The sequence below is a fragment of the Castellaniella sp. genome (genome assembly GCF_041675725.1).
In the GTDB taxonomy this organism is placed as follows: Bacteria; Pseudomonadota; Gammaproteobacteria; order Burkholderiales; family Burkholderiaceae_B; genus Castellaniella.
The window spans coordinates 1-57,671 of record NZ_JBAYTI010000001.1; the positions used below are offsets into that span (position 1 = coordinate 1).

The following is a 57,671-nucleotide window of genomic DNA, read 5'->3' on the forward strand; positions in this document are numbered from 1 at the left end:
CAGGGCCTATGGCTTCAGAAACTTTGAGAATTACCGCATGAGAGTCTTGGCTCAATGCGGTTGGAACGGTGTCATCAACCGTGTCTAGTGAATGCCCATCCCCCGTTTATGGGGTAGAGCCCAGTGGATCAAGGTTTGCTAAAAATCTCAATCCTGACAAGAGTTTACGACCTTTCTTGGCGTTCTGTGGAAGTCCGTGGAAAGTCGATATGGAGCGGGTGATGGGAATCGAACCCACGCTTGAGGCTTGGGAAGCCGCCGTTCTACCATTGAACTACACCCGCCGGGGGGCCACGATGGCAGATCTTGCTAAAATGAAGCGCTGCCACAAACCCCGAAGCTTTGCATTTTATCAGTATTTTGAATCCTTCCAAATCCCCTCTGCCCACACCCACGTCGCTGGGCCCTTCGGGGCGCACGCACATCCATAGTTTCGTGCATCGTCGGGCCCACATCACCGCCGCCCAGGAAGACGCATTGGCACGCTGGCTGCCGCAATGGTCCGTACCCTGGCAAGACACGCCGCTGGACTTTGTGCAGGTGTTCGGGCGGCAGGCCCCGGTCGTGCTGGAGATCGGCTTCGGTATGGGGGAAACCACGCGCCAGATCGCGCAGGCCCGGCCAGATGAAGACTTTCTGGCCATCGAGGTCTTCCAGGCCGGCGTAGGAGCACTGCTACGGCAGATCCATGAGCACGGCCTGGGCAACATCCGCATCATCCAGCACGATGCGGTCGAAGTCCTGCAAACCATGATCCCGCCTGCGAGCCTCGCCGGCGTGCACATTTATTTCCCCGATCCCTGGCCCAAGAAGCGGCATCACAAGCGGCGCCTGATCCAGGCCCCGTTCATCGAACTGCTGGTCAGCCGCATGGCTCCGGGTGCCTATCTGCATTGCGCCACCGACTGGGCGCCCTACGCCGAACATATGCTGGCGGTCCTGTCCGACCATCCGGGGCTGCAGAATCTTCATGACGGCTTCGCGCCACGGCCCGCCTGGCGGCCGCAAACCAAATTCGAACGGCGGGGCCTGCGTCTGGGCCATGCCAGCCATGATCTCATCTTTGCCAAACCAAGGTCGAGCCACGATGTATCCTGAAATCACGCCCTATGCGCAAGGCCATCTCGATGCGGGGCAAGGGCACCTGGTGTACTGGGAGCTCTGCGGCAACCCCGAAGGCCGTCCGGTCATTTTTCTGCACGGCGGGCCGGGGGCGGGTTGTGCCGTCCACCATCGCCGCCTGTTCGATCCGCAACGCTACCGCATCCTGTTGTTCGACCAGCGCGGCTGCGGCCGGTCTACCCCATCGGCATGCCTCGAACACAACACCACGCAAGACTTGATCGCCGACATCGAAGAACTGCGAACCACCGTCCTGCAAGCGGACACCATGGTGGTGTTCGGCGGCTCCTGGGGCTCGACTCTGGCGCTGGCCTATGCTCAGACCCACCCACGGCGGGTCGCCGCTCTGATCCTGCGTGGCATCTTCCTGCTGCGCCAGGCCGAGCTTCGCTGGTTTTATCAGGAAGGCGCCTCGTGGCTGTTCCCCGACTACTGGCAGGACTACCTGGCCCCCATCCCCGAGGCCGAACGGCATGACCTGATCACCGCCTATCATCGGCGCCTGACTGGCGCGGACGATACGCTGCGCTTGCAGGCCGCCCACGCCTGGACACAATGGGAAAGCCGCACCATCAGCCTGCTGCCCAATCCGGAACACCTGCACTCGCATGCCACGGACGCGGCGGCCCTGGCGTTCGCCCGCATCGAAAACCATTATTTCCACCATCACGGCTTCATCGAGGAGGGCCAGTTGCTGGCCCAGGCCAGCCAGCTGGCGGACATCCCGGGGGTCATCATCCAAGGGCGCTATGATGCCTGCACCCCGGCCCGCTCAGCCTGGGATCTACACCAGGCCTGGCCGCGCGCCGAGTTCCACCTGGTTCCGGATGCCGGCCATGCCTATGATGAGCCCGGCATCCTGAAACAGCTGCTGGCCGCCACCGACCACTTTGCCCAAGCCTGACGAGACCCTGCCATGAGCCTGACCCTGCATCTGAATGGGCAACGCACCACCCTGGAAAATGCCCGCACCATACGCGATCTGCTCGCCCAACTGGGCCTCGAAGACAAGCGCATCGCCGTCGAACGCAACGGCGAGATCGTGCCCAAGAGCAGCCACGCCAATACCCTGCTGGCCGAGGGCGATCAAATAGAGATCATCACGGCCGTGGGTGGCGGTTAGGCTTGTGGGCCAAGCATAACAAGCGGGTCATGGCAAGCAGGCGCCACGGCGTTGCTTAACGGCGCCCGCTCATGCCGGGCAGACCACGCATATTACCCATGGCTCGCATCATCTTGGCCATGCCGCCCTTTTTCATCTGCTTCATCATGCCCTGCATCTGATCGAACTGCTTGAGCAGGCGGTTGACCTCTTGCACCGGCACGCCGGCCCCGGCTGCGATGCGGCGCTTGCGGGAAGCCTTGATGAGCTCGGGCTTACTGCGCTCGAGCGGCGTCATCGAATTGAGTATGCCTTCGGTGCGTGCCAACTGTTTTTCGGCCTGGCCGCCCTGCACCTGCGCCGCTGCCTGGGCGAACTGGGCTGGAAGCTTCTCTAGCAGGGATCCCATATCGCCCATTTTCTTGACCTGTTGCAGTTGCTCGCGAAAATCGTTCAGGTCGAAACGCGCACCGGACTTCAGCCGCGAGGCCAGCTTCTGCGCTTCGGCGATGTCGATGTTCTTTTGTGCCTGCTCGACCAGCGACACGATGTCGCCCATGCCCAGGATACGCTGGGCCATGCGCTCGGGATGGAAGGGTTCGAGGCCATCGAGCTTTTCAGAGACCCCCACGAACTTCAGGGGCTTGCCCGTGATCTGGCGCACCGACAGGGCTGCGCCACCCCGCGCGTCGCCATCCAGCTTGGTGAGCACCACCCCGGTCAACGGCAACGCCTGGGCGAACGCCTGAGCGACATTGACGGCATCCTGACCCTGCATGGCATCGACCACGAACAGGGTTTCAACGGGTTCGAGCACCGCATGCAGTTCGGCGATTTCATCCATCATGGCCTGATCGATGCCCAAGCGCCCGGCCGTATCGACGATGAGCACGTCGTGGTGATGCCGCCGCGCATGATCCAAGGCCTGCCTGGCGATATCGGACGGCTTCTGTTGGGTGTCCGTTGGCAGGAAGTCCACCCCCACCTGGCCCGCCACCGTCCGCAACTGTTCGATGGCGGCCGGGCGGTAGACGTCTGCGCTGACCACCAGAACCTTCTTCTTGCCCGTTTTGCGCCCCTGCTGGACATGCCCGCCCTCGGACAGCCACTTGGCCAGCTTGCCGGTGGTGGTGGTCTTGCCCGCCCCCTGCAAACCCGCCATGAGGATGACGGCAGGCGGCTGCACGGCCAACGACAATTCGGCAGCCCCATCGCCCAGGTCGCCACCCATGAGAGCGGTGAGTTGCTTGTGCACCACCCCGACCAGCGCCTGGCCCGGATTCAGGCTGCCAACGACCTCTTGGCCCAACGCCTGTTCTTTGACGCGTGCCACGAATTCGCGCACGACCGGCAGGGCCACATCGGCCTCGAGCAGCGCCATGCGCACTTCGCGCAGCATGTCCTGTGTATTGGACTCGGTCAGCCGGGCCTCGCCCCGCATGGTCTTGACGATGCGCGAAAGGCGGGAGGTGAGATTGTCTAGCATAGAAAAATCCAAAAACTGGTTGATGCAGCAGGCAGGGCTTAAAATGAAAGATTACTGCTTGCGTTGTGCAAGCCGCCAAACGCCAACGAAACCATGTCCGTCAGCATTGTATTTCACTTGCTTGCTGCACTGGCCTACGCCTTGCTGGGCTTGGCGGTCTGGCGCCCGCTGTTGCGCCCTTCGATCCGCCCCGCCGCCGAACCCGATCTGGCCAGTTGGGCTGCTTCTGCACCCATCTCGCCACGCCTGGGCCGGGTGTGCCTGCTGGGTGCCATTATCCTCCATGGTGCCGGGTTGGGCACGGCGATTCTGGTGCCTCAGGGGCTGTACCTGGGCTGGGCCCTGGCTTTGTCGGTCGCCTTCTGGCTGGGCATGATCGTATTCTGGATCGAAAATTTCCTGCTGCGCCTCGATAGCCTGCAACTGCTGTTGCTGCCAGCCGCTGCGCTGGCCTGCATATTGGCTGCCCTGTTCCCCGAAGGCTATCTGGTACCCCATGCCAGCAGCGACTGGCTTCGCCTGCACCTGCTGATTTCCATGGTCGCCTACGGCCTAATGACGGTCTCGGCGCTGCATGCCCTGCTCATGGCCACGCTCGACCGCCACCTGCACCGCCCCATCCTGACGCAGGACGATGCAGGGCCCATGCACAAGGCCATGGGCCTGCTGCCCCCGTTGCTTACCCTCGAGCAGCTGTTGTTCCGCCTGATCGGCATCGGCTTCATTGTACTCACCCTCTCGATCCTGACAGGCATCATCGTATCGCTGCAGTTTAGCGACCTCATCCTGCCACTGGACCACAAATCCGTCTTCACGCTGCTATCCTGGCTCACCTTCGGTGTGCTGCTGACGGGCCGGCGCCTGCGGGGCTGGCGCGGGCGCACGGCGCTGCGCTGGACACTGGCCGGTTTTGTCTTCCTGCTGCTGTCGTATACCGGCAGCCGCTTCGTTCTTGAAGTCATACTGCAAAGGGCTCCGCTTGGCTAAGTTTCTGCTGTGGGCCGTCGTCATCCTGGCGGTCCTCCTTGTCTCACGCATCCTCGCCCAACAAAAGGCCCGCGCCCGGCACCTCGCCGAACGGCGCCAGGCCGAGATCGGGCAGCAGGCGGCCGAAACCATGGTGCGCTGCGCGCACTGCCAAGTCTACCTGCCCCGTTCCGAGGCATTCCTCAGCCAGGGGCGCACCTGGTGCAGCGCCGAACACGCCCGCATGGGGCTCAAGAGGTGAGCCCGCGCGCAAAGGCACGCACCGCATCGAGCGCCCTGCCAGGTGCTGCGCTGCCGCGCGATATGTACACCCTGGTGCTCGAAGGCGACGGCTGGCTGGCGCCCGCCAGAGACATCCTGCGCCGGCCCTCCCCCAACCACGATCAGCGCCCTGGCCAGGAAGACCCGACGCTACTTGTGTTGCACAACATCAGCCTGCCGCCAGGTCATTTCGGTGGCGATGCGATCATTGATTTTTTCTGCAATACGCTGGATGTCAGCCGCCATCCGTGGTTCGAAAACATCCGCGACCTGAAGGTCTGCGCGCATTTCCTGATCCGCCGCGATGGCATGATCGTTCAGTTTGCGGCCACCACCGACCGCGCCTGGCACGCTGGTGTCTCTTCATTCAGGCGCCGCACCCACTGCAACGATTTTTCGATCGGCATCGAGCTCGAGGGCACCGACCACATACCCTATACGCCGGCCCAATACACACGGCTGGCGGCACTGACCACAGCCCTGCGCGCGCGCCACCCCTTGGCCGACGTCCGGGGTCACGAACACATCGCTCCAGGGCGCAAGACCGATCCAGGACCCGCCTTCGACTGGCCGCGTTATGGGGTGGAGGCAGGGTGGCCGGATGCCGCACTGCCAGCCGCCGATGATGGCAGTGCGGGGGCTTGCTGAATCGGGCTCGCTGAACCGGGCTTGCAAACCCAGCCCTGCCTTCCAGCTCAGTGCGCGCCACCGGCACGCTGTGAAAATCGGCGGTCGAATACATGTTCGGCGATCCTGTTCTTCAGGATCTCGATCGAGCCACCGGCAATCATCCAGCCCCGACAGCGTCTTACGCAGTATTCAACCAAGGATTCACGGCTGTACCCCATGCCGCCCATGACCTGCAGCGCCTCGTTCGCAATCTCGAACCCTGCCTGGTTGCAATAGGCTTTGGCAATCGCAGTTTCCGCAGCGGACGGAAAACCGGTGTCAGCATTGCAGGCTGCACGATACAGCAGCAGTTGCGCGGCATCCAGCTTGATCTGCATATCGGCAAACTTCCATTGCAGCCCCTGGAACTCGCACAGCAGACGCCCGAACTGCTGGCGTTGCAGCGCCCATTGGCGCGCTTCCTCGAACGCGTAGCGGCCCAGGGCCAATGAACGGGCCGTATTGCCGATGCGCTCGACGTTGAAGCCGGCTATCTGCTTCTTGAACCCCCCCTCACCCAGCACAACCTGCTCGTCTGGAATGTACACATCATCGAAGAATATCTCGACCCACTCTTCGTCAGACATGAACGCCGAGCGCTTACCCAGGCGCACACCCTCGGCACGCGTCTCGATCATGACCGAACCAATGCCGCGCGTGCCCGGACCAAAGCGCACGTAAGCGAGGATGAAGTCCGCATGAGGCCCATGCGTGGTAAAAATCTTCGAACCCCGGATACGCCATCCCGCGCCGTCGCGAGTCGCCGTGGTCTTGAGCTCGGTGACGGCCGAGCCGGCATCGGGCTCGGTCATGCCTACCGAAATCAGCGCTGTGCCTTGCAACAACGGCTGCAGGTATTTTTCTTTCTGGAAGCCGCTACCGTACTCGGCCAGTACGCGAATTGCTCCAAAATTTCCTGCCTGGACCACGTCGGCGCTACGTGGACACACAGAAGCCACTGTTTCTATGGCGATGACCGCGTCCATCAAGGTCCCACCCACGCCACCATCCTGTTCGGAAATAATCAACCCGAGCAAGCCCTGTCCCGCCATGGCCCTCGCGACATCCCACGGGTATTCACGAGAATGGGCTCTTGCCACAGCGCCATCACGCAGGTTTTTTTCGGCAAACCGGCGCACGGCCGTCTGGAAATCCCTTTGCTCGGGTGTCAGGGAAAATGCGTACATCATCGACTCCTGGTTGAAATCATGGATCGGTTTGCAGAGCGCGGTAGATTCACGCCACACGGACCAGGGCATCGATGGCTACGACCCCATTTTCCTGCACGAATAGCGGATTGACTTCGGCCTCTTCCACAACCGGACTGTCCAAATCGGCCAGGTGCGAGAATCGCACGATGGCGTCGGCCAGCGCATCGATGTCCCCCTGCGGAAGATTCCGGTAGCCGCGCACGAGCCGCGTCAGACGCACCTCGGTAATCATCTGCCGCGCCGTAGATAGGCCGACCGGGGCAAGGCGGATGGAATAATCCTGATTGAGCTCCGCCGCAATACCTCCGGCACCAAGGATTACGGTAGGTCCCACCAGCGGATCACGCCGGTAACCCAAGATGAGTTCGATCAGCCCACGCTCCATGGATTGCACCAGAACGCCATCCAGGCGGGCCTGAGGGCGCCGGCGGGCCACATCGGCCAGCAGATCCTGTGTTTGCTCCTGCAATGCATCGGCCGTCATGATGTCCGTACGCACCCCATTGACCTCAGTCTTATGGGGGATATCGCGTGAACATATCTTGGCCACCACTGGGTATGGAAGGTCATGCTGTTGCTGGCACCCCTGCAGCAATTGCGCCGACGCAGTACATATACCTAACGCATCGAACACCTGAATAGCCTCGAATTCATTGAGCGGACCTTGCTTGGGCACGTCTGCAGGCCAAATTGGGACGCCGCCTCCTACGTCTGTTGGTTCAGGGGCATTCCGGTACAAAAATGCCGACAAGGCATCAGCACATGACTCAGGAGTACGAAAGGCGGCAATGCCTTGTTCATATAAAAGACGCAAAGACGTCCCAGCTTCCGGTGCTAAAAATACAGCCAAAGGCTTGTCGGCTGGCCGATGCGCCCCAATCAGAGGACGTACCGCATATTCTGGATGAAACTGCGCAGAAGAACCTACTACACTCAATACGCCGTCACACCAGGGCGCTTGCAGTAATTGTTCGAGTAAATCCTGATACTGCACACCGCTAGCGGCCATGGTTAAATCAATCACCGGAGATGGGCGTAAACGAAGCCCACGTTGTGCCATCCGCTCTACAAACTCTACCGGCGGAGACACCGCCTCCAAACCCATCAATCCCATGGCATCCACTACCGTTGCAGCACCGCCTCCAGTGGTTGTCATGATCGCGACGCGAGGTTTCCGATCATGGATGGGTACTGCATCTTTTGCATACGCCTCGGCCATAGGCAGAGTCTCGAACAAGGCCTCCAACGTACGCACGCGTATCGCCCCATGTGCCCGCAAGAACGCGCCCATGGCAGCGTCATCGCCGGCAATGGCTCCCGTATGCGATCTGGACAGAACCTCGCCCAACTCGGAACGCCCTAGTTTATATACGATGACGGGCTTGCCCGCGTCATACGCCCTGCGCAGCGCCGCTGCCAAAATGGGCGCTTCGCGTATAGTTTCCAGAAAAAGCAGAATTGAATGCGTATTCTCGTCGTCAACGAGGGCGTTCAGAATTTCACCCACCGAAATATCTGCTTCGTTCCCTACTGAAATCGACTTGGCAAAACCAAAGCCACGAGCCGCAGCACGCGACAAGAGCGATCCCATCATAGACCCGCTTTGGGAAACCATACTCACATGACCCGGCACCAAGTCATCGGCAGCAAACGCGGCATTAACGGAAATAATGCAGCCCGACGCGATATTGGCCAGGCCAATTGAATTTGGCCCTAACAACCGCAGGCCCAGGGCCCGAGCACGCTGAACCAGCTTCGCCTGGCGTTGTACCCCATCTGGTCCTGACTCACCAAATCCATCAGAATAAACCGTAACCACCTTGGCACCAGCTGTCGCGCATTCTTCCAATAGGTCTTCCACCAAATCATGGGCGACCATAATGAATACGTGGTCAACGGGCTCCGGTAGTTCGGAAAGCGCAGCATAGGCTTGGACGCCAAGAACCTCATCGTGCTGTGGATTGACAGGATAAATTCGACCTGAAAATCCATGTTTGCGCATAAAAAGCAGGGGTCGCGCCGTATTTTTCTTTGCATTGCTTGATACGCCAACCAGCGCCACGCGACGCGGATCCATCAATGCCCGAATGAAATCATCTTGATTGACCAATGTATTCATAGGATCAAGTCGCCCAGATCAAGTTTGTCCAAATCCCATACTTGATCCCGTAAAGCCTGTGCCGCTTTGTCGCCCATAACAGCGCTGGTCAAGCGCAGAAATTTTTGATCTAGATCTGCGTCCGACAACGGATCCTCCGGATCGCCCTTTCTATGCGGAGAAAAATGTTCAAGCACTGTTCCATCATGCCTTGTGATATGAACACGAGCAGCGCGCCGCTGTGGAAAGCCTGCGCTTAAATCATGATCCTCATGCAACACGACCCGCGCCATCAGCGCCCGGACTTCCGGGTCTGCCAATTTTTCTGGTGTGAATGACGTAGGATCTACCCCCCCTTCAATCAGCGCGTGACATACGACATACGGAAGGCTGAACTTGGCTTCAAAATCTGATACCGGCTCTGCATTGCCAACCACTTCCAAGGCCACACCATACGTATATACCTCAATACGGCTGATTTCCTCTGCCCGCAAACCATGAGTACCGCGCAACTGCAACACGGCATCGATGGCCGCAAAAGTATGGCCACAGCAGGCATGCACTTTGTGAGTCATATGAGTAATATTGAACTTTTCCCCAAGGTCCTCCGCTATGCCAGACCAATCAGGACTTTCTGCGAGTGCGGCCCCGAACCCTACTGGACCATCCAATATGTCCGCCACGCCAGTGACCCCTTGCGCAGCCGCCTGAGCTGCCCGTACCCCCACTGCAGCCGCATGGCCCGCGTGCAACGCCTTGGTCATTGCATCGGAACGAAAAGCCTGTTGCAAGCCACTCGCAAAACTGGTCGCCGTAGCCGCCGCATGCAGTGCCACTTGCGCGTTTCCTGGCGCCAGGACAGCTGCTGCTGCACTGGCTGCCCCTATGCAGCCAACGGTACCCGTCGTATGAAAGTAACGATAGTGGGCAGGTTGAATGGCGGCCGCAATACGCGTAGAAACCTCATAACCAAGAATAATTCCATGCAGAAAATTCACGCCGGACGACTGAACTTGATCACCTGCGGCCAATGCAGCTGCGATCACCGGGCAGCCTGGATGATACAAACCGTCCTTGAAAATGTCGTCCAGCTCCACGGCGTGCGATGCGGAACCGTTGATCCAAGCCGCTGTGGCGGCGAAGGCCGTGTTCTGTACCCCTGGCAAACGACTCCGACCATAGCCGATCTCGTCATGCCAAGCCTGCCGCAGCAATGTCGCTGGAGCGATCTGCGTCCCTGGATACAAGGCGGCCAACCAATCCAGAAAGACCCGCTTGGCTGCATGCATTACCTCTGTGCTGAACCCTGCCTCGCATAGACCAGTTGCGCGTGCCACCAAATCGGCAAGAACTGCATTTCGATTTATCATATTCGGCGCTATATTCCTTAGTTTGGACACACCAGATACACCCATGACGATACCGAACCCAACGGGGGCCAGACATGAAAATTTGTGAAGACTGTGTTCTCAAAAACCATAGGAATATGAATGAAACTGTTCCAAAGCGGAAAAGCAAAAACATATTATGCTGCTAAGATGCGGTAAGAACGGGGGAAAAAGCAGCCATAGAACGCGAACGGGGACATGACCGTCGACTGTAGCAGCTATCCCGTTTTGAAAAACACAAGAAATCTCGCTCAAGCAGAGACCATATACCGCATAACATGAGGTCAAAGGAGAAATAATTTTATGACAATAGCCAGTTGACGAACCCATCGCAACCAAGACGAACGACGCGCGCAAGAACCTCAGAAAGGCAGGCATATGAATTAAGAAGCAAACCATTCTGAAAATCTCAGTGAGACATTCGACAATAGGATTATGAACATGAAAAAAGCAAATCGCTTAACTATGGTGTTTATGGCTGCCATGCTATCGGGTATGGCGATCCTGCCCATCACCAACGCGGTCGCAGAAACAAAACCGCCATTGAAATTTGGAGTAGCCCTACCCATGAGTGGCCCTGAAGCGCTATTTGGTGCGGATCAGGTTACGGCGCAGCAATGGGCAGTCGACGACATCAATGCAAGCGGCGGGGTCGACGGGCATCCTCTTGAAATGATCGCCCTGGATACCCAGGCAAACCCGCAACTCGGTATAAATGCGGTAAACCGCCTGATCAACGTAGACAAGGTCCCCGCGCTGGTAACATCCTGGAGTTCAGTGGTCAAGGCGGTGGCGCCGATTGCAAATCGCGAAAAAGTGATCGAATTCAGTGTAGGTGCGAATTCCCCTGACATCGCTGAGCTTGGAGATTACGTGTACACTGTGTTTCCCTTGGCTGATGTAGATGTAACGGCCTTGGCAAAATATACGCACGACGTACTCAAAAAAGAGAAAGCTGCCATTCTGTACATAAACAATGACAGTGGAATTCCTGGTGCAAGGATATACAGAAAAATATTCGAGGAAGCTGGGGGGAAAGTAGTTTCTTACGAAGCGTACGATCCAAAAACAACCGACTTCACCAGCTTGGTCCTTCAAGTCAAGGCAGCAAATCCGGATATCATCCATATCCATGGACTCGTTGGCGATCTTCCACAGCTGGTAGCTCAAATTAGACAGCTTGGACTCACGCAAAGAATATCCACATACTCTATTGGCTTCAATCCAAAAGTGATTGAACAGCTTGGCGATGCTGCAGAAGGCCTGATTGTTACTTCACTGTCTCCCGGTGTTAACGACAATGAAAACATGCCCGCATATATTGAACGCTGGATGAAAAATTATAATAGGGTCCCAAATGGGATGCCATACACTCAATATAATTATGATACTCCATATATAATTGCGGAGTTGTACCGGTGGGTGCTCAAGAACAATCTGCCCATCACCGGCGAAAACATGAGAAAGGCATTGCTGGACATAAAGAGTTTCGAGCTTCCGCTAACCGGTTATGTCACCTTCAGTGATGACCACAGGGTATTGAAGCCAGTCTATTTGCTGACTGTGGAAAATGGAAAATTCGAACCATTAGCTACTATAAATTAATGCATGGGCGTCAAGCTCTACCCATGTGCGGGTAGATCAAAGAGGGACTAACGAATGGTAGATCCGATGGCTATTCTACAGACACTATGGACAGGGCTTGGCGCCTCCACCTATCTCATATTATTTTCGGTAGCTTTCGCACTCGTACTCAAAGTAGTAAAAATATGGAATTTCGCGCAGGCCGGTCTCATGAGCTTGTCTTTCTATGTCATGTATGCCGGCTATAACTTCCTGCATCTCCCGATGTGGTTAAACATCGCCATAGGTTTTGTTTTTACTGCAGCGGGATGCATCATCCTAGAGAAATATGGGTTCGAAACCTTACGAGCCAGAAAATCCCCAGGATTGACATATTTTATACTCACACTGATAGTTTCTTATTTCCTGTTTTACCTGCTGGCAATGATTTTCGGCACGGAACCGGTTTCATTGAGGCCCAGTATCCTGTCTTCGGTAATAATTGTCCAGGGCATCGTAGTTACTCATTGGGAACTCATGGCGATACCCACCACGATTCTTATATTAGTCTTCTTATATTTGTTCATCAACCACACCCGTCAGGGGAAATATATCGAAGCAGTCGCCGATAACGCCGACCTTGCCAAAATTCACGGCATCAATACACAGCGAACATGGCTGATCACGTTCGTACTGACCGCGATGTTGATCACCGCAGGCATGTATCTATTGGGCATGAGAGCGCTCATAATTCCTGAAACGCCGATACAAATGATGCTGTTCGCAGTCATCGCAACCCTATTGGGTGGAATGGGAAATATATTCGGAGCAGCAATAGCCGCACTGGTGCTATCCATAACTCAGGGATTGAGCATATTCGTAATTCCGTCACAGTGGCAGGGATCGATGCTCTATCTATTTCTATTTATAACAATTCTGTTCTTTCCGCGTGGGGTCAATTTCAGAAGGCAAAAGAAATAATGGCCAGGTGAATTTACATTCAATTTATATTCAACGCCAAGACCATGGAATACATAATATCCCTTCTCGTCATCATCAGTATATACGTTATACTGAGCGTCAGCTTTAATTTGATCATTGGCTACGCGGGCCTCATGAGTATAGCCCATCCAATCTTTTTCGCGATTGGAGCCTACACGACGGCTATATTATCTGTTCACTACACCTACAGCCCCATAGTCATCATAATCGCCAGTGGAGCAGTCGCACTTATAATGTCGACATTTCTCTCCATACCTTCTCTTAGGATTTCGGGGGACTATTTTCTAATAACAAGCATCGGATTTCAGCTGGGGCTCTTGGAGATCATAAAAAATATAGACTTTCTTGGTGGCGCGAGTGGGTTGGGGAACATTCCAAACATCATAGAAGGTAGCAACAGGAACATTTATTTCGCGACACTTACACTGTGTCTTGCAGCCTGTTCCGTGTTTTTTGTGCACTGGCTTATCGGTGGACCATACGGGCGCGCCATTAGGGCCATGCGGGATGACGAGCTCGCATTCGTCACATTAGGCCGCGATGCCATTCACCTGAAGCTGTCCATATTTGCAATAGGATCAGGGATGGCCGGGATAGCCGGTAGCATTTTTGCCTATTTTTATCAATATATAAGTCTGGACCAATTTGAACTCTTACAGTCAACTACGATACTGACCATGGTAGTGGTAGGTGGTATGGGATCCGTGTGGGGGCCAGTGGTAGGCGCCATTCTACTAGTACTTCTTCCACAAGCCATAAGTTTTTTACATTTGCCACAAAACATAATGGCAAATCTGCAAGGACTTATTTTCTCTTTGCTTATAATATTATTTCTCTTCCTGAAACCCAAAGGATTGATCACTTCGGAAATGGATAGAGCTCATGAAAAGAAATGATTCTGAAGTCGTTCTGTCAATTACAGATCTCTGCAAGAGTTTTGGCGGCATCTTAGTCGCAGATAATATTTCACTCGAGTTACGTCGCGGCGAAATACTTGGGCTAATCGGACCAAACGGCGCAGGAAAAACATCCCTGTTCAATCTCATTTCCGGAGTGATTCAATCAGACGCTGGTCTCATCAAGATTTCGGGAACACAAATCAACGGCTTCCCGTTATCACGACGTGCACGCCTGGGAATTTCAAGAACGTGGCAACATATGCGGCTATTCGAATCGATGGACGTCATCGATAATATGCTCATCGCGCCACGCATATACCCTGGAGAAAGTCTACTCAATATCCTACTCAGGCCAATTAAGGTCAAAAACAATGATAAGCTTCTTTTCTCGCAGGCAATGTCTATATTAGAGCGTATGAACTTGAAGGATCTTGCGCATCAGAGAATTACTGACATATCATTTGGCCAACAAAAGCTGATCGGTCTTGCCCGAGCTCTGATGAACGACGGTGATTGCTTGCTGCTGGATGAACCTATGGCAGGTGTCGAAGGGCAGGCTTACGAGACAATGCAAAATATTATTCATGAGGAAGCCGCTTCAGGAAAGGCGATCTGCATAGTAGAGCATAATATCTCGTTCATAAAGGACCTTTGCAACAACGCGATTTTCATGTCTAATGGAAAGATCCTTGAACGAGGGAAAATTGATGATCTGTTGGCAAGCAAAACACTGACCGAATTATATTTTGGTACTTAGCGTATCAAGCTGACACGCGTTACATAAGAGACAAAAATGCTCGATCTTAATAATGTTTGCGCATATTATAACAAACTCAAGGTACTGCATGACATTACGATTCAAATTCGTGAAGGAGAAAAAGTCGGCATCTTCGGCCACAATGGCGCTGGCAAAACAACAATATTAAAATCCTGTATTGGAGATATTGACCATATAGAGGGCAGCATTACCGTAGAGGATGAGAGAATATTGCCCGGTAAAATAGACCGGAATGTCCGACGGGGGATTGGATTTGTTCCTCAGGGAAACAACGTATTCAAAAGCCTCACCGTAGAAAAAAATCTGCAAATATCTGGTCTAAGGCACGAATCTGACCTGAAGGAAGAGATTTTTGAACTATTTCCAATATTAAAAGAGCGACACCGGCAACAAGCTGACTCTTTAAGTGGCGGGCAGCAGCAGATGCTGGCGCTGGGAATGGCGCTTATGACGCATCCCAAGGTCCTTTTGCTTGATGAACCCACTACGGGCTTAGCTCCCATCATCGTCCGTGATGTTTTCGAAAATATTTCCAAGGTCAATAAAGCGACTGGCGCAACCTTAGTCATAGTGGAGCAAAACATACAGACCGCACTGCAGTATGTGGATCGCGCAATCGTCATAAAATCCGGTAGGAAAATATTTGATGGAACCAACACGGAGTTGCTTGACGATGACGATCTTTGGCGGTTATTTTAGGTTTTTGATCTACCAATAAACATGCATCCGCCCATCAATAAAACCATCGGAATCACCGTACAACCAATTCGGACGGGATTCACGTGACTCCTATATATTCATAAAATAAAGTCTTCGTTTGTTGGGGATATATTGGAACTTCGGATCCCGATGTGGATCACGATATAAGCACTTATTTATAGGTGAAACATGTTCGATCTTATTATACGAAGTGATAGAGTGGTAACGCCATATGGCGTTGAGGAACTGGATGTCGCCATTAAAGACGGAAAAATCGCCTCGACTTCCGTACCAGGCCTTCTAAAACGGGAGAATGCACGTAGATTCATTGATGCTACTGGGAAAATCGTCATGCCGGGCGGCATCGATCCGCATGTTCATTGTGCCTGGCCCCAACCTGGGCTCGATGGGACGTGGTGGTATACGGCCGGTCCAGAGGTAGTCAGCCGAGCGGCCCTATTCGGAGGTACGACAACATTATTGGATTTTGCACGCTGGGAACATGGGAATACCATACAAGAAGCCATAAGAAACCGAGATGGTGATTGGCACAGAAATTGCTATTGTGATTATTCTTATCACATTATGCTTCAGGGAAAGCTTCCATACGAAATATTCGATCAGATAGGGGATGCGATCATAGACGGCTACCCCACGATGAAAATATTTACGACAGACATTACACCCAGTCGAAGCGGGAGAATGCTAAGTTTCGGAGATATTTGGGAGACTTTCAAGGTTACATCACGCCATGGCGGCATGTGCGTTATCCATGGAGAGGATAATGACATTGTAATGCATATGTACGACAAGCTTTTCCATGAAGGTAGAGTCGAATTCAAACATCTTGCCGAAGTACACAATGCATTGTCTGAAGATCTTTCTTTTCGGCGGGTCATACACTTGGCAAGCAAGGTACCAGGAACTACCGTTTACTTTATGCACGTTAGTGCCGAATCAGGCGTTTCGGCGATCCACGAGGCAAGGAGCAAGGGCCTTCCGATTTACGGGGAAACGCTACACCAATACGTAATGTTCACAGCAGAGGATTACACCCGTCCCAATGGACAAATCTATCATACCTATCCTTCCCTTAAATATGAGGAAGACCACGATGCACTCTGGAACGGATTGAAAAATAACATAATTCATACAATTGCGACAGATGAAATATGTTGTTCGCTTTCAGTAAAATTACAAGGCAACAGAATAGACAATACCACAGGAGGAAACGCCGGGGTAGAGCCTAGACTGGCCGTCATGTATACAGAAATGGTTGGAAGGCGTGGATTTTCGCTTAACGAATTCGTTAATCTCACTTCGACCAATGCTGCCAAGATAATGGGTCTGTATCCAATCAAGGGAGCGATCGTAGCGAAGAGCGACGCCGATATCACCATTCTGGATCCAGCACTGAAAACTGTAATCACCAACGAGATGCTTCATGAGTCGGATCATTCGCCATGGGAGGGACATGAAGTCGATGCCTGGCCGTCCATGACTATATTAAGGGGGAAGATCATGGTCGAAGACGGGAAATTCTTTGGAGATCTGAATGACGGCAAATATCTATTCAGGAGGATTCCCGACAACATACACGCAGGAATTTTATGACATGGGGACAATCATTTATATATTCAAACGCATCCTCTAATGGAAAAAATTTTCATCGTAATCGCAGAAAGTCTGAAGTCGTGGGGCATAGATGATTATTTTATCCGGCAACAGAACAAGGGGATAACAATTCATCATGAAAAAAAGAACATATTCATATCCATAAATCGAGCATCTCGAACCGATCACCCTGTTCGCTGGTGGATCCAGACAAGAAGTGGCGAAGACAAGCAGGAATTGCCTTGTTTGTCAATAATTGGTTTGCTGGGAAACCTGCGGGATCAGTTTGGTATAAAGAGTAGTACGGCACTGCGTGTAATCAGCAAATTGGATGATTTGTCATGAAAATTCCTATTATGGTGCTGACTGGCTTTCTTGGCAGTGGGAAAACAACCATATTGAGAAACCTACTGCATTCTACCCAGTTGAACCGTACTGCGGTCATCATCAATGAATTTGGCGAAATCGGGCTGGATCACGACTTGGTTGAAGCCAGCAACGAGGATTATATCCAGCTCACGACAGGCTGCATATGCTGCAAGATACGCAGCGATCTCTTGGTTACACTTTACGATCTCGTCCTTCGGCGAACAAAGGACGATATTGTACCGTTCGACCAGGTCATCATAGAAACATCAGGCCTGGCAGATCCCATCCCAATCATCCAAGCAATACTCACAGACGACAAGATATTATCAGACTTCAAGCTACAGAGTGTAGTCACAACATTTGATGCCTTAAGCGGAATCGATACACTGCATTCCTACGAGCAACCTGCCCGTCAGATAGCATGCGCTGATCACATTATAATAACCAAGAATGATCTGTTAGATGAAGAGCCTCCAGACATGCTGGCTTCCATTACTTCCATAAATCCGAGAGCTGTTATACACCGCGCTACTTTAGGCATTATGGCTCCTACGGATTTGTTTAAGGGAAGTTACGCAAATGCAACTGGCGCCGAGTATTTTCTCGAATGGCTCATGACTGATGACGGTTCGAGTGTGAACCATCACGTGCATAGACACGATGATGAAATAACATCATTCTCTTTGGTGCGCGAAAGCCCGCTGCATGCGATTACATTGTCCCTATTTCTCGAAGCGCTCGTTAGCAATTATGGGGAGCATCTATTACGGATAAAAGGGCTCATTAATATCAAGGAAGAGCCGGGGAAGCCAGCCGTAGTGCAAGGAATGCAGCACGTTCTGTACCCCATTACATGGCTCGAAAATTGGCCTTCAGAAGACCATACAACTCGCATGGTGATTATCGGAAAACATATTTCCAGAAATATGTCGATCAATCTACTGGAACTCATTGAAGAAGAAGTAACTGACGAAATCTCTCGGATTAGCTCGGATGCAGATCGCGGTCGTATTCTTCGTTAACGCCAATTCGCTCGCCAAGGCAAATCACTTATGACTTTTGTAGGGCTTCCGACAGGTTATACCAAAATAATGGCCAGACATCATGGATGAAATCGCGCACTCCAGCTTGATGGAGCTTATCTCCGGTATAAGAAATGGACGCTATACGTGTGCAGACGTCACCAGCACCTTCATAAATAGAATTCTAGAATTGGACGGCAAGACGTCCGCCTATGTTTCGGTATACGCAGACGAGGCATTGCTGCACGCTCGAGCAGCCGATCTCATGCTAAAGCGTGGCATGCCATCCAGTATGCTGTTGGGGCTTCCTATCGCGCTTAAGGATATTTGCGAGATAGAAGGACATGCCACATCGGCAGGATCACCGGCTTGGATAAACCGTATAAGCAATCAGACAAGCGAGATTTATAAGCAGCTTGCATCGGCTGGCATGATAGTGATCGGAAAGACACACATGGTCGAATTTTCTGCAGGAGGCGTCGGCACCAATCCGCTGATGGGTACCCCGAGAAACCCATGGGATTGGAACCATCACCGTATTCCAGGTGGCTCAAGCAGTGGTTCTGCTGTTGCCGTTGCGGCCGGGCTGGCGCCGGTTGCGATTGGATCTGATACGGGTGGATCGGTGCGTATTCCATCCGCGCTTAATAACCTGACAGGGCTGAAGACCACATTCGGTAGAATCAGTATGCGCGGGAATGTTCCCCTGTCACCCAGCCTCGATTCGATCGGCATCTTAAGTCGTTCTGCATTAGATTCAGCATTGATACTTGGTGTCTTGCATGATTCCCGCTTCTATGGTCTCGATGATTCATCGCTGGCAATGATGGCAGAGTCGTTACTGCCTGCAAAACAAATAGTGTCCAATTTGAAGATCGCCGTACTGCAAGAGGAAGCATATCCGTGCGAAATTGATGATGACGTCAGGCAGGTAATGAACGATACAGTGCGGACATTCAAGTCTTTTGGCATCGATGTAGTAGATGGATCTTTCCCTCTTGATTTTTCGGAAATGAAAGATGCAAATGGATTGATAGCGATGACCGAAGCGTATCATATCTACAGGGAGTATGTGGAAAACCCCGAATCGCCTATGAATCCCTACGTAAGAAACCGTATATTAACCGGCAAGAACATTCCTGCCCGAACATTTCTTTCTGCGTTGGAGCGCCGCCAAGCCTGCATCGATATTTTCAAAGAGTGGATGAAATCATATGATTTTCTTTTAACACCTACTACACCATTCCCCGCCTGCCCTATTGAGTCGACTATCACCGACCATATTGCAATAGGCTCATTCACCCGCGCCGTGAACTATCTGAACACTTGTGCTATATCGCTTCCAGCAGGATTTTCCAACGAAGGCTTGCCAATTGGAGTTCAAATTATTTCTGCAGCACATCAGGAAAACCTTCTATTGTCCATAGGACATCTATTCCAGAGCCATACCAACTGGCACAAGCACATTCCAGCCATCCATTGAGACCCGCACGAGCTGCTATACGATTAAACGCTCTACAACGTACAGCTTTGGGCATGCCCTGGATTCTCACAAACAGGGGCCTTGCGCTCAAACATTATGCGCCACGTCTTCGCTCAAATTGCATAGCAACTCCATGACGATCGAGCTGCTATCGGCTTCACTCAGTACACAAACAAAGAAATTTCTCACGGCCCAGTCGTCTTTCAGACGCAGCAAGGTCAATCCCATGCTGCCCAAATAATGACTTGCGATCCTCTCGGGCACAATCCCTATCCCCAGCCCTTCCCTGATCATGCTACAGCGCGTTTCGAAGTTGGACACCTGCAGCTTCACGGTGGGCGGACGGCTCAGACTTGGCCCGACATATGCCAGGAATTTGTCGAGCGAATGTAAAGGGAAATATCCCAGCAGGTCATAGTCAAGCGCATCCTCTAGATAAAGTTCCTGACGATCCGCGAGAGGATGGCCCAGCGGCACGACCAACCCGACCCGATCATTCACAAAGGGAAATGACGTGACACCGGCTGCCGGGTACTTGGCATGGTATATACCTATATCCACGCTACCTTCCGCCACCATGCGAGGGATATCGAAACTATGCGCCTCGACCAAGTCGATGCTGACATTGGTACGACCCTTAAAGAATGCAGCCATCTTGCCAGGCAAAAACTGAAGCAGCGTGGAGGGGTTGGCGGCCAATCTGATTTTGGCCATCCCGTCGATAGAATATTTGCTGACCGCCATCTCGGCCAATTGCACGCTGCGCAAGATGTTTTTTGCCCGTTGATACAGCAATGTGCCTGCTGGCGTAGGTTCCACACCCCTGCCATGGCGAAGCAAAAGCGTACGCTCTAGCTTTTTCTCTAACTCGGCGATCCGCTTGCTTACCGCCGACGTAACCAGATTCTCTCGATCGGCAGCTCGCGAAAGGCTTTTTTCTTCGACCGCGGCAACGAACACCTCCAAAGATGGGATATCCAGTCCTTTCATAAGCTTATCTAACCATTTATGTAGTTGGACACTGTCTTGTGAAAGTATAGGCTGCCACGCAGCGGGCGTTTTAAATCCCCCTGCGTGGCAGCGTGGCCATGGCTGGCTCTAGGATATCGTTGTCGGAACGCGACTGCCAACTCACCCCAGCAACAGCGCATTCATGCGCTTCACAAACGCGGCTGGATCCTTCAAGGCCGCGCCTTCGGCCAGCAGGGCCTGATCGAGCAGCAGTTCAGCCCATTCAGCGAACTGGGTGTCATCCTGGGCTTCGAGGCGCTTGACGAGCGCATGCTGTGGATTGACTTCCAGGATGGGACGCAGCTCGGGGGCTTCCTGACCCGCGGCCTTCAGCATGCGCAACAGATGCGGGCTGAGTTCGTTTTCGTCGACCACCACGCACGCGGGCGAATCGACCAGCCGGGCCGTCGCGCGAACTTCCTTGACACGCTCACCCAGGGCCTTGCTCAGGCGCTCGAGCGTCGGCTTGAAAGCCTCGGCGGCTTCGGCCTGCTGCTTCTTTTCGGCTTCGTCCTCGAACGCATCGAGCGACAGATCCCCCTTGGCCACGGAAGCCAGGGACTTGCCGTCGAACTCGCGCAGGTACGACAGCATCCACTCGTCGACCCGATCGGACAGCAACAGGACTTCGATCCCCTTGCGGCGGAAGACTTCCAGGTGCGGGCTGTGGGCCGCCGCGGCATACGAATCGGCGCTGAGGTAATAGATTTTGGTCTGGCCTTCTTTCATGCGCGCCACATAGTCGGCCAATGACACGCTCTGAACCGGGCTGTCGGACTGGGTGGACGCAAAGCGCAGCAGCGCGGCAATGCGTTCGCGGTTGGCAGTATCCTCGCCCACGCCCTCCTTCAGGACCTGGCCGAACTGTTCCCAGAATTCCGCATACTGCTCGGGCTTCTCCTGGGCCATTTCGTCCAGCAGGCCCAGGATGCGCTTGGCCGAGCCATCACGGATGGCGCGCACATCGCGGCTTTCCTGCAGGATCTCGCGCGAGACATTCAGCGGCAGATCGGACGAATCGACCACGCCGCGTATGAAACGCAGATAGGCGGGCAGCAGCTGCTCGGCGTCATCCATGATGAAGACCCGACGCACGTACAGCTTGACCCCGTGGCGCGCATCCCGATCCCAGAGGTCGAAGGGCGCGCGTTTGGGGATGTAGAGCAGCTGGGTGTATTCGCTGCGGCCCTCGACCCGGTTGTGCGTCCAGGCCAGCGGATCTTCGAAGTCATGGCTGACGTGTTTGTAGAATTCCTTGTACTGCTCGTCGGTGATGTCGGCCTTGTTGCGGGTCCAGAGCGCACTGGCCTGGTTGACGGTTTCCCACTCGTCCTTTACCACCTGCTCGGATTTCTCGGCGTCCCACTCTTCCTTGCGCATCTGGATGGGCAGCGAGATGTGGTCGGAATAGCGCCGCAGGATGTCGCGCAACTTCCAGCCCGACAGGAGCTCATCCTCATCGGCGCGCAAGGTCAGCGTCACGCGGGTGCCGCGCTCGGGCTTTTCGAGGGCACCGATGGTGAATTCCCCTTGGCCGTCGGATTCCCAGAGCACGGCCTCGGCGGCCGGCAGGCCCGCCCGCCGGCTATGGACCGACACTTTTTCGGCAACGATGAAAGAAGAGTAGAAACCGACGCCAAACTGGCCGATCAGCTGGGCGTCCTTTTGTTCGTCGCCGGTCAGGCGGCTGAAGAACTCGCGCGTGCCCGAGCGCGCAATAGTGCCCAGGTTGGCGATGGCCTCTTCGCGCGACAGCCCGATGCCGTTGTCATCCACCGTCAGGGTACGGGCATCCTTGTCGTACTCGACCTGGATGCGCAACTCGCCGCCCCCTTCCATCCATTCGGGCTTGTCCATCGCCTCGAAGCGCAGCTTGTCGCAGGCATCGGACGCGTTGGAGACCAACTCGCGCAGAAAGATTTCCTTGTTGCTGTACAACGAATGGATCATCAGCTGCAGCAGTTGCTTGACCTCAGCCTGAAACCCCAGGGTATCGGCCGCTTGTGTGTCTGTTTGGCTCATAGTGATGTGTGCGTGGTGTGTGTATCGAGGTTGAACAGATCAGCCGCGCACCGCCTGTGCACAGCCGCTGGCTGAATAGCTGGGGACAGCCGCTGAAATATCAAGGGACGCGGATATCGGGGGACGCAGCGCCGGCGGGCGACCGAACCCGCAGCACACGTCAAAAATTTTCCCAAACCGCAAAGATAATGATTCTTATTTGACATACAATGCAGATTGACATTTATCGAGAGTTTCGACCATGACGCATCTCACACGACGCCACTTCTTACGCAACACTCTGGTACTGGGCAGCGGGGCGCTGATTGCTGCGTCATGGATGCGGCCAGCCCGGGCCGCCGACGCCAAAACCTTGGTGCTCTACAACGGCCAACACAGCCGAACCACGCAGGCGCTGATCGATGCCTTCCAGCAGGCTACGGGTATCGAGGTGCAGATCCGCAAGGGCAGCAGCACCCAGCTGGCGAACCAGATCATCGAAGAAGGCAGCCGCTCGCCGGCAGACCTGTTCTTTGCCGAAGAAAGCCCACCCGTCGCCGCGCTGGACGATCATCACCTGCTGGCGCCCCTGCCGCAGGACACCCTGAGCCAGATCATACCGGGCTACGGGTCGCGTGATGGCACCTGGACGGGCGTCACCGCCCGCAGCCGGGTCACCGTATACAACCGCAATCTGGTGCAAGAGTCAGAACTGCCAGCCTCGATTCTGGACATGGCCACAGAGGCCTGGAAAGACCGGGTCGGCTTCGTGCCCACCAGCGGCGCCTTCCAGCAGCAGATCATCGCCATCAAGCTGCTCAAGGGGCGCGAGGCAGCGCTGGACTGGCTCAAGGGCCTGAAGAAATACGGCCGCATCTATAACGGCAACATGGCCGCCATGCGCGCGGTGGAACGCGGCGAAATTCCCACGGCGCTGGTGAACAACTACTATTGGTTCATCGTCGCCCGAGAAGTCGGTGCCGAGAACATGCAGTCGGCCATACACTACGCCGGGCCAGGCGACCCCGGCGGCCTGATCACGGTCTCGGCAACCGGGATACTGAAAACGGCCGCCAACCCGCAGGCCGCCCAGAAACTCGTTGCCTTCATGGTCAGTCAGGCAGGCCAGCAGGCCATGGTCGACACCGTCGCAGAATATCCGCTGCGTCCGGGTGTACAGTCACCGTTCGATCTCAAGCCGTTCGACAGCCTCAATCCTCCGGCCATCAGCCCAGCCGATCTCGGTGATGCGGCCGACGCCCTGGTGCTGCGGCGCGAGGCCGGCCTGGCGTGACCAGCCTGAGCCTGAGCCAGCGCCGGTTCAGGCGCATCCGCCCCAACTGGCTGGCGGTGGCCGCTCTGTTGCCCATGGGGCTGGTCGCCCTGCCGCTGATCTACGTCACAGTTCGGACGCTGCAGACGGGTCTGGCTGGCTCGGTGGCCGAATTGTTCCGCGGCCGCACAGCAGAGCTATTGGTCAATACCATCACGCTGGCCACGGGCGTGATGGTGCTGTCGGCCCTGATCGGCCTGTCGGTGGCCTGGTGCGTGGAGCGCACCGACCTGCCCGGGCGCCGGGCCTGGCGTGTGCTGGCCGGCCTGCCGCTGGCCGTGCCGGCCTTCGTGTCCAGTTATGCCTGGGCGTCCATCGATGTGGCCTTTCAGAATCTGGCCGGCGCTATTTTCATTCTGGCCCTGTCCAGCTATCCGCTAGTGTATCTGCCCGTCGCTGCCGCTCTGCGCAGCACGGATCCGGGCTGCGAAGACGTGGCGCGCTCCCTGGGGCACGGCCCATGGCGCAGTTTCACGCATGCCTTGCTGCCTCAGCTGCTGCCCGCCCTGGGCGGCGGCGCCCTGCTCGTGCTCACCCACATGTTCGCTGAATTCGGCGCGCTGGCGCTGCTGCGTGTGCAAACATTCACCACGGCCATCTTCGAGTCCTACGAACTGCAATTCGACAGCGCCTCGGCGGCCCTGCAGTCGGTCGTCCTGATGCTGCTGTGCATTCCGGCGGCCTGGGCAGAGATGCGCCTGCGAGGCCGCCGGCGGGTGTCGCGCAGCGGCCGGGGCAGTGCCCGGATCGCCCAGCCGCTGCGCCTGCGGCGCGCCACCTGGCCGGTATTGGGCGCCTTTGGCGCACTGGGTTTTCTGTCGCTGGGCGTACCGTTGATCACGCTGGCCTGGTGGCTGGCGCACGGCAGCTCGGCGGGCACCGGCATGGCCCAACTGTGGCCCGCCGTGCGCGGCACGCTGTCGCTGGCGACCTCGGGTGCGCTGCTCACCAGCGCATTGGCCATTCCCCTGGTCCTGCTGTCGGTGCGACACCGCGGCCCCCTGGCCCAATTTGCCGAGCGCCTGCCCTACATCGTTCACGGGCTGCCCGGCGTCGTGGTAGCGCTCGCGCTGGTCTATCTATCGATCCGGCTGGCGCCCGCCCTGTACCAGGGCGTGGCCGTCCTGCTGGCGGCATACGCTATTCTGTACCTGCCGTTGGCGCAATCGTCGCTGCGCGCCTCGGTCGAGCTCGTGCCCCCGCAACTCGAGCCCGTCGCCCGCAGCCTGGGGCGCCGCCCCTTCATGGTGTTTCTCACTGTGATCCTGCCCAATATCGCGCCCGGCATCGGTGCGGCCCTGGCCTTGATGATGCTGGAGATCGTGCGCGAGCTCACCGCCACCCTGATGCTGGCCCCAACCGGCACTGTTACACTGGCGACGGAAGTCTGGATGTACACGGTCGATGCCGAATACGCGGCAGCGGCGCCCTTTGCCGCGCTGCTGGTGCTGGTCTCCATCGTGCCCGTCTGGATCTTTACCCGCCGCATGCTGTATCAGGCCCCATGAGCCACATCACGATTACCGACGTCCACAAACAATATGGCCAGACCTCGGTCCTGCGGGGCATCGAGCTCGACATCCCGCAAGGCTCGGTGCTGGCCCTGCTGGGCCCTTCAGGCTGCGGCAAGACAACCCTGCTGCGGCTGATCGCCGGGTTCGAGCCGCTCGAGCGCGGACGCATCGCCTTCGATGGCCGGGTCATGGCCTCCGAGCGCGCCTTCGTGCCGCCCGAGCGGCGCGGTATCGGCTACGTGCCGCAAGAGGGCACCTTGTTTCCCCACCTCACGGTGGAAGGCAATGTGCGCTTCGGCCTGGTACGGGGCGACGACCCGCAACGCCGCATCGAAGAGGTCCTTGCCCTGACGGGGCTGGACGGCCTGGGCAAGCGTTACCCGCATGAACTCTCGGGTGGCCAGCAGCAGCGGGTGGCGCTGGCGCGCGCACTGGCGCCAGGGCCGGATCTGGTGCTGCTGGACGAGCCTTTCAACGCGCTCGACCTGGACCTGCGGCGCAACATGTGTGAAGACGTCATCCAGGTCCTGCGCCAGACGGGCACCACCACGGTGCTGGTCACGCACGATCCAGGCGAGGCTTTTGCAGTGTCCGACCAGCTGGCCGTCATGCAGGACGGGCGCATCATGCAATGTGCGCGCCCGGAAACCGTGTACTGGCAGCCTGCCAGCCCGGCGGTGGCCCGGTTGACGGGCACCGCCCTGTTCCTGTCGGGCGAGGCGGATACCCACGCGGCCCAATGTGCCCTGGGCACCGTGCCGCTGCACCCGGGGCAAGGCGAAACGCGCGGCGAGGCCATGATCATGGTGCGTCCCGAGCAACTGCAATGGCAAGACGCCCCACCGGGCACCCCGGCACAGGTGGACAGGCGCTCATTCCGGGGGGACCACACCCTGGTCAGCCTGTCGCTGGCATCGCTGTGCCTGGACCTGCGCATGGCATCGCTGCTGGCCCCGGCCCTGCATGCCCAGGGCTATATCCGTATCCTGGGTGCCTGCATGGCGTACCCAAGCCACACCCTGGGCCCTGGCGCCGGCTGATTCAAAACAGCCACATTACCAGGCCGTTGATCAGCGCCCCGCCCAGCAATAGCCAGGCAAACAGCAAGGCCGCCAGCATCAGCGGCCGCGTACCCGCCTGGCGTATGGCCGAGACATGCGTGGTCAGCCCCAGCGCCGCCATCGCCATGGTGAGCACCAGATTGTCCAGCACCAACAAGGCCTGAACCGCCTGTGCGGGCAGCCAGTGCAGCGAATTGAACCCGGCCACGGCGATGAAAGCCACCGCAAACCAAGGAATGGTCCGCCAGAACGCGCCCTGACCAGCATGCCCCGATCCAGTAGAGCGGCGCGCGATCCAGGCGGCCAGCACGATCAGAAAAGGGGCCAGCAGCATGACCCGCAGCATTTTGATGATGACCGCATTCGTGGCGGCCAGTTCGCCCACCGCGCGCCCCGCAGCGACGACTTGGGCGACTTCATGCACCGTAGAGCCGGTAAAGATCCCATAAGCGGACTCGCTCAGCCCCCAGGGCTGGGCAAGCGCGTACAAGAAGGGATAGAGAAACATGCCCAGGGTGCCGAACACCACCACGGTGGCGACCGCCACGGCCACCTTGTCGGCGCGCGCCCGCACAACCGGCTCGGCCGCCAGCACAGCGGCGGCACCACAGATCGAACTGCCGACGCCAATCAGTATGGCACTTTGCTCATCGAGCCCCATTTTCCGGTGCCCGGCCCACCAGGCGAGAGTGAATGTGGACATGATGACCAGAACGTCGATCAGCAGCCCCTCGAGGCCGACCGAAAAAATATCCTGGAACGTCAACCGGAAGCCGTAAAGGATGATCCCGAGACGCAGCAGCTTGGCTTTGGAAAACGCCACCCCGGCACCGCACTGAAAAGCCACGCGCGAATACAGTGTGTTGCCCAGCACCATGCCCGCCACAATGGCCAGCGTCAGCGCCGACATCCCCGCATCGGATAAAAAGGACAGCCCTGACAAGCCCATCGCAGCCAGTGCAATAGCCAGGGTCAGCAACAGGCCTGGCAGAGGCTGCATAGGGCCCGTGAAATGGATGCGGCGCGTCAGGGTGGTCATGCAGGGTCCCAAAAAAAGCGCCGGCCCCTTGCCAGCGCGCATGACCAGAATACGCGCTATCATTAAAGAAATAAAACAAATACTTTTTATTTATTCAATCGATTTTACTTATTGATTCAGCCATGTCCTGGTATATCAGCTTGCGTGAACTGGAAGTGTTTCTTGGCATTGTCGATGAGGGCACCGTCACGGCGGCGGCGGATCGCGCCGGCATGACGCAGTCAGCCGCCAGCCAGGCGCTGCTGTCCCTTGAAAAGGGCCTGTCCACGCCGCTGTTCGACCGGATCGGGCGCAAGCTGCTGCTGAACGCACAAGGGCATGTGTTTCTGCCCAGGGCTCGCACGCTGGTGGACCAGGCACAGGAGCTTCAACGCCTGTTCACGGACGATGCCGGCATCTTCCTGCGCCTGGGGGCCAGCACCACCATCGGCAATCATTTGCTGCCCGCCTTACTCGCTCGCTTCCGGCAGGCGCACCCGCGCGCCTCGATCCAGTTGATGGTGGGCAACACCGCCGACGTGGTCGAGGCCGTCACCCAGTTGCGCATCGACGCGGGTTTTGTCGAAGGCCCCAGCCACCACCCTGAACTGCTCATGACCCCGTGGCAAGCGGACCGCATGTGCGTCTTTGCCGCCGCCGATCATGCGCTGGCCCGCGGCCCGGTGTCCCTGCCCGAACTCGCCCGGGCGCCCTGGGTCCTGCGCGAGCCGGGCTCCGGTACCCGCGAAGAAGTCGAACGGCTGCTGCTGCCTCATCTGGGCCGCCTGGAAGCGGTGATGGAACTGGGCCAGTCGGAAGCCATCAAGCAGCTCGTTGCAGCCGGAATGGGCATCAGCTGCCTGTCGCGCCACGTGATCGCGGAATGGCTCGAGCAGGGCCGCCTGGTCGAGCTGCGGTCCCCCCTGCCCCAGCTGGAGCGATCGCTGTACCGTATCCAGCACAAGGACAAGCCGGGCAGCCGCGCCATGATGCTATTCGATGCCCTGCTGCGCGCGCATTTCGTCAGCGGCGCATGAACAGCAGGTTCAGGGCGAGCCCAAGGAACACCGCCCCCGCGATGCGGTTCAGCCAGCGCTGCACCCCCGCAGAGCGCCGTATCGTGTCGCCCACCTTGCCACTGAAGCACGCAATACCCCCGAATACCAGCAGGGTCGCCACAATGAACACGCTACCGAACAGGACGATCTGCAGGGCGACTTCTCCGCGTGAAGGATCCACGAACTGCGGCAAAAAGGCCAGAAAGAACACCAATACCTTGGGATTGGTGATGTTCATGACGATGCCGCGCCCCACCATGCGCGCTGGATGGAACCCGTTGCCGGGTGCCGCATCCGAATGACCTGCCGAGAGGGCAACGTCGCCCGCGCGCGCGGCTGCGCGAAACGCCCCCCAGGCCAGATACGCCAGATAGACGGCCCCGGCAACCTTGAGCCCCATGAAGGCCGCCGCCGACGCCAGGAACAGCGCCGCCAGGCCCAGGGCGACGGCCGCAGTCTGCGCGACCAGCCCCAGGCACAGGCCGACCACCACCGCAAGACCCGCCTGCCAGCCTTTCTGGGCCGACACCACCAGCACGAAGAGATTGTCCGGCCCGGGGCTGAGCGCAAGCAGCAGGGCCGCGCCAAAAAACCCGGCCAGCGTCTCAATGCCCGGCATGATTTGTTGCCCTGAAAATCTTCACTGTTGACCTCCGGCTTTGCGCACTGTCGGATACCTCCGAAGCGTGCATCATGCCACAATAGCGTACTCGCACCTTGCCTGGACGATACGAATGCAACACCGCTGGCTGGACCGCCCTGCCCCTTACCTGCCGGTATGGCAGGCCATGCAGGACTTCACCCAAAAACGGCAGCCGGACACGGCGGACGAACTTTGGCTGGTCGAGCATGCGCCCGTCTATACCCTGGGCCAGGCAGGCCGGCCAGAGCACGTCCTGAACCCGCGCCACATCCCCGTCGTACGCAGCAATCGGGGCGGCCAGGTCACCTATCATGGGCCCGGCCAGGTCATTCTGTACACCCTGGTAGACTTGCGTCGCAGACGGGTCTCCGCACACGCACTCGTGCACCTGCTCGAGCAAACCGTGCTGGACCTGCTTCTGCAGTGCGGGCTCTCGCAAGCCTGCCGCAAGCTTGGCGCACCCGGCGTGTACGTACCACAATCCGCGCTAAACCACCCGCAGGGTACGCAGCTGGCAAAAATTGCCGCCCTGGGCGTCAAGGTCCACAAGGGGTGTGCCTACCATGGCGTCGCCCTGAACGTCGACATGGATCTGACCCCCTTCCTGGGCATCAACCCTTGCGGCCAGGCAGGTCTGCAAACGGTCGACCTGGCCGCATGCGGCGTACACTGCAGTGTGGTCGACGCGGGCAATGCGCTGGCCCGGATCTTTTCAGCCGCCTGGGAATCCGCGACCGACTTCAGCCCGCCCCGAGCCACCCGACACCTCTTGACCGCCATTGAACCTTCGACATGACCACAGAAATCCCAACCATTCGTGCCCGCGTGCGCCCAGGTGCCAAATTCGTCAGCCCTCAGGGCACCCGGGCCGTCAAAGACGGCATGCGGCCCAGCGCCCTGGCCGGGCAAGCGGATGTCGGGCCCAAGCCCGCCTGGCTGCGGGTGCGCATTCCGGCCGGCAGCCAGTACGAGAAAGTGCGCGACATCGTGCGCGACCACCAGCTCAACACCGTCTGTGCAGAATCCAAATGCCCGAACATTGCCGAGTGCTGGGGCCGCGGCACCGCCACGCTGATGCTGATGGGCTCGGTCTGCACCCGGGCCTGCAAATTTTGCGCGGTCAGCACCGGCAATCCGCACGGCTGGCTCGACCACAACGAGCCCGAGAGCGTTGCCGAAGCCGTGGTCCTGATGCAGCTGAAATACGTCGTACTGACCTCGGTGGACCGCGACGACCTCATCGACGGTGGTGCGGGGCATTACGCCGATTGCATCCGGGCCATTCATCGGCGCTCGGCAGACACCGCGGTCGAGGCGCTGACCCCCGACTTCCAGGGCAGGCAAAAAGACGTGGCGACGGTGCTCGATGCCGGCCTCACCACATTTGCGCAAAACATCGAGACCGTGCGCCGCCTCACGCACGTGGTACGCGACGTGCGCGCCGGCTATCAGCAAACCCTGGACGTACTGAAATTCGCGAAGGCGCATGCGCCACACACGCTGACCAAAACCAGCGTCATGCTGGGCCTGGGCGAGGCCGACGACGAAGTCATCCAGACCATGGAAGACGCGCGCGCTCACGACGTGGACATTCTGACGTTGGGCCAGTACATGCGGCCGACCAAAAACCATCTGCCGGTACAGCGTTTCGTTACACCAGAGCAGTTTCGAGAATTTCGCCGGCTCGGCCTGTCGATGGGTTTTCGCGAAGTGGTGGCTGGCGCCCTGGTGCGCTCGAGCTACCGCGCCGAGCGGGTGCTGGAGGCCGACAACGTCGGCCTTTGAAGAGGTGCATCGGTCAAGGCCTGCAGCGCGTCGAATGACAGGCCTTCGACCATTTCGCATACATGCATGGCGCCATCGCGAATCTCGATGACGCACAGGTCGGTATACACCCGCTTCACGCACCCCAGGCCGGTCAGCGGGTAGCGGCAGGTTTTCATGAGCTTCGGCTGACCATCGCGCGTGGTGTGGGTGGTCATCACCCAGACATTGCGCGCGCCCACGGCAAGATCCATCGCCCCGCCCACGGCCGGGATGGCATCGGGATCGCCCGTATGCCAGTTGGCCAGATCGCCATTTTGCGCCACCTGATAGGCCCCCAGCACGCAGATGTCGAGGTGGCCGCCGCGCATCATGACGAACGAATCCCCATGATGGAACAAAGCGGCGCCGGGAATCATGGTGACTGGCTGCTTGCCGGCATTGATCAGGTCTGGGTCTTCTTCGCCCGGGGCGGGGGCCGGCCCCATGCCCAGCAGGCCATTTTCGCTGTGCAGCATCACGTGCCTGGCCGGATCGAGATAATTGGCCACCAGCGTGGGCAGGCCGATACCCAGGTTGACGTACGCCCCCGGGAATATATCGGCCGCGACGCGCCGCGCCATGGCTTCCTTGTTCATGCGCGTGTAAGACATGATTACTCCTGGGGCGGGATCTGCACGACGCGCTGCACGAAGATGCCCGGCGTCACGATGGTTTCGGGATCGAGCTGGCCCGCAGCCACGACATGCGCCACCTGCACCACGGCCATTTTTGCGGCAGCGGCCATGATGGGCCCGAAATTGCGGGCTGTTTTGCGGTACACCAGATTGCCATATACGTCAGCCATATGGGCCTTTACCAGGGCCACCTGGGCATGCAGCGGGTATTCGAGCACGTAATGCCGGCCATTGATCTCCCGGACTTCTTTGCCCTTGGCCAAATCCGTGCCGTAACCCACCGGCGTGAAAATGGCCCCCAGGCCGGCCCCCGCCGCCTCGATGCGAGCCACCAGATTGCCCTGCGGGACCAGTTCGAGCTCGATCTTCCCCGCTCTGTACAGGCCATCGAACACGTGTGAATCATGCTGCCGCGGAAACGAACAGATGATTTTCTGCACCTGCCCGCGCGCCAGAAGGGCCGCCAGCCCGGTATCGCCATTGCCGGCATTGTTGCTGATGACCGTAAGCCCCTTGACATTCAGGTCGGCCAGGCCGTCGATCAGGGCGGCGGGTTGGCCTGCCAACCCGAACCCGCCGATCATGATGGTGTCGCCATCGTGGATACCCTGCAGGGCGTGTGCGACATCAGGATAGCGTTTGTTCAACAGGGGTCTCTCTGGTAGGGTCGTTTGCCGAACTTATGTTCTCTATGCGAACATTGTACATCTCTGAATCCAACACTCAAAGGGTCATGGCCACCCACATGTCGCCCGATTCCCATCCCACCCGCAGCCAGACACGCATCGTCGCGCCCGAATCGCCCTTCGCCCCGGCGGCCGCAGACGACGGGCTGCTGTCGTTCGCCCGCGGGATCGCTGTCATGGAAGTCTTTTCACGCCACCATGCCCCGCTGTCGATGGCGGACATCGCACGCCGAACCCGCCTGCCAAGGGCCACGATCCGGCGTATCCTGATCACGTTGAGAAACCTGGGCTACGTATTGGAAATCGACCGGAAATACCGCCTCACGCCCAAGATCCTGACGCTCGCCCAGGGCTACCTGGCGTCGTCGGGCTTCCCTGCCGCGCTTCAGCCCATACTGGAAGACATCACGGCCCAAACCGGCGAATCATCATCCTTCGCGGTGCTCGATGGCACAGAGATCATCTACGTGGCCCGATCGGCAGAAGAGAAAATGCGCATCATGAGCAACAGCCTGCACGTGGGCAGCACGCTGCCGGCCTATTGCACCTCGATGGGCCGTGCCATCCTGGCGCAACTGCCGCGCCATCGGCAGGCAGCGATCCTGCAGGCATCCAACCGGCTGCGGCATACCGAACACACCGTCGTCGACGTCGATGCACTGCTCAAGATCCTGGCTGCAGATCAGGCCAACGGCTATTCCATCGTCAACCAAGAGCTCGAAACCGGGCTATGCGCCATCGCGGTCCCCGTCATGGCGCATGACGCGGGGGTCGCCGGCGCAATCAACATCAGTACCCACGTGCTGCGCACTGACCCGGGCGATGTCAGGCGCACCTACCTGCCCGTGCTGCAGGCCGCCTTGAAGATGATTTTTGTCTAAAGAGCCGGGCCACCTGCGGCCACCGCTTCCCGACTCTTCTTCGGCCACTGTTTCTCGACAATGTAGCGGTACGCACTCTTGATGTCATCCTGAAGCGCGGCGCACGCGGCATCTGCATCCGCCGCGCCCAGGGCATCGATCATCCGCTCGTGGTGCCCGACGGCCGTACGGTTTTCCGTGCGCTCCGACCCCGAGCGCAAATCATAATTGAGGACCGGCCCAATCCGCAGCCATGAAGATTCTATGATCTTCATCAGCATGGGCATGTGCGCCGTTTCATACAACGAAAAGTGCAGCGCCTTGTTGAGCAGAACCGCCTGTCCCAGGCTGGCCCCCCCTTCACCCATGCGCACGGCCAGCTGCTGGTTCAGCGCGCGCAGCGACTGGATCAGGTCGGGTGTGACGTGCGCGGTTGCCTCGCGTACGGCATAGCCTTCGATGAGCAGCCGGATCCGGGTGATTTCCGCGAACTGTTCGGCCGTCATGACCGGAACCCGGATCGAGCGGTTCGGGGCCACCTCGAGCGCTTGATCCGAAATCAACTGGTAGACGGCTTCGCGGACCGGCATCATGCTCACGCCCAGCGCTTCCGCCATGGACCGCAGCGACAGGCGATCGCCCGGCATGACCCGGCCCGTGAGCAGCAGTTCCTTGATGCGGTTCAGGACATCCGTGCCCAAGGTGCCGCGAGGAGGTAACGGGTTCAGGAGTTTGGTCATGATGTCCTTCCATGATTAGGGAAAACACTTACTGTGATCTGTGATCACACAGAATTAATATAACAGTAACAGCGGGCCGGATCCATGCAACCGCCATCTTGAATGACGCGACCATTTGACACCCAAACGCCCCAATAGACCAGACATTCACACGGATATCCTACGGAGCACACCATGTTCGAGCACATCAGCATGAAAGACAAAAAAGTTCTGATCACAGCCGGCGGCAGCGGCCTGGGCCTGGAAATGGCACGCGCATTCCTGGAAGCCGGGTCGAAGGTCATGGTGTGCGACATCGATGAAGACCGGCTGGCTGAAGCGCGAAAAACGGATCCGCAACTGATCACCTGGCCCGCGGACGTATCGGATGAAGCCAGCGTGCAGGCCTTGTTCGATCAGGTGGCCCAAAAACTGAATGGCCTGGATGTCATGGTCAACAATGCGGGCGTCGCGGGCCCGACAGGCTACGTCGAAACGCTGACCCTGGAAGACTGGAACCGCACGCTGTCGGTCAATATTACCAGCCAGTTCCTGTGCGCGCGGTTGGCCATCCCGCTGCTCAAGCAGTCCGCTTCGGGGGTCATGATCAATCTGTCGTCCGCGGCGGGGCACCTGGGTTTTGCGGGGCGCGCGCCCTATTCCGCGTCCAAGTGGGCTGTCGTTGGCTTCACCAAGACCCTGGCCATCGAGCTGGGCAAATACGGCATCCGGGTCAACGCCATCCTGCCCGGGGCCGTCGATGGCCCCCGCATTCGTGCGGTCATCGCCGCCAAGGCCAAGACCCTGGGCCAGCCCGTGGAAGACGTCGCCGCACAGTACGAACAACAGGCCTCGCTGGGGCGCATGGTGACGGCGCGGGATGTGGCCAACACCGTGCTGTTCGCATCCAGTGGCGCCGCCGCGTGCGTCAGCGGCCAGGCGCTGGCGGTCGATGGCCACACGCAGGCGCTGATCTGAATCCACGGCCACACGGTGTCGCACCGTCACCGCGGCACGGCCATTCGATGAGACGGGGCAAAGCCCCGGCTTTCCTTCACCAGGAGACTGAAATGAACGGTACCAAGGGCATGAAAATACTGGCGACCTCCCTATTGGCGGCATCGGCCATGATGCTGGCGCCCGCCTCGCATGCGCAGTCAGATAAATACAAGATATTCCTCAGCATGAGCTACATCGGCAATGACTGGCAGGCCGAGGCCACCAACATGATCAAGGCCATGGCCAAGACGCCCGAACTGCGCGACAAGGTGGACCTGGAAATCCAGGTCGCCGGCGCCGACGCTCAAAAGCAGATCCAGCAGATCAACGCGATGATCCAGGCCGGTGCCAACGCCATCGTCGTCTACCCGATCTCGCCCACGGCCCTCAACCAGGTCATCAAGCGGGCCTGTTCGAAAGACATCCAGGTGTTCGCCTATGATGGCGAAGTGACCGAGCCCTGTGCGCACAACATCCACATCGACCAGAAAGAGGCCGGCGTCGCCACGGCCGAATGGCTGGTGGACCAGATGGGTGGCAAAGGGAACATCGTCATGATCACCGGGGTGCCCGGAACTTCGGTGGACAAGCTGCGCACCGAGGGCGCCAAGTCCGTATTCGCACAACATCCCGAGATCAAGGTGGTCAACGAAAGCCCGGGCATGTGGAGCCAGGCCGTCGCCCGCACCGAGCTGACAAAAATCATGGCGGTGCGAGACTGGGACGACATCGACGGCCTGTGGATGCAGGTCGGTTGCTACACGGCCAACGCCATGCAGCTCGAAGCAGACCGCAAACCCGAAGACCTCCTGCCCTGCGCAGGCGAAGGCTCCAACGGCGGACGCATCCAGATGCTGCCGCCCGACACACAGCTGGAAGGCGCCAGCGGCGCCTATGCGCCGCTGGGTGCGCCGCGCTTCTCCTATGCGTCCGTTCCGTACTCGGGCGCACTGGCCCTGAAGCTTGCGGTCGAAGCCCTGGACGGCAAGGCCGTACCCCAGGAAGTGATTCTGCCACTGCCCAGGATCACCAACGAGACGGTCAAGCTCTGCCAGAATGGCACCTGGAAAGAAATGGATGACGGTTGCAACGTGTTCATGCCAGCCATCGTGAAAAACCCGGGCTGGTTTGCCTCCATCTATTCACCCGAGACCCGGAACCTGGGCCTGGAAGCGGCGCTGAACGGGGAGCCGGACCAGGAATAACCAGAGCCCGGCACACCCGGAGGCACCCCATTGTCCACCCAAGCCCAGCAAGGCCCCGACATGCCACAACCCGACAGCGCATTGCGCCTGCACCATCTGTCCAGAAGGTTCGGACCGGTCATCGCGCTCTCCGATGTGTCGCTGGATATCAAGCCAGGGCGCATCCATGCCTTGCTGGGCGAGAACGGGGCTGGCAAGTCCACGACCGTCAAGCTGCTGTCGGGGCTCATGCCCCCCACCACGGGGCACATCGAGGTCTTTGGCGAGCAGGTCAGCCTGGATACGCCGCTGAAGGCCCAGGCGCTGGGCATACAAACAGCCTTCCAGGAAATGACCATGCTTCCGGAGCTGTCGGTTCTGGACAACATGCTCTTGCCGCGGGCGGCCATGCACGCCAGCGGCATGATACGCCGCACGCAGCTGCGCAAGCGCATCCTGGCACACATGGCGGCGCTGGACTTCGAAGTGGATCTCGACGAACCGATCCGGAACCTCAGCCTGACGGTACAGCAAAAGATCGAAATCACGCGCGCCATCTTCAGAAAGCCCAGAATCCTTCTGCTCGATGAACCCACGTCCACGTTGTCATCGGTCGACGTACAGTGGCTGGGCGACATCATGGCCCGGCTCAAAGCCGACGGCCTGACCACCATATTCATCTCTCACCGCATGAAAGAAGTGCGCGCGTTCTGCGATGATCTATCGATCCTGCGCAACGGCCAGCTGATTTCCTCCGGTCTCGTCGACGACTACACCGACGATGAAGTGGTCGAGCTCATTGCCGGCCGCTCGGTGCACAACGTCTTTCCGGCGCGCGAAACCCGCAGCGAAGGCACCCGCGTACTCGAGCTGCACAGCCTTTCCTCGGGCGCGATCCGGGATGCCAGCCTGCAACTGCACCAAGGGGAAATCCTCGGCATCGCAGCCCTTCAAGGCATGGGGCAGCTCGACCTCTTCGAGGCCTGCTTCGGCCTGCGCCTGCCGGCCTCGGGCCAGATCCTGATCGATGGCCAGGCGAGGCTGCACACCGGCCCGATCGGCGCGATCCAGCACGCCGGAATCGGTTTCGTGCCCGAAGACCGCAAGACGGAAGGCCTGCTGCTGAACCAAAGCGGGCTGAAAAACGCGTCCTTGCCCATACTTGGGCGGCTGACGCGCGGTGGCGCGATCCGCCAGGCAACCGAGCTTGCCGGTGCCGCACGGGTCTTCGAGCGCATCAATCTGGACCAAAGGGCGCTGTGGATGGACGCAGGATCGTTTTCCGGCGGCAACCAGCAAAAAATCGTCCTTGCACGGTGGTTGCTGGCCCAAAGCCGGATCCTGCTGCTGTTCGATCCAACGCGCGGCATCGACGTCGGTACGAAGCACGAAATCTACAAGCTGATGCTCGACTACACCCGGCTCGGCGGCGCCGTGTTGTTCTACTCGACGGAAATCGCCGAAGTGATTCATCTGAGCCACAAGATCCACGTCATTTATCGCGGGCACATCACCCGCACCTTCGAGGCGCCGGAGATCACCGAGCACGCCGTCGTGTCCGCCATGCTGGGCCAACCGCACACAGAAACGGAATCGATGCATGCCTAATCACTCGTATGGCCGCATGCTGGATCAATTCGGCAGCGTGATTGCCGCCGCAGTCGTCTTGTTCCTGCTGGTAGCCATGGTCTCTCTCAAGAGTGGCGCCGGCTTCGACTATTTCGACTTCATGCTTCTGGTCCAGGGGGGGACCACGCTCGCCATCGCGGCCATCGGCGGCACCCTGGTGATTCTGGGGGGCGGCTTCGACCTGTCTGTGGGGGCCGTGATTTCACTGGTGAACGTGGTGCTGGCCAGCCAGATCGTCGAAGGCGACGGGCCGGGCACCTTCGTGGCGACACTGCTGCTGGCCATCGGAATCGGCACCGCATGCGGGCTGGTCAACGGACTGCTGGTCGCCTATCTCCGATTGCAGTCCATCGTGGTGACCCTGGCCACCATGTTCATTCTCCAGGGCATCACGCTGCTGATCATGGACTCGCCGGGCGGCGAAGTCCCCGAAGTCATCAGCGCGACCCTCATGGGTGACTTGATACCCGATTTCATGCCGACCGCGGGGTTCATGATCCTTGTGTGCCTGGCGCTTTGGGCATGGCTCAAGCGCACCCCCTGGGGCCTGCACCTGTATGCGGTGGGGGGCAACATGGCATCGGCCGGCGCCGTCGGCGTGCGGGTCCAGCGCATCCTACTGTTGAAATACTGTGCCGCAGGCGCACTGTACGGCCTGGCCGGCCTGTTCCTGACGGCGCAGACAGGCTCCGGAGACCCGTTGGTCGGCAATTCTTTGCTGCTGCCGGTCTTCGCGGCCATCGTCATCGGCGGCACGCGCCTGGGCGGTGGCCGCGGCGGCCCCCTGGGCTCCGCACTGGGCGCCTACATTCTCATGGTGATCGTGAACCTCCTGCTGATCTTCAGTGTATCGGCATACTATTCCACGATCGCCCAGGGGGTGGTGCTGATCATCGCCGTCTTGCTGAATTCGCTCGGGGCCGGCTCGCCGCTGCGCGCATCCGTCGCGCGCATGCTGGCACGCATCCGCTTTCACAGACAGCAAGGCCGCGCCCGGCGGCGCCCGCCGCATGACCTGGCGGGCATCGACATCGCACACTCATCCGGCACCCCACCACCCCACGTCGGGCTGCTGAAGCGATACAGGAAAGACATCCTGCTGTCCGTGCCCGCCCTGGTCGCCCTGATCGCGATCGTGCTGGCAACCGCAGTGATCCTGGACCTCAACATATTCAGGTGGTCGTACTGGAACTCGCTGATCGTCCTGTCCACCTTCCTGATCATCCTGGCCCTGGGCCAGGGCGCCGTCATCCTCACGGGCGGCCTCGACCTCTCGCTGCCGTGGACCATCGCCCTATGCGCCTTCATCTTCACCGGCATCACACAAGGCTCCAACGAGCACCTGCTCCAGGCCATCCTCGTCGTTACACTGACCGGGCTGGCCATCGGGCTGCTCAACGGCATCATGGTGGCCGTGCTCGGATTTTCATCCATCGTGGCCACGCTGGCAACCAACGGGATCCTGCAGGGCCTGGCCCTGCTCTATTCCCAAGGCACCCCCAGCGGCTTTCCGGCGCCTGCCATCTCGTGGCTGATGACGGCCAAGCTCTTCGGCGTCACGCCCATCGCCTACCTGATACTGGCCTTCGTCGCCTTTGCCGTGTTCCTGCTCACGTGCACGCCTTTTGGCCGGCATGTGTACGCCACCGGCAGCAACCAGCGGGCGGCACTGCTGTCGGGGGTCCCGACCAACCGCACCCTCATCCTGGTGTTCGTATTGTCCAGCCTGTGCGCCGCCCTGGTGGGTGTGCTGCTGACCGGATTCTCGGGCCAGGCCAGCTTGGGCATGGGGGATGATTTCCTGCTGCCTTCGATCGCCGTCATCGTCGTCGGCGGCGGGCTGATCACCGGAGGGCGCGGACACTACCTGGGCATGCTGGCCGGCGTGCTGCTGCTCACGGCCCTGCAGATGTTGCTGTCGGGCAGTGGCCTGCCCTACGCCGTGCGGCCCATCATCTTTGGTTCCGTTCTGCTGCTGGCGGTGGCCAGCCTCAAAGAGCGGTTTTCTTAGGAGCGCAAAATGAAGATTGAAGTGTTTGTCGACGTGAAAACGACGCTGGGCGAGGGCCCCTTGTGGGACATTGACGAGCAACGCCTCTACTGGATAGACAGCGCCGACGGCCGGATCTTCCGTGCAACCGCCGACGGCCGGGAAATCCGGGCCTGGCAGGTGCCCACAAAAATCGGCTCGATGGCCCTGCGACGCTCCGGAGGGGCGATTGCATCGCTGGCCAACGGCCTGCACACCGTCGACTTCAAAACGGGCGCCGTCGAATTGCTGCACGACCCGGAGCCCGGCCTGCCCAACAACCGGCTCAACGACGGCAAGGTCGACCCCAAAGGGCGTTTCCTGTTCGGCAGTATGGACACCATGGAAGAAGGGCCCAACGGCGCGCTGTACCGCCTGGATCCCGACCTGTCCGTCCATCGCCTGCAGGACGGGATCGTCGTGTCGAACGGCCCCTGTTGGAGTCCGGATGGCAAGACATTCTATTTTGCCGATACCTGGGCAGAAGAAATCTGGGCCTACGACTACGATCTCGATACCGGGGCGATCGCCAACCGGCGTACTTTTACCAAAATCCAGGGTACGAACTTCCGCTCTCCGGATGGGTCCACCGTGGATGCCGAGGGCTGCCTGTGGAATGCCCAGGTCTATGAAGGCCAGTTGGTGCGCTATACCCCGGACGGCCAGGTCGAGCGCATCATCGAAATGCCCGTCAAGAACGTCACCAGCGTGATGTTTGGCGGCGAGCACCTCGATATCCTGTTCGTCACCTCCATGTCGCGCCCCCCGCTGCCCCGATTCCCGTCTGATTCAGTGCTGGGGGGCAGCGTCTTCATGATCACCGGGCTGGGGATCCGTGGAGTCCCCGAACAGCGCTTCGCAGGCTGACCCTGCCAACGTCTTTTTACACTATCAGGATGACGAACCCATGAAAACAGCCGTCATAGGGGCAGGCCTCATCGGCCAGGCCTGGTCCATCGTATTTGCCCGCGGCGGGCTCGAGGTCACGCTCTGGGATGGCGACCCCGAAGCACTCGCCCGCGCCGGCGAGATGATCGCCGCACTGACCGAAAAGCTGCAAGATGCCGGGCTGGTGCCGTCCAGCCAGGATGCGCTGGCCAGGATCCGGCGCGTTGCGACCCTCGAAGAGGCGCTGGCCGATGCAGACTACGTGCAGGAATGCCTGCCCGAATCCGTAGAGGTCAAAAAAGAGATTTTTGCCCGCATGGATGTGGCGGCAAAACACGATGCCGTACTCGCCAGCTCCACATCCAGCATCGCGGCCTCCCGGTTCACGGAACACCTGCCCGGCCGTGCCCGGTGCCTGGTGGCGCACCCCGTGAACCCCCCTTACCTGGTCCCCGTGGTCGAGCTGTGCGGCGCCCCATGGACGGATCCGGCCGTGGTCGCGAAAGCGCACGACCTGCTGACACGCGTGCGGCAAACCCCCATCGTCGTCAAGAAGGAAATCAAGGGTTTCATCCTGAACCGGCTGCAGGGCGCCTTGCTGCGGGAAGCCTTCCGCCTGGTCCAGAACGACTGCGTGACCGTCGAGGATCTCGACCTGACCCTCAAGAACGGGCTGGGCCTGCGGTGGTCGTTCATGGGGCCATTCGAGACCATCGACCTGAATGCGCCCGACGGCTTGCGCGATTACTGCGAACGGTACGGCACCATCTACAACGAGCTGGCGCTCGAACAAGCGGACACCACCCCCTGGCCGCAGGCCCTGATCGAGGCGCTGGACGCCGAGCGGCGGAAAATCCTGCCACGGGAGCAGCTCAAGGACCGGCGCGTCTGGCGCGATGAACATCTGATGGCACTGCTCAGGCACAAGGCGGGCGAACGCTGATCCCGCCCCGCCAAGCCGGCCTGCGGGCACTCGCATCGATATCGAATTTTTCAAGGAGCACCATCATGGCAAGCAAGAAAAAAGCCATCATCAGCTGCGCGGTCACCGGCGCGATCCATACACCCAGCATGTCGCCGTATTTGCCGGTCACCGCAGAGCACATTGCAGACGATGCCATTGCAGCCGCGCGCGCCGGCGCCGCCGTCCTGCACCTGCACGCCCGCGATCCGAAAGATGGCAGGCCCACCCAGGATCCGGAATACTTCCGACCATTTCTGGAGAAAATCAAGCAGGCCACGGATGCGGTGATCAACATCACCACGGGCGGCAGCCCGCACATGACGGTCGAAGAGCGCATGCGCCCGGCAATGACCTTCAAGCCCGAACTGGCCTCGCTGAACATGGGCTCGATGAATTTCGGCCTGTTCCCCATGCTCAACCGCTTCAAGACCTTTCAGCACGACTGGGAACGCCAGCACCTGGAAAACAGCCGCGACCTGATCTTCAAGAACACCTACAAGGACATCGAGACCATCCTGCGCAAGGGCACCGAAAACGGCACGCGCTTCGAATTCGAATGCTATGACATCAGCCACCTGTACAACCTGGCCCACTTCGTGGATCGGGGGCTGGTGCAAAGCCCCCCTTTCATCCAGTCGGTGTTCGGCATCCTGGGTGGCATCGGGCCCAACCCCGAAGACCTGATGCACATGCGGCGCACGGCCGACCGGCTGTTTGGCGACGACTACCAATGGTCTATCCTGGGTGCGGGCCGCAACCAGATTCCGCTGGCCACCATCGGCGCCGCCATGGGCTCCAACGTGCGTGTCGGGCTCGAAGACTCGCTCTGGCTGGGGCCAGGCGAAATGGCGAAATCCAACGCCGACCAGGTGACGCGCATCCGCACCATTCTCGAGGCCCTGAACCTCGAGGTCGCCACCCCCGATGAAGCCCGCGCAATCCTCTGCCTGAAAGGCGCCGATCAGGTCGCCTTCTGATCCATTCGATCCATACAGGCCCGCCAGCCGACCCGTGCCGCCCGTGCGGATGGGCCGGCTGCGCGGACGGGCTATCCGGCGGCCGGCCCCTCAGTGGACTGCCGCATACATGATGCCTTCCTCTGTGGCCTCGTCGGCATCGAACTCCTCGACCACCCGGCCGGACCGGTAGACCAGAACCCGGTCTGACAACTTCAGAATCTCGGGCAGATAAGATGAAATCACCACGACGGCCAAGCCGCTGTCAGCCAAGTCGCGAATCACGTTATGGATCTCGCTGATCGCCCCCACGTCCACGCCGCGCGTCGGCTCATCGAAAAATATCAGCCGGGGCGCTTGGGCCAATGATTTGGCGGCCACCACCTTTTGCTGGTTGCCGCCCGACAATTCGACGATACGGGCCGCCGGATTGATCGCCCGAATCTGGAAGATTTTTTTCCATTTTTCGGTTTCCTCTTTGGCATAGTCGGACCCGAGGAAACCAAGCTGGGTGGACCCCTTGACCAGCAAACCCGCTTCGATGTTCTGCTGGATGGTCATGTTCTCGAAGAAGCCATCCGCTTTGCGATCTTCGGTGATGTAGACGATACCGCTGTTGACCGCCGGCCCTGGCGTGCGATAGCGAACCTCCCGGTCTTGGTAGCGGACTACGCCACCGTAAAAATGGTTCCGCTTGATGACCCCGGCAATCACCTTGGCCGTCTCCGAGCGACCCGAGCCCACCAGCCCAAACAGGCCGGTAATCTGGCCGGTATAGATGGAAAACGAGGTATTGCGCACGATCCCGCCCATGGAGAGATTTTCCACACTCAGGATGCGCGTGGTGTTGACCGGTTTCTGGTCGGCGCGCTGCTGCGGCTGATACGCCTCGCCGGACAACTCGCGCCCGACCATATCCTTGATGATGGAGTCTTTGGTCATGTTGATGGCGAGGTCGTTGCGGATCAGCTGCCCATCCCGCAATACCGTGATCTGGGTGGCCCAGCTCAGCGCTTCCTCGATGGCATGACTGATGAACAGAATCGCAATGCCTTCCTTGCACAGCCGCTGCAGCAACATGAAGAAATAGTGTTTCTCCTCGGGCGTCAGTGTGGCAGTGGGCTCATCGAAGATAATGACCCTGGCATGCTGGCGCACGGCGCGCGCGATTTCCACCATTTGCTTCTGTGCAGCGCCCAAGGTGCCCACCGTCGCCCAGGGATCCACATTGAAACTGAGCGAGCCCAGCAGCTGCTGGGCGCTGATGTACAGGCCCCGCAGCCGGTAGAACCGTTTTTCGCTGCCCAGGAACAGATTCTGGGCCACAGTCATGGACGAGACCAGGCTGGTTTCCTGATAGACCATGGCAATGCCGCTGTCCAGGGCTTCGGTGGGGTTGCGGAACTGCACCGGCTGGCCATCGATGTGCAAGGTACCCTCGGATGGCGCATAGACCCCCGCAATGATCTTGCACAGCGTGGATTTTCCGGCGCCATTTTCTCCTACCAGTGCATGGATCTCGCCGGCGACCAGCTGCAGATCGATGCCCTTGATCGCGTAGTTGCCACCGAATTCCTTGGATACGTCTTGCAGGCTGAATATCACCTTACTCACGGCACAGCTCCAGGGTTGGGACGTCAATGATCATCTAGATATCCAGCGTGAGAAGTTCCATGCTGCCACGGGACGTCGCGTGGATCTGGTTGCCCACGACGGCCACACTGCATACGCCATGCCGTACACCATCCGCGCGGCTATGATACGACCCCCGGGGGACGAACGCTTCATCCAGGCGCGCCAACAAACCATAAGACAGGCTGGGCGCCCAGGGCTTGGCAATCCCCAGCTGCTTGACCTCGCCCCACTGCAGCGGCTCGAGATAGCCACCGCGGGCCCTGAGCTTGGGTGCGATCCAGTATTCGGGCTCCACGTCTTGCAACATGCTCAGGCGGTAGGCCTCTTCGCGCAATACAAACTCGATCAGTTGGCGCCTGGGCGCAAACAAGCATAGCCAGAACGACGCACCTTCGCGCACCAGGCGCCCCGGGTAGGCCGGCAACGCATCCAGCACGACGGCATCGCCGCTGTTTTGCGTATACCTCACCAAACGATGCCGCCAGGCCTCGCTGTAGACCACGCGGCCTTGCGTGTCGATAACCACACCAGCCGGCCAGGCCAGGCCTGTGCGCAGTGGCTGCGCGACACCATCGGACGACACCGACCAGAGCGAACCGCTCGCGCCCCGTTCGAGAAGGTCGCGCGCCCAATCGAGCGACGAGTTCTCATCCGAACCGACCGCGACAAGCAGGTCTCCCTGCGGCCCGAAAGACAAGGCCGTCACACAATCGGTTCGCCCCACGGACACGGCCGAGACATCCATCAAACGGTCCGGCGCACCCACGCGTATCCCTTCGCCAGCCAACGCCACAGCGACGCGCTCGTGTCCATCGCACGCAAGCGCCAGCACGCCGCTGGGAAAGCGGGCCACCTCTGCGCGGCTCTGCGCGCCGGTCCGCTCATAGAGTACGTGACCTACGCTGAAAAACAGATGATCGCCGCAGCGCAGGAGATTGTCGGGTTCGCCCTCTTGTTTCGCGCCCTCGGCCAGGTCGAGCAGCGTATTGGGCCGGAACGGACCATCCATGGGCGGAACCGTCACGCCATAAGCACCCTGCCCAAAAAACCAATCATGCACGCCGCGCAAGGTACGGATCATTTCTTCCCCCAGTAGCTGAACTGGCTGGTCCAACCCATGTCCACGCCCGACAGTTCGTGGACCCCAATGCGGTTATTGGAGATCCCGCCGAGATACAGCTTGCCCTTGTGCTCGCGCATCGAAGTGATGTAGGGATGCGAAATACCGGTGGGATCCCACAGCGATTCCATGACCGTTCCCTGCAGGTCGAACTTGATGACGCAGCCGTCATTCAGGTTGGGGAACAGCCACTCGTCGTTCCCCAGGCGACGCGTCATGCGCGCCCGCACACCTGGGAAGCGCAACATGTGGTCGAACGCCCGGCCGCGCATCCCGACGATCGCACACCAGTAGTTGCCGTCGGACGCCCGATTGATATTGTCTGGGTAGCCCGGAAGATTGTCGAGGACGACTTCTGTGCGCCCCTTGTTTGGACCATCGAACCAGTAGCGGGTCACCCTGCAACCCCAGGTTTCAGCGACCAGCAGCGATTCGCCGTCCAGGGTCACACATACGCCGTTGGAGAAGCGCAAGTTGCGCAATACGGTGCGCGTCTTTTTAGTATGAGGGTCATACAGGATCAGCCGGCCGTTCGTTCGAGCCTCTATCGAATCCACCGGCCATTCGGTATTGGAGAAGCGCACGGTGGCATCACTGAAGAAGATACGGCCGTCCGGCGCAATGTCGAGATCGTCGGGCATGCGCAGCCGCGAATCATCCAGGATGGACGTCAGGCTGCGGTTGGTTTCGTCTGTCAGCAAGATGACCTCGCGCTCTGGGGTGACCTTGTACAGACCCATGCCGCCCACACAGACATGAATGTTGTCTTCTGCATCCATGGCCAGCCCCAATGGCTGACCGCCAATGTGGACGAACGTCTCGGAGCGCGTATAGTCGGGCGCGAAGAAACGCACGATATGCCCCTGGCGCTGGCCCGTGTAGAGATTGTCCTGGCTATCGAAGATCATGTCTTCAGGGCCATCGAGCTCGCCCAGCCCGATGGCGCCTACGCCCTTGAGCCGATCGTTGACTTCCCAGGGCGCGCCAGCACCCGGGCGACAGTCGGGTGCGGGGGGCAGGGACAATGCGACCGGCGCCACATACAGGTGATTCTTGATCTTGCGCAGGTTCTTGAGCCAGCGTACATCAATAGCCACAGCCACCAGCAACAATATGCCGAACACCAGCGGCGTGACGCCACTGCCCACGCCAAGATTGATCAAGGCATTGGTGATGATCAGGACGATCAAGGTGCCGATGAAGATCTTGTAGACGGACCCCTTGCCTCCGCCCAGGCTGACGCCCCCCAATATGGCCCCGGTCAGCACAGTGATTTCCAGCCCAATCCCGGTCTCGGGCCCGACGCTGGCCAGCCGTGCCGCATAAAACACCGCACCAAGCGCCGTCAGCGCACCCGACATGACATACGTCGTGAAAATCAGGCGCTTGATGGGAATGCCGATGTTGTAGGCCGAACGCCGCGACCCCCCAGTGGCATAGATATTCCAGCCGAAACGGGTCCGGGTCAATATCAGGTGGAACAGCACCAGCGCCACAATCAGCCCGGTCATGCTCAGGGGCACCCCCAGGAAGGCGTCTTCGCCCAGCGACTCCCAGAGATCGGACCCGCCAAAGGCCAGCCCGACCGTAGTCGAATAATTCAAGACCAGGATATCGGAAATGGCACGGCCAATAATGAGCGTGGCGAGGGTGGCCAGGAACGCACGCACCCCGAAAAACCCCACCAGCACGCCGTTGACCGCGCCAAACGCCGCCCCCACCAGCAAGGTGGCGGGGATGGCAAAATACAGCGGCCAGTCCAGATACTGAATGGTGGTGATCGCCACAAAGTTGGATACGGCGAAGATGGAGCCCACACTCAAGTCGATGCCGCCGCCCAGCATGACGATGCTCATGCCCAAGGTAACGAAACCGATTTCCCCCACCTGACGCATCAGGTCGACCAGCCCCCCTGCCGTGAACAGACTCACCCCGGTCGGGATGAATACCAGGAGGGTGATGAGCAAGAACAGCGTGGGAATGAAATTATCGATCCAGTTCTTGCTCAGCAGCTCTCCCAGGAATCTCGTCGATAGCACGTCGTAACGCAGGAACTTGATGACCTTTTCCATATGGGCTCACATCCGGACACTGTCCTAGAACTCCGTTTTTTCGACTTTGTCAAAATCCCAGCATGAGTCATCGTTCAGGTTTTCCTGGGTAATGACGGTCAACGGGGTATAGATGGCATAGGGTTTGACGTCCGGGTTGTGGCCATTTTGCAGCAGCTGGGCCATGGTGACCGTCAGGTCCTGCGCCTGCCGGAAGGCGTTGTAGCTGATATACGCGTCATACAGGCCCTTGCGAACCCGATCGCACTGCGGCTGGCGGCCCCCCCCATTGGTGATGACCTTGATGTCCTTGATCTTGCCGGCATCTTCCACGGCGCTGGCCACGCCCAGGTCCATGCCATCCCAAGTGCCGATATAGGCGCAGAGGTTGGGATGCTGCTTGATGACGGTGGAGGCGATCCCATGCGCCTTCGTGGCGTCGAAGTCGGCCACTTGATTGGAGACGATCTCCAGCTGACCGGGGTGCTGCTCGATGATGTCCTTGACCCCCTGGACCATCAGCAATGTGTTGGGATTGGTGGGTGTACCTTGCATCAAGGCCACTTCGCCGCTGCCGCCCTTTTCTTTGGCACACCAGTCGTAGGCGATCTGCGCCTGCATCCGGCCCAGTTCGGCCCACTCGGCCCCCACGAAGGCGTCGGTGGACTGCAATGACTTCAGATTGATCTGGACCACGGGGATACCTGCCTTCTGAGCCCGGTTGAGCAGCTTGCGATAGACTTGTACGTCCGGATTCTGCACGACCAGCAGGTCGTACTTGTCGCGGATGAGGTCCGTCAGCGCCTGGCTGCCGGCCTGGCTGTCCCAGTTGGGATTGCGCACGGTGTAGTCGATGCCGTTGCGCTCGGCGAATTTCTCCATGCCCCTGGACCACATCTGGGCCAGGTCAAAGGAGGTGGACAGGGCCAGAAACGCCACCCGCTTGCCCTTGACGTCCTGCGTATATTGCTCGGCCAGCTCATCCACGAACTTGCCCTGGGCCAGCGCATGGCCGGCAAACGCCGCCATGCTGGCCGCCAGTACAAATGCACATGCTTTCTTCATTGTCTTCCTCTTATGGAATAGGTGTTAAATATCGCCCTGCTGGGCCGTCTGCTCATCGCGCGGATTGAGAATGCTGTCGATCACCAAGGCAACCAGCAACAAAGCGCCTTCGAGCAAGTTCTGCACGGTGAACGGTACGTTCATGATCGTCAGGCCATTGAGCAATATGCCGATCAGCAAGGTCGCGACGATGATGTTCATCACCCGGCCCTTGCCGCCGCTGAGGCTGATCCCCCCCAGCACCACGACCAGAATCACGTCATAGATCAAGGTGGAATTCACCACCCGTGTATTGACGGTATTGAGCACCGAGGCCCCGATGATGCCCGTCACGTAGGCAATCACAGCCGAGCCGCAATACTGGATCAGGATGATCGGGCGCACCGGCAGCCCCGTTACCCGCGCGGCCTGGTAGTTGTCGCCGATGAAATAAATATAGCGGCCGATCTTCGTGTACCGAAGCACGATCGACATCAGGAAGGCGATCAGGCCGAACCAGATCACCGACAGCGGGATCCCGAAGACCTTGTGGTTCAGCATCGGGATCCAGGTGATCGCATCGGGCACGTAGGTCAGGTCTGAGTGGACCAGCGCCAGCTGGCCAAAACCATAGATCACCGAGATCATGGCCAGCGTCGTGAACAAGGATGAAATCTCTACGTAGGCAATGAGAAATCCGCTGAGCAAGCCGATGCCCACGGCCAGCAAGAGCCCGAGCAGCACGGCGGCGACCGAGGGCACGCCGTCGCCCAGCAGCAAGACCGTCCAGGCCGCAGTGATGGCCATTGTGGCGACCATCGCCAGGTCGATGCCCTTGCCGATGACCACGAACCCCATACCCAACGCCAAAATGCCGATGATCGACACGTTCTGGATCAGGTTGACCAGATTGTTCGCTTCCAGAAACCCTGGGAGCAAGATCGAGAACAAAAGAAAAAGGGCGACCAAAAGGCCGGTGACCACGAGTTCCTGGGACGGTTTGAACCAGCGTCTGAAACCTTGGTCGAGCATGCGACTTCCCCTGTATTCCATTTTTGTTTATATTAAACATCCGTGATCACAGATCGCAGTTAGTGATTACCCTAGCCCCTGATTTCATGAAGCCTTTACTGCCTCCTTTGCCCGCCCGCAGCACCTTGGCCGCCGACGCGCTGTCCTTGCTCAAGGAGCTCCTCCTGTCCGGTCAGGTCGTGCCCGGGCAAAGGCTGTCGCTGCGCTCCACCGCCCAGGCCCTGGGGGTCAGCATCATGCCGGTTCGGGAGGCTGTTCATCAACTCGTGGCGGACCAGGCGCTCGAGGTCGAACCGAATCGATCCGTGCGCGTACCTGTCATGTCGGCACAGCAGTATCTGGAAGTCACCCGCATACGGCTGCACGTGGAAAGCTATGCGGTGCGCTGCGCCGTGCCCTACGTCACGCCCGCCCTGATCCGCAAGCTACGCAAGCTGAACAACCAATTCGCGACCCTCATGGATGCGGGGGACCCGCACCAAAGCAAGGCGATCCTGGCCAACAAGACCCTGCATTACACCGTGTATGAAGCGGCCCGGATGCCCGTGCTGGTCAAGCTCATCGAGTCTTTGTGGCTGAGGGTGGGGCCCATTTTGAACTACGTGGTGCATTCAGGCGCAGACTACCCGTCCGGGCGCACCGCCTTCACGTACCATGCCTATTTGATCGATGCACTGGAGGCGCAGGATTCAGACAGCGCATGCGCCGCCCTGGAAGATGACATCAAGAGCGCCTACGAATACATCATAGCGAACCGGTATCCCGCAGCCAGCCAAGCGACGGTGCACCGCATCCCTCATGACGCTGAGGCCGCCTTGACTCCGGATGCTCCAGGCAACCCCTAAGGCCCGGCCACCGCAAGCCCCAGGCCTTCTGCGGTCAAGCGCCCCTGCGCCGCCAGCAGGCGCAGGTGGGCCAGTGCGGCGTCGGTGCGGGCCGGCACCAGCGACACCTCCGACAGGAACAGTTCCTGCCGGGCGTTCAGGACTTCGATCAACGTCAGTTCGCCCAGCGCGGCATATTCCGCGTCCACCCCTTCGTAGGCCACCCGGTTGGCTGCAATCGCCGCGTCGAAAGCCTCGATCTGTGCGCGCGCCGACTGCCACTTTTGCCATGCATCCGACGCATCCAGGCGGGCCTGCAGCCGCGCATTGCGCCACTGCGATTGCTGCTGAATGGCCCGTTCTTTTCCGCTGCGCACTTGTGCGCGGTCAGCCCCTTGATAAAGGGGGATGTTCAGGTTCAGCTGCACCGAGGCATCGTGGCGGCTGTGTACACCCTGATCGGGGCGGTTGATCCAGCCACCGCCCACATCCAGGCTCACGGACGGCATCAGCCGCCCTTCTGCCGCTTCAGCATCCGCCTGTGCGGCCTGCGCACCCTGATAGGCGCTGAGTACGGCAGGCGCGTGCTCGGTCGCCACGGCCAGAATGGTGTCGAGCGCGGGCGGAAGCGGCGGCAACGCATCGGGGAAATGGAGTGCCGACGGGGCCACGCCGACATGGCGCATGAAGGCGCTGCTGTAGATCTCCAGCTCGGACTTGACCCGATCCAACTGCGCCACGGCGCCCGCATGGCGGGCCTGCGCCTGGGCCAACTCGGTCCGGGTTCCCAATTGACGTGAAAAATGCTCGCCGAGATACTCGACCTGCCTGGCCAGACTGCGTTCATTGGCTTGATGCAATGCCAGCAGCTTGCGATACTGCAGCACGTTCAGATAGGCATCGCCGACCTCCAGCATGACGTTTTGCTCGGTCACCAGCAGCTCGGAACGGCCCTGCCGGGCACGCGCCGTGGCCGCTTCCACCGCGGGGCCGGTGGACCAATTCAGCAAAGGCTGGGTGGCGGTCAGGCGCACATCCGAACTATCGCGGCGGGTCTGAACGCTGCCCCCCTGCTCCAGACGATAGCCGTCTTCGTAATGACCTGCGCCCATGCGCAGCGTCAAGGACGGCTGCCATCCGGCACGGGCCTGACCGATGTCTTCCTCTAGTGCACGCAAGGCCGCGCGCTGCGCCATCAGGGCCGGATGGTTGTGATAAGCCATTGCCATGGCTTCCTGCAGGGTTTGGGCCTGGGCCGGCCCATGGGCGGCAAAGCCCGCCGCCAGCGCAACCAGCAGCAGGCCGGCCCACAAACCGGGGCGATCGGAGCCGCGCCGAACCCGTACTGCGGCAAGCAGGCGGCCCGCGGTCCCGTGCAGCGCGTCCTTGACGTTCGTATCTGGATTTTTCACGATGGACACCGTCATACGAGTTGTGCGGCGGCCAGGCGCGAAAAGGCCCCGCTCATCCGCATCAATTGTTCAAAGCTGCCTTGCTCTACGATCCGGCCCGCGTCCATGACATAGATGCGGTTGGCCTTGACCACCGTGCTGAGCCGATGCGCCACCACGATGCGGGTGATCGACAAGCGCTCCAGGCTCTCGGTGATCATGGCCTGGATGCGATTGTCGAGCGCGCTGGTCGCCTCGTCCAGCACCAGGATGCGGGGATTGCCCACGATGGTGCGCGCGATCATCAGGCGCTGCATCTGCCCGCACGACAGCGAACCGCCTTCGGTGACGACCGTGTGCATGCCCATGGGCATGCGCTCGATGTCTTCGGCCAGCCCTGCCTTGCGGGCCGCGTCCCAGGCGTCGGCCAGCCCATGGTGACTGGCGCCGACGATGTTCTCGTAGATCGACCCCGCCATCGGGCGACTGCTCTGCAACACCACGCCCATCTGCCTGCGCACGGCCAACACGTCGATTTCGCCCATGTCTTTCCCATCGAGCAGGATGCGGCCCGATTCCGGGGTTTCGAATCCCAGCAGCATGCGCATCAGGGTGGATTTCCCACAGCCGGAGGCGCCTACGATGGCGACGAACTCGCCGGCTCTCGCCGACAGGGAAACATCGTTCAGCACCTGCGGGCCGTCTGCCGCATAACGGAAGGACACCCCGGAGAATTCGACTGTACCCGACAGCACACCCGGGTCGTCCTTGTCGTCGCTGAATTCGGGCGTCGCCGCCAGTATGGGCATGGCACGCTCCAACAACGGCCGCACGGCCAGGAGGGTCACGACCGTCTCGGTCATCTGGGTGACACCGCCACGGAAATTGTTGAAAGCCGTGAGAAAAGCGGCCAGCCCGCCGACCGCGAACACATTGATTTCGTGAGGATCCCGAAAATACCCCAGTACCAGGAAAAACACGGCCAGCGGCAGCAGGCTGAAAACGGCATTGAGCAAGGCTTGCAAATTCGTATAGCGGGCCGCGATCACGCCGAGTTGGCTGAACTGCGAGAACGGCGTGGCCCAGCGGGCGAACGCACGGTCTTCGGATGCCGACAGGCGTATCTTCACGATCCCCATCACCAGTTGCAGAACCAGACTTTGCAATTGTCCGTCGAGCCTGGCGAGATTGCGCTCCTGGCGCAGCTGCAACCCGATAAAAATCAACGTCAACACCGTATACAGCAGCGTCAAGAGAACCGCCCACAGCCCCAGCCGCCAGTCGTAGTACATCATGAGCGCAAAGCTGAAGATGGCGAACAGGCCGCCCAGCAGCATCTGGGTGGCCCGGCCGGACACCATCTGGTCGATCTGGGTGACCGCGCTCGCCCGCAAGGCAAGATCGCCGGCGGAATAATCGCGGAAGAAACCAACCGGCAAGCGCAGCAGCCGGTCGATGAGGGCGGCCTGCAGGGCCGGGCTGGCCCGCCCCTGGAAGCGGCTGAAAGCCAGCCCGCCGACATAGGACATGACGAAGGTGGCCAGGCCCAGAACGACGAGGATCAAACCGACCTGCACCAGGTGGTTGCGGTCGTGGCCAGGAATCACCGTATCGATCAGATAGGACGAGGCAATGGGCACGGCCATGCCCAGCAGCCCCCCGCACATGGCGGCCAGCAGTACGGCCAGCAGATCGCGCCAGCCGCGCCTCAGCGTAAAAACCGGCAACGACTTCCAGCCGAGCGCACTGAACGGCAGCGGCGCCGTGATGACACAGGCGTTGTCTGCCAGCATGTCCACGGCCTGTCGCCCCTCGAACGTCTGCCTGGCCCCGGGGTCGGCGACCTGCACGGACCCGCCCGCCCGGGGCAGAATGGCCAGCGGCCTGCCGTTCTCTTTGGCAAAGCCCAGCATGGCTTGTGTATCGTGCTGCTCCCACCCCCGCTCCAGCACCACCGGGCGGCTGCGCAAACCACTGGCCTGCAGGATCGCGGCCAGATCGGCCTGAAGGTCTGCCGTCCCCAATGAACGCCGTGCCGGGAGCCGTATCTCGAAGCCCTCGGCACGGCCCACCGCACGCAACGCCTGCACCAGAGGCGGATCGCCGTCATCCGCGGCAAACATGGGCGCCCGTTTGCCGTCCAATACCCCGCCCAGACTGCCCAGGCCGCCTCGCCAGTCGCGGTCGGCGGAATCCAGGCGCTGGCGCAGACGGTTGTATTCATCCACGCGCGCCAGCATGAGGCTCATTCTTGCAGCGGGCAGCAGCAAGCCGTGCAAGACCTCCAGCCCGGCCCACAAGCGGCCATCCCACAGCAAGTGCGCGGTGTCCAGCCCCGTGAGCTCGAGCGCCGTGCCGTTCTGCATCCAGCTGTCGGGGCTGAGCGGAAACAGGCAGGTTCCCGCGCCCGGCGGCAGGTCCTGAGCGTCCAGGAACAGCGACGTGTCCCGCGGAAATTCCAGCCACACCACACCCTGCGCCGCCGCGACGCGCTGATTGGCCTGTACGGCCAACGCCGAACCCGCCTGGGCAGCCAGGTGAATGACCGGACTGGGCGCGGCATACTGGGCCAGGCCTGCCGAAACCGCCATGATCCAGCGGTTGACCGGGCCCACAAGATCACTGGCCGCATCCGACCCCAGGGTACGCAGGCTGTTCAGATCGAGACGACGCACCAACGTGTTCACGTGGGGCACGGCCAACAGGGTCGCGCCGGCATCGGGCCCGGCATCGTCGTCCTCCGGCATCCCGAACAGCAAGGTGCCCGGTTCGATCGACGTGAAATGCTGGCGGATCCCATGCGCCTGCCCTTCGCGGGCTTCGAGCACGAACAGTTCGATGCTGCCCGCCTCCAGCCACCAGCAGACGTCGGGCTGGTCGAGCAGAAAAGGGGTGTTGCCCGCCACCTGCTGGAGGGCGGCGCCTTCGAGCACCTTGCGCAAGACCGGGCCACAAGGCGGGGCCGCGTCAGTTTTCGATGAGATCACGATAAACGCCGCCCTTTTCCACCAATTGTTGATGCGTGCCGCGTTCGGCCACCCTGCCGCGATCCAGTACGATGATCTCGTCACAGTCGCGGATGGTACTGAGCCGGTGGGCGATGATGATGCAGGTGCAGCCCCGCCGGCGCAGATTGGACATGATGGCCTGTTCGCTGATGGTATCCAGCGCGCTGGTGGCTTCATCGAGCACCAGGACAGACGGATTCCCGACCAGCGCCCGGGCAATCTCCAGACGCTGGCGCTGGCCGCCGCTGAAATTGCGCCCGTCTTCCTCGATGCGGCCGTCGTAATCACCGCGGCGCCCCATGATTTCATCGTGGATCATGGCGTCCTGAGCGGCCCGCACCACGCGCTCCAGCGGCATCGAGTCATCCCACAGCGTCAGGTTCTCACGGATCGAGCCTTCGAACAGCACGATCTCCTGATCCACCACCGCCAGCGAAGCGCGAATCTGTTGTCTGGGCCATTGCGCAATCGGCTTGCCATCGAACAGGATTTCTCCGGCGCTTGGCTCGAGCATGCCAGTGATCAGGCGGCCAATGGTGCTTTTCCCGCTGCCCGAACCGCCCACCAGCGCGATCCGACTGCCCGGCTTCATGTCGATATCCAGGTTTCGGATCAGGGGCGGGTCGAGCGGTGAATAACCGACACTCACGTCGCGCAGGAGAACGCTGCCCGTCAATTGAGCGTGCAGGCGCCCGTCGGCAGCCGGTTCATCCTGGAATTCGCGGGCCAGCGGATGGCGCAAGGTGTCGTCGACCTGGGCGAGCGGCCCCTGGGCACTGCGCAGCAGGCCGGCGATCTGCATGAGCTCTTCGACGGGCGTGGTAAAGGAACCCATGATGAAAATGAAGGCGACCAGCATGCCGACGGTGAGCGTGTCATCGATGACGAACAAGCCGCCCAGGGCCAGCACCAGTGCACTGGTCAGCGCGGCCGTCAAAGCCGGCAGCGATGCCAGCAGCGTCTGTATGTGCACCACCCGCTGCTGGGCGTTGATGAACAAGACCTGCAGCCCGCTCCACTTGGAGAAAAATACGTCATCCGCGCCCGTCGCCTTCAGGGTCTCGATCATCTGCAGCCCCTGCATGACCTTGCCGCTCATTTTGACGGCCTGCAGGTAGATGTTTTCCGAGGCCTCCCCCAACCGCTTCTGCAGCCAGAAGAAAACCAGGGCGTTGGCCGCCGCCAGCCCCAGGCAAACCAGCGTGAGCACTACGTGGTACTGCAGCATCAGCGCGGTGAAGAACACCAGCGTGGTCACGCAGCTGATCAGTCGGGCCAGCTGTCGTGACGCAAGCTCGCCAACCTGCCCGGCCAACGGCAAACGGGCACTGATCATGCCGGCATGACGCTGAGTGAAAAAACTGGGCGGCAGACGCAATAAATGCCAACAGAGCCTGCCGCCCAGCAGCAACGACAGCTTGATGTTCAGGCGGGTGACCAGGTTGGCCAGCAACCAGGTCGCCAGGCCGGACGCCACGATGGCCACCCCCATGGCGATGAGTAGCGGCGCCAGCCAGGCCTGGAGATTCTCGATGAGAAAATAATCGATGAACACCCGGTTGAAGGCCGGTGTGAACAAAGCCACCAGCACCAGCAGCACGCCAAACACGGCAATCAGCAGCATGGCCGGCAGCGACCCCTTGGCCAGCGCATACAAGGCGTGCACGGTGCGCCTCGGAGCGCCGCCCGACTGAAACGAGGCGTCTTTCTCGAACACCAGCGCAATGCCGCTGAACATGCCGTCAAAATCGGCGGCGCTGACCTTGCGACGGCCCACCGCCGGATCATTGAGGTACACCCAGCCTGGCTGCATGCCCTCGAGCACTACAAAGTGGTTCATGTCCACGAACAGGATGGCCGGCAGGGCGATGGTCGCAAGGCCAGCGGGTTCCAGCCGCATGCCCTTGGCTTTCATCCCAAGGCTGCGAGCCGCCTTGAGAATATTGACGGCCTTGCTGCCGTCGCGCGAGACGCCACACAAGGCGCGCAAGGTCTCCAGAGGTTCCCAGCGCCCGTGATAGGCCAGCACCATGGCCAGCGCCGCCGCCCCGCATTCGAGCGCTTCCATCTGCAGGATGGTCGGCGTCTTGGCCCGGCGCGTGCGCGGCAAAGCCGCCTTGCCGCCCGACTTGGCGGACAGGGTGGCCGGGCCCGCATTCATCGTATCCCCAACCAGCGGAAGACGTAATCAACGGCCGGCAGGACCAGGCTGATGACCCGGTGCCGGTCGACGACCACATCGGCAGCGACAATGGTCCCGACATCGATGCTGATATCGGGGCCGACGCCCGAGGACCATTTGAATCCGCTGGGCGTCGCGGGATCGGTCTCGAGCTCGAGTTCGACCTCGAACGGCGCGCCCGATTTCAGCAGGGCATCGACCTGGGCGGTGTTCTTGAGCCGGCGCATGATGCCCTCGCGGGTGGAAGGGATCTTGGCGACGCTCGAGACAGTGCCCTGGATGAAACCATCTTTTTGCAAACGGGTGGTCGATGGCATGATGTGCGCCTGCATCCCTGGCTCGATTTTCTTGCCATCCTCGTTGGAGACGAACGTATAGGCTTTCAGGGGCTGGGTGCCCCCGGCGTGAGACGGCAGCAGCCGCATGACGATCTGCCCGGTGCCCAACTGATCGCCCACATCGGCATCGAATTCAACCACGGTGCCATCCACCGGCGCCTGCAGGCTGCGACGACGCTCGTAATCTCGTTCCATGTTGCCAAGTTCGCGCTCGAGCGCCTGGACCCGCAGGCCCGCCTCGTGGATCTCCTGACGCTCCTGGGTTTCTTCCACTTCACGCCGGACCTGCAGCTCGATAC

50 protein-coding genes and 1 tRNA gene (1 of these 51 running past the window's edge) are annotated in these 57,671 nt (G+C 59.5%); 30 read left to right on the forward strand and 21 right to left on the reverse strand.

The features are described 5' to 3' along the window. Positions 1 to 210 precede the first annotated feature (210 nt). Positions 211 to 284, reverse strand: a tRNA-Gly gene (locus WCZ84_RS00005). 76 nt (positions 285 to 360) lie between these two features. Between WCZ84_RS00005 and trmB the strand changes: the two genes are divergently transcribed. Genes trmB through thiS form a run of 3 tightly spaced genes read left to right on the forward strand, consistent with a single transcriptional unit; the run spans position 361 to position 2,245 of the window. After that, positions 361 to 1,098 carry a tRNA (guanosine(46)-N7)-methyltransferase TrmB gene (gene trmB, locus WCZ84_RS00010; RefSeq protein ID WP_372684194.1) on the forward strand — a complete coding sequence of 246 codons (738 nt, stop codon included), beginning with the start codon at positions 361 to 363 and terminating at the stop codon, positions 1,096 to 1,098. Beyond that, positions 1,088 to 2,026 carry a prolyl aminopeptidase gene (pip, locus tag WCZ84_RS00015; RefSeq protein ID WP_372684195.1) on the forward strand — a complete coding sequence of 313 codons (939 nt, stop codon included), beginning with the start codon at positions 1,088 to 1,090 and terminating at the stop codon, positions 2,024 to 2,026. Before trmB ends, pip begins: the two co-directional genes overlap by 11 nt. An 18-nt stretch (positions 2,027 to 2,044) precedes the next feature. Next, positions 2,045 to 2,245: a sulfur carrier protein ThiS gene (thiS, locus tag WCZ84_RS00020; protein ID WP_372684298.1), complete on the forward strand. Its 201-nt coding sequence runs from the start codon at positions 2,045 to 2,047 to the stop codon at positions 2,243 to 2,245. Positions 2,246 to 2,300: 55 nt separating this feature from the next. Here thiS and ffh read toward each other — a convergent pair whose 3' ends face one another. After that, positions 2,301 to 3,710 (reverse strand): signal recognition particle protein, encoded by a 1,410-nt coding sequence (gene ffh / locus WCZ84_RS00025; protein WP_372684196.1) that lies wholly within the window; start codon positions 3,708 to 3,710, stop codon positions 2,301 to 2,303. Positions 3,711 to 3,803: 93 nt separating this feature from the next. Here ffh and WCZ84_RS00030 point away from each other — a divergent pair, with 93 nt between their 5' ends. The 3 genes from WCZ84_RS00030 to ampD all read left to right on the forward strand — a co-directional run bounded on the left by WCZ84_RS00030 (position 3,804) and on the right by ampD (position 5,606). Next, positions 3,804 to 4,697, forward strand: a complete 894-nt coding sequence (locus tag WCZ84_RS00030) for an inner membrane protein YpjD (RefSeq protein ID WP_372684197.1) — start codon at positions 3,804 to 3,806, stop codon at positions 4,695 to 4,697. Next, complete coding sequence (locus WCZ84_RS00035) at positions 4,690 to 4,938, forward strand: PP0621 family protein (RefSeq protein ID WP_372684198.1); 249 nt, start codon at positions 4,690 to 4,692, stop codon at positions 4,936 to 4,938. Before WCZ84_RS00030 ends, WCZ84_RS00035 begins: the two co-directional genes overlap by 8 nt. A gap of 62 nt (positions 4,939 to 5,000) precedes the next feature. Then, complete coding sequence (gene ampD / locus WCZ84_RS00040; RefSeq protein ID WP_372684299.1) at positions 5,001 to 5,606, forward strand: 1,6-anhydro-N-acetylmuramyl-L-alanine amidase AmpD; 606 nt, start codon at positions 5,001 to 5,003, stop codon at positions 5,604 to 5,606. A gap of 47 nt (positions 5,607 to 5,653) precedes the next feature. Here the strand turns inward: ampD and WCZ84_RS00045 are convergent, their stop codons facing one another. From WCZ84_RS00045 to WCZ84_RS00055, 3 genes are read right to left on the reverse strand one after another with little or no spacing between them, the layout of a single operon-like run. Beyond that, entirely contained in the window at positions 5,654 to 6,817 is a 1,164-nt protein-coding gene (locus tag WCZ84_RS00045) for an acyl-CoA dehydrogenase family protein (RefSeq protein WP_372684199.1), read from the reverse strand. 46 nt (positions 6,818 to 6,863) lie between these two features. Further along, a complete protein-coding gene (locus WCZ84_RS00050; protein ID WP_372684200.1) occupies positions 6,864 to 8,957 on the reverse strand; it encodes an acetate--CoA ligase family protein in 2,094 nt (697 codons plus the stop codon). Next, the gene (locus WCZ84_RS00055; RefSeq protein ID WP_372684201.1) at positions 8,954 to 10,306 is read right to left on the reverse strand and encodes an MmgE/PrpD family protein; all 1,353 of its coding nucleotides are present in this window, start codon (positions 10,304 to 10,306) and stop codon (positions 8,954 to 8,956) included. The genes WCZ84_RS00050 and WCZ84_RS00055 overlap by 4 nt, the downstream gene beginning before the upstream one ends. A gap of 459 nt (positions 10,307 to 10,765) precedes the next feature. Here WCZ84_RS00055 and WCZ84_RS00060 point away from each other — a divergent pair, with 459 nt between their 5' ends. From WCZ84_RS00060 to WCZ84_RS00100, 9 genes are all read left to right on the forward strand, one after another. Next, on the forward strand, positions 10,766 to 11,929 hold the full coding sequence (locus WCZ84_RS00060) for an ABC transporter substrate-binding protein (protein ID WP_372684202.1): 1,164 nt from the start codon (positions 10,766 to 10,768) through the stop codon (positions 11,927 to 11,929). A gap of 54 nt (positions 11,930 to 11,983) precedes the next feature. Further along, positions 11,984 to 12,868, forward strand: coding sequence for a branched-chain amino acid ABC transporter permease (locus WCZ84_RS00065; RefSeq protein WP_372684203.1), 885 nt, complete (start codon positions 11,984 to 11,986; stop codon positions 12,866 to 12,868). A gap of 44 nt (positions 12,869 to 12,912) precedes the next feature. After that, on the forward strand, positions 12,913 to 13,785 hold the full coding sequence (locus tag WCZ84_RS00070; protein ID WP_372684204.1) for a branched-chain amino acid ABC transporter permease: 873 nt from the start codon (positions 12,913 to 12,915) through the stop codon (positions 13,783 to 13,785). After that, positions 13,772 to 14,545 carry an ABC transporter ATP-binding protein gene (locus tag WCZ84_RS00075; RefSeq protein ID WP_372684205.1) on the forward strand — a complete coding sequence of 258 codons (774 nt, stop codon included), beginning with the start codon at positions 13,772 to 13,774 and terminating at the stop codon, positions 14,543 to 14,545. Before WCZ84_RS00070 ends, WCZ84_RS00075 begins: the two co-directional genes overlap by 14 nt. A 36-nt stretch (positions 14,546 to 14,581) precedes the next feature. Further along, positions 14,582 to 15,265, forward strand: coding sequence for an ABC transporter ATP-binding protein (locus WCZ84_RS00080; protein ID WP_372684206.1), 684 nt, complete (start codon positions 14,582 to 14,584; stop codon positions 15,263 to 15,265). A 189-nt stretch (positions 15,266 to 15,454) separates the two neighbouring features. Further along, entirely contained in the window at positions 15,455 to 16,879 is a 1,425-nt protein-coding gene (locus tag WCZ84_RS00085) for an amidohydrolase family protein (RefSeq protein ID WP_372684207.1), read from the forward strand. A 39-nt stretch (positions 16,880 to 16,918) separates the two neighbouring features. Beyond that, positions 16,919 to 17,224: a hypothetical protein gene (locus tag WCZ84_RS00090; protein WP_372684208.1), complete on the forward strand. Its 306-nt coding sequence runs from the start codon at positions 16,919 to 16,921 to the stop codon at positions 17,222 to 17,224. Beyond that, positions 17,221 to 18,270, forward strand: a complete 1,050-nt coding sequence (locus WCZ84_RS00095) for a GTP-binding protein (RefSeq protein ID WP_372684209.1) — start codon at positions 17,221 to 17,223, stop codon at positions 18,268 to 18,270. Before WCZ84_RS00090 ends, WCZ84_RS00095 begins: the two co-directional genes overlap by 4 nt. Before the next feature lie 82 nt (positions 18,271 to 18,352). After that, positions 18,353 to 19,753 (forward strand): amidase, encoded by a 1,401-nt coding sequence (locus tag WCZ84_RS00100; protein ID WP_372684210.1) that lies wholly within the window; start codon positions 18,353 to 18,355, stop codon positions 19,751 to 19,753. Between the two features lie 87 nt (positions 19,754 to 19,840). Here the strand turns inward: WCZ84_RS00100 and WCZ84_RS00105 are convergent, their stop codons facing one another. Continuing rightward, positions 19,841 to 20,743: a LysR family transcriptional regulator gene (locus WCZ84_RS00105; protein WP_372684211.1), complete on the reverse strand. Its 903-nt coding sequence runs from the start codon at positions 20,741 to 20,743 to the stop codon at positions 19,841 to 19,843. Between the two features lie 141 nt (positions 20,744 to 20,884). Next, positions 20,885 to 22,786, reverse strand: coding sequence for a molecular chaperone HtpG (htpG, locus tag WCZ84_RS00110; protein WP_372684212.1), 1,902 nt, complete (start codon positions 22,784 to 22,786; stop codon positions 20,885 to 20,887). A gap of 241 nt (positions 22,787 to 23,027) precedes the next feature. Between htpG and WCZ84_RS00115 the strand changes: the two genes are divergently transcribed. Genes WCZ84_RS00115 through WCZ84_RS00125 form a run of 3 tightly spaced genes read left to right on the forward strand, consistent with a single transcriptional unit; the run spans position 23,028 to position 26,652 of the window. Then, entirely contained in the window at positions 23,028 to 24,059 is a 1,032-nt protein-coding gene (locus WCZ84_RS00115) for an extracellular solute-binding protein (RefSeq protein ID WP_372684213.1), read from the forward strand. Next, positions 24,056 to 25,606, forward strand: coding sequence for an ABC transporter permease (locus WCZ84_RS00120; protein ID WP_372684214.1), 1,551 nt, complete (start codon positions 24,056 to 24,058; stop codon positions 25,604 to 25,606). Before WCZ84_RS00115 ends, WCZ84_RS00120 begins: the two co-directional genes overlap by 4 nt. Beyond that, on the forward strand, positions 25,603 to 26,652 hold the full coding sequence (locus WCZ84_RS00125; RefSeq protein WP_372684215.1) for an ABC transporter ATP-binding protein: 1,050 nt from the start codon (positions 25,603 to 25,605) through the stop codon (positions 26,650 to 26,652). The genes WCZ84_RS00120 and WCZ84_RS00125 overlap by 4 nt, the downstream gene beginning before the upstream one ends. 1 nt (position 26,653) lies before the next feature. On the opposite strand, the gene WCZ84_RS00130 is transcribed toward WCZ84_RS00125, so the two are convergent. Then, on the reverse strand, positions 26,654 to 27,712 hold the full coding sequence (locus WCZ84_RS00130) for a YeiH family protein (RefSeq protein WP_372684216.1): 1,059 nt from the start codon (positions 27,710 to 27,712) through the stop codon (positions 26,654 to 26,656). A gap of 122 nt (positions 27,713 to 27,834) precedes the next feature. Between WCZ84_RS00130 and WCZ84_RS00135 the strand changes: the two genes are divergently transcribed. Beyond that, positions 27,835 to 28,728: a LysR family transcriptional regulator gene (locus tag WCZ84_RS00135; RefSeq protein WP_372684217.1), complete on the forward strand. Its 894-nt coding sequence runs from the start codon at positions 27,835 to 27,837 to the stop codon at positions 28,726 to 28,728. On the opposite strand, the gene WCZ84_RS00140 is transcribed toward WCZ84_RS00135, so the two are convergent. After that, on the reverse strand, positions 28,715 to 29,368 hold the full coding sequence (locus WCZ84_RS00140; protein ID WP_372684218.1) for a LysE family translocator: 654 nt from the start codon (positions 29,366 to 29,368) through the stop codon (positions 28,715 to 28,717). The genes WCZ84_RS00135 and WCZ84_RS00140 overlap by 14 nt on opposite strands. A gap of 115 nt (positions 29,369 to 29,483) precedes the next feature. Here WCZ84_RS00140 and lipB point away from each other — a divergent pair, with 115 nt between their 5' ends. Both lipB and lipA read left to right on the forward strand, forming a co-directional pair. Beyond that, on the forward strand, positions 29,484 to 30,188 hold the full coding sequence (gene lipB / locus WCZ84_RS00145; RefSeq protein ID WP_372684219.1) for a lipoyl(octanoyl) transferase LipB: 705 nt from the start codon (positions 29,484 to 29,486) through the stop codon (positions 30,186 to 30,188). Next, on the forward strand, positions 30,185 to 31,177 hold the full coding sequence (gene lipA, locus WCZ84_RS00150; RefSeq protein WP_372684220.1) for a lipoyl synthase: 993 nt from the start codon (positions 30,185 to 30,187) through the stop codon (positions 31,175 to 31,177). The genes lipB and lipA overlap by 4 nt, the downstream gene beginning before the upstream one ends. Here lipA and WCZ84_RS00155 read toward each other — a convergent pair. Together WCZ84_RS00155 and WCZ84_RS00160 are read right to left on the reverse strand one after the other, a co-directional pair. Beyond that, positions 31,132 to 31,809 carry a 3-oxoacid CoA-transferase subunit B gene (locus WCZ84_RS00155; RefSeq protein WP_372684221.1) on the reverse strand — a complete coding sequence of 226 codons (678 nt, stop codon included), beginning with the start codon at positions 31,807 to 31,809 and terminating at the stop codon, positions 31,132 to 31,134. The two genes, lipA and WCZ84_RS00155, sit on opposite strands and share 46 nt — an antisense overlap. A gap of 2 nt (positions 31,810 to 31,811) precedes the next feature. After that, the gene (locus WCZ84_RS00160) at positions 31,812 to 32,483 is read right to left on the reverse strand and encodes a 3-oxoacid CoA-transferase subunit A (RefSeq protein ID WP_372684300.1); all 672 of its coding nucleotides are present in this window, start codon (positions 32,481 to 32,483) and stop codon (positions 31,812 to 31,814) included. 95 nt (positions 32,484 to 32,578) lie between these two features. Here WCZ84_RS00160 and WCZ84_RS00165 point away from each other — a divergent pair, with 95 nt between their 5' ends. Beyond that, positions 32,579 to 33,400 carry an IclR family transcriptional regulator C-terminal domain-containing protein gene (locus tag WCZ84_RS00165; protein WP_372684222.1) on the forward strand — a complete coding sequence of 274 codons (822 nt, stop codon included), beginning with the start codon at positions 32,579 to 32,581 and terminating at the stop codon, positions 33,398 to 33,400. Here WCZ84_RS00165 and WCZ84_RS00170 read toward each other — a convergent pair. Beyond that, complete coding sequence (locus WCZ84_RS00170) at positions 33,397 to 34,119, reverse strand: GntR family transcriptional regulator (protein WP_372684223.1); 723 nt, start codon at positions 34,117 to 34,119, stop codon at positions 33,397 to 33,399. The genes WCZ84_RS00165 and WCZ84_RS00170 overlap by 4 nt on opposite strands. 174 nt (positions 34,120 to 34,293) lie before the next feature. Here WCZ84_RS00170 and WCZ84_RS00175 point away from each other — a divergent pair, with 174 nt between their 5' ends. The 7 genes from WCZ84_RS00175 to WCZ84_RS00205 all read left to right on the forward strand — a co-directional run bounded on the left by WCZ84_RS00175 (position 34,294) and on the right by WCZ84_RS00205 (position 42,768). Beyond that, a complete protein-coding gene (locus tag WCZ84_RS00175) occupies positions 34,294 to 35,076 on the forward strand; it encodes an SDR family oxidoreductase (RefSeq protein WP_372684224.1) in 783 nt (260 codons plus the stop codon). Between the two features lie 92 nt (positions 35,077 to 35,168). Beyond that, a complete protein-coding gene (locus tag WCZ84_RS00180) occupies positions 35,169 to 36,302 on the forward strand; it encodes a sugar ABC transporter substrate-binding protein (RefSeq protein WP_372684225.1) in 1,134 nt (377 codons plus the stop codon). A gap of 30 nt (positions 36,303 to 36,332) precedes the next feature. Beyond that, positions 36,333 to 37,889: a sugar ABC transporter ATP-binding protein gene (locus tag WCZ84_RS00185; RefSeq protein ID WP_372684226.1), complete on the forward strand. Its 1,557-nt coding sequence runs from the start codon at positions 36,333 to 36,335 to the stop codon at positions 37,887 to 37,889. Next, positions 37,882 to 39,921, forward strand: coding sequence for an ABC transporter permease (locus tag WCZ84_RS00190; RefSeq protein WP_372684227.1), 2,040 nt, complete (start codon positions 37,882 to 37,884; stop codon positions 39,919 to 39,921). The genes WCZ84_RS00185 and WCZ84_RS00190 overlap by 8 nt, the downstream gene beginning before the upstream one ends. 9 nt (positions 39,922 to 39,930) lie before the next feature. Then, entirely contained in the window at positions 39,931 to 40,806 is an 876-nt protein-coding gene (locus WCZ84_RS00195) for an SMP-30/gluconolactonase/LRE family protein (RefSeq protein WP_372684228.1), read from the forward strand. Positions 40,807 to 40,846: 40 nt separating this feature from the next. Continuing rightward, positions 40,847 to 41,770: a 3-hydroxyacyl-CoA dehydrogenase gene (locus WCZ84_RS00200; protein WP_372684229.1), complete on the forward strand. Its 924-nt coding sequence runs from the start codon at positions 40,847 to 40,849 to the stop codon at positions 41,768 to 41,770. Positions 41,771 to 41,835: 65 nt separating this feature from the next. After that, positions 41,836 to 42,768 (forward strand): 3-keto-5-aminohexanoate cleavage protein, encoded by a 933-nt coding sequence (locus WCZ84_RS00205; protein ID WP_372684230.1) that lies wholly within the window; start codon positions 41,836 to 41,838, stop codon positions 42,766 to 42,768. Positions 42,769 to 42,858: 90 nt separating this feature from the next. Here WCZ84_RS00205 and WCZ84_RS00210 read toward each other — a convergent pair whose 3' ends face one another. The 5 genes from WCZ84_RS00210 to WCZ84_RS00230 are packed head-to-tail and all read right to left on the reverse strand — an operon-like array spanning position 42,859 to position 49,629. Then, positions 42,859 to 44,361: a sugar ABC transporter ATP-binding protein gene (locus WCZ84_RS00210; RefSeq protein ID WP_372684231.1), complete on the reverse strand. Its 1,503-nt coding sequence runs from the start codon at positions 44,359 to 44,361 to the stop codon at positions 42,859 to 42,861. A 34-nt stretch (positions 44,362 to 44,395) separates the two neighbouring features. Continuing rightward, positions 44,396 to 45,463 carry a strictosidine synthase gene (locus WCZ84_RS00215; protein WP_372684232.1) on the reverse strand — a complete coding sequence of 356 codons (1,068 nt, stop codon included), beginning with the start codon at positions 45,461 to 45,463 and terminating at the stop codon, positions 44,396 to 44,398. Next, entirely contained in the window at positions 45,460 to 47,574 is a 2,115-nt protein-coding gene (locus tag WCZ84_RS00220; RefSeq protein ID WP_372684233.1) for an ABC transporter permease, read from the reverse strand. Before WCZ84_RS00220 ends, WCZ84_RS00215 begins: the two co-directional genes overlap by 4 nt. Before the next feature lie 24 nt (positions 47,575 to 47,598). Continuing rightward, on the reverse strand, positions 47,599 to 48,618 hold the full coding sequence (locus WCZ84_RS00225) for a sugar ABC transporter substrate-binding protein (protein WP_372684234.1): 1,020 nt from the start codon (positions 48,616 to 48,618) through the stop codon (positions 47,599 to 47,601). A 24-nt stretch (positions 48,619 to 48,642) separates the two neighbouring features. Next, positions 48,643 to 49,629 (reverse strand): ABC transporter permease, encoded by a 987-nt coding sequence (locus WCZ84_RS00230; protein WP_372684235.1) that lies wholly within the window; start codon positions 49,627 to 49,629, stop codon positions 48,643 to 48,645. Between the two features lie 86 nt (positions 49,630 to 49,715). Between WCZ84_RS00230 and WCZ84_RS00235 the strand changes: the two genes are divergently transcribed. Continuing rightward, positions 49,716 to 50,474 (forward strand): GntR family transcriptional regulator, encoded by a 759-nt coding sequence (locus tag WCZ84_RS00235; protein ID WP_372684236.1) that lies wholly within the window; start codon positions 49,716 to 49,718, stop codon positions 50,472 to 50,474. Here the strand turns inward: WCZ84_RS00235 and WCZ84_RS00240 are convergent. The 4 genes in view from WCZ84_RS00240 to WCZ84_RS00255 are tightly spaced (at most 11 nt apart) and all read right to left on the reverse strand, a layout consistent with a single transcriptional unit that may run on beyond the window. After that, positions 50,471 to 51,865 (reverse strand): TolC family outer membrane protein, encoded by a 1,395-nt coding sequence (locus WCZ84_RS00240; protein ID WP_372684237.1) that lies wholly within the window; start codon positions 51,863 to 51,865, stop codon positions 50,471 to 50,473. The two genes, WCZ84_RS00235 and WCZ84_RS00240, sit on opposite strands and share 4 nt — an antisense overlap. Positions 51,866 to 51,876: 11 nt before the next feature. Further along, on the reverse strand, positions 51,877 to 54,831 hold the full coding sequence (locus tag WCZ84_RS00245; RefSeq protein ID WP_372684238.1) for an NHLP bacteriocin export ABC transporter permease/ATPase subunit: 2,955 nt from the start codon (positions 54,829 to 54,831) through the stop codon (positions 51,877 to 51,879). Further along, a complete protein-coding gene (locus WCZ84_RS00250) occupies positions 54,812 to 57,013 on the reverse strand; it encodes an NHLP family bacteriocin export ABC transporter peptidase/permease/ATPase subunit (protein ID WP_372684239.1) in 2,202 nt (733 codons plus the stop codon). The genes WCZ84_RS00245 and WCZ84_RS00250 overlap by 20 nt, the downstream gene beginning before the upstream one ends. Further along, positions 57,010 to 57,671: the 3' portion of an NHLP bacteriocin system secretion protein gene (locus tag WCZ84_RS00255; protein WP_372684240.1), read on the reverse strand. The gene runs 610 nt beyond the window's last position; the window shows 662 of its 1,272 coding nt (coding positions 611-1,272); its start codon lies beyond the right edge, outside the window — the gene reads right to left on this strand; the stop codon is at positions 57,010 to 57,012. Before WCZ84_RS00255 ends, WCZ84_RS00250 begins: the two co-directional genes overlap by 4 nt.

Coding starts and splice junctions, on each gene's coding strand:
- pip (WP_372684195.1), top strand. CDS start 1,088: ATGTATCCTGAAATCACGCCCTATGCGCAAGGCCATCTCGATGCGGGG.
- ffh (WP_372684196.1), bottom strand. CDS start 3,710: ATGCTAGACAATCTCACCTCCCGCCTTTCGCGCATCGTCAAGACCATG.
- WCZ84_RS00030 (WP_372684197.1), top strand. CDS start 3,804: ATGTCCGTCAGCATTGTATTTCACTTGCTTGCTGCACTGGCCTACGCC.
- ampD (WP_372684299.1), top strand. CDS start 5,001: ATGTACACCCTGGTGCTCGAAGGCGACGGCTGGCTGGCGCCCGCCAGA.
- WCZ84_RS00045 (WP_372684199.1), bottom strand. CDS start 6,817: ATGATGTACGCATTTTCCCTGACACCCGAGCAAAGGGATTTCCAGACG.
- WCZ84_RS00050 (WP_372684200.1), bottom strand. CDS start 8,957: ATGAATACATTGGTCAATCAAGATGATTTCATTCGGGCATTGATGGAT.
- WCZ84_RS00055 (WP_372684201.1), bottom strand. CDS start 10,306: ATGATAAATCGAAATGCAGTTCTTGCCGATTTGGTGGCACGCGCAACT.
- WCZ84_RS00060 (WP_372684202.1), top strand. CDS start 10,766: ATGAAAAAAGCAAATCGCTTAACTATGGTGTTTATGGCTGCCATGCTA.
- WCZ84_RS00065 (WP_372684203.1), top strand. CDS start 11,984: ATGGTAGATCCGATGGCTATTCTACAGACACTATGGACAGGGCTTGGC.
- WCZ84_RS00070 (WP_372684204.1), top strand. CDS start 12,913: ATGGAATACATAATATCCCTTCTCGTCATCATCAGTATATACGTTATA.
- WCZ84_RS00075 (WP_372684205.1), top strand. CDS start 13,772: ATGAAAAGAAATGATTCTGAAGTCGTTCTGTCAATTACAGATCTCTGC.
- WCZ84_RS00080 (WP_372684206.1), top strand. CDS start 14,582: ATGCTCGATCTTAATAATGTTTGCGCATATTATAACAAACTCAAGGTA.
- WCZ84_RS00085 (WP_372684207.1), top strand. CDS start 15,455: ATGTTCGATCTTATTATACGAAGTGATAGAGTGGTAACGCCATATGGC.
- WCZ84_RS00090 (WP_372684208.1), top strand. CDS start 16,919: ATGGAAAAAATTTTCATCGTAATCGCAGAAAGTCTGAAGTCGTGGGGC.
- WCZ84_RS00095 (WP_372684209.1), top strand. CDS start 17,221: ATGAAAATTCCTATTATGGTGCTGACTGGCTTTCTTGGCAGTGGGAAA.
- WCZ84_RS00100 (WP_372684210.1), top strand. CDS start 18,353: ATGGATGAAATCGCGCACTCCAGCTTGATGGAGCTTATCTCCGGTATA.
- WCZ84_RS00105 (WP_372684211.1), bottom strand. CDS start 20,743: ATGAAAGGACTGGATATCCCATCTTTGGAGGTGTTCGTTGCCGCGGTC.
- htpG (WP_372684212.1), bottom strand. CDS start 22,786: ATGAGCCAAACAGACACACAAGCGGCCGATACCCTGGGGTTTCAGGCT.
- WCZ84_RS00115 (WP_372684213.1), top strand. CDS start 23,028: ATGACGCATCTCACACGACGCCACTTCTTACGCAACACTCTGGTACTG.
- WCZ84_RS00125 (WP_372684215.1), top strand. CDS start 25,603: ATGAGCCACATCACGATTACCGACGTCCACAAACAATATGGCCAGACC.
- WCZ84_RS00130 (WP_372684216.1), bottom strand. CDS start 27,712: ATGACCACCCTGACGCGCCGCATCCATTTCACGGGCCCTATGCAGCCT.
- WCZ84_RS00135 (WP_372684217.1), top strand. CDS start 27,835: ATGTCCTGGTATATCAGCTTGCGTGAACTGGAAGTGTTTCTTGGCATT.
- WCZ84_RS00140 (WP_372684218.1), bottom strand. CDS start 29,368: ATGCCGGGCATTGAGACGCTGGCCGGGTTTTTTGGCGCGGCCCTGCTG.
- lipB (WP_372684219.1), top strand. CDS start 29,484: ATGCAACACCGCTGGCTGGACCGCCCTGCCCCTTACCTGCCGGTATGG.
- lipA (WP_372684220.1), top strand. CDS start 30,185: ATGACCACAGAAATCCCAACCATTCGTGCCCGCGTGCGCCCAGGTGCC.
- WCZ84_RS00155 (WP_372684221.1), bottom strand. CDS start 31,809: ATGTCTTACACGCGCATGAACAAGGAAGCCATGGCGCGGCGCGTCGCG.
- WCZ84_RS00165 (WP_372684222.1), top strand. CDS start 32,579: ATGTCGCCCGATTCCCATCCCACCCGCAGCCAGACACGCATCGTCGCG.
- WCZ84_RS00170 (WP_372684223.1), bottom strand. CDS start 34,119: ATGACCAAACTCCTGAACCCGTTACCTCCTCGCGGCACCTTGGGCACG.
- WCZ84_RS00175 (WP_372684224.1), top strand. CDS start 34,294: ATGTTCGAGCACATCAGCATGAAAGACAAAAAAGTTCTGATCACAGCC.
- WCZ84_RS00180 (WP_372684225.1), top strand. CDS start 35,169: ATGAACGGTACCAAGGGCATGAAAATACTGGCGACCTCCCTATTGGCG.
- WCZ84_RS00190 (WP_372684227.1), top strand. CDS start 37,882: ATGCCTAATCACTCGTATGGCCGCATGCTGGATCAATTCGGCAGCGTG.
- WCZ84_RS00195 (WP_372684228.1), top strand. CDS start 39,931: ATGAAGATTGAAGTGTTTGTCGACGTGAAAACGACGCTGGGCGAGGGC.
- WCZ84_RS00200 (WP_372684229.1), top strand. CDS start 40,847: ATGAAAACAGCCGTCATAGGGGCAGGCCTCATCGGCCAGGCCTGGTCC.
- WCZ84_RS00205 (WP_372684230.1), top strand. CDS start 41,836: ATGGCAAGCAAGAAAAAAGCCATCATCAGCTGCGCGGTCACCGGCGCG.
- WCZ84_RS00215 (WP_372684232.1), bottom strand. CDS start 45,463: ATGATCCGTACCTTGCGCGGCGTGCATGATTGGTTTTTTGGGCAGGGT.
- WCZ84_RS00220 (WP_372684233.1), bottom strand. CDS start 47,574: ATGGAAAAGGTCATCAAGTTCCTGCGTTACGACGTGCTATCGACGAGA.
- WCZ84_RS00225 (WP_372684234.1), bottom strand. CDS start 48,618: ATGAAGAAAGCATGTGCATTTGTACTGGCGGCCAGCATGGCGGCGTTT.
- WCZ84_RS00230 (WP_372684235.1), bottom strand. CDS start 49,629: ATGCTCGACCAAGGTTTCAGACGCTGGTTCAAACCGTCCCAGGAACTC.
- WCZ84_RS00235 (WP_372684236.1), top strand. CDS start 49,716: ATGAAGCCTTTACTGCCTCCTTTGCCCGCCCGCAGCACCTTGGCCGCC.
- WCZ84_RS00250 (WP_372684239.1), bottom strand. CDS start 57,013: ATGAATGCGGGCCCGGCCACCCTGTCCGCCAAGTCGGGCGGCAAGGCG.